Origin of the sequence: Pseudomonas sp. UYIF39, from assembly GCF_029963765.1 — a bacterium.
Taxonomy (GTDB): Bacteria; Pseudomonadota; Gammaproteobacteria; order Pseudomonadales; family Pseudomonadaceae; genus Aquipseudomonas.
Map to the genome: position 1 here is coordinate 55811 of NZ_JALBYU010000020.1, position 56946 is coordinate 112756.

Below are 56946 nucleotides of genomic sequence, written 5' to 3' on the forward strand. Positions count from 1 at the left end.
GAGGTGTTTGTCGGGGATTTTGATCGACCAGCGCACCGGCATCGAACGTCCGGCGACGTTGGCGGTGTCTTGCGGTGTGAGGCTGATGTCGGCAGCGTGCAGCAACTGCGTCTGGCCTTGAGCGTCGATCCAGGTGCCGGTGAGGTAAGGCGCTCCGTCCTTCTGTCGCATGCGGTAGAGCATTACCTGTTCGCCGCTGTCCAAGTGCAGGGAAAACCAGTCCCAGCCAGTCTGATTGGCGGTCAGGGGTTGGCTGCTCCATTCCCGGTCGAGCCAGGCCGGGCCGCTGACTTGATATGTTTTACCGTCGATTTCCAGTGTGCCATTGGCCTGGAAAAACGGCTGACTGTAGTAGTACGACGCCTGCCCTTGTTCGGACTTCTGACTGAAGCCTTTGTCGCCCTGAAGCACCAAAGGACGTGTGGAGGTCAGCCGCAGTTGATAGCCAAAATGCTTGTCCCGGGCGCTGAGTTGAAGATCCGCCATAGGGTCGGAACCCTGACTGCTGAAACGCCAATCATCGATCCACGCGTTGAACGGCGTGAGGCTCACACCAGCCTGGCCAACGCCACCACGGGCGTAACGCTCGGCGGCGTGATGCACTGTCGCCGACGTCACGGCTGCGTGGCCAAGCCAGATAATTTGATTACCCCAGCCGGCCACTTCGGGCGTCGCTTTCAAGGCGCTGCGAAACAATGTCCACTGCGCGCCGAACTCGCGTCCCTGATCGTCCTTGAGGTTGGCTGTGACGTACCACCACTCAATGCGAAAACCGTCATGAGGACCGTGATCCGCCGGAAAGCTGAACACCCGACCGGGCACCACCGGCGTAAACGCGGCGGCCTGCTGACCCAGCCCCGCGAAGCCTTTCTCAACAGGCGCCGAGTTGTCGCACCCGCTCAATAACGCCAATAGCAACACGCCGACCTTAATCTTCATGAGCAAACGTCCTCAGCAGATCCGCCGGTTGCGTGCGGTACAGCGAATACAGCGGCCACGCCGACGCCAGCAAAGTCGCCAACAGCGCCAACCCCATCAACTGCAACAGTTGCAGCGGAAACACCCGCAGCGGCAAGCGCCAGCCGAAGGCCTGAACGTTGATCACCGTGTCCAGGCACCACGCCAGCGCGATCCCCAACGGCAACGCCAGCACCAGGGTCAGCACCGCCAGTAACCAGGTCTGGCCGAGATTGAGCAGCATCAATTGCCGGCGGGTCACGCCGAGCGCCCAAAGGGGGGCGAGTTGCCCGAGGCGGCTCTGGCTTTGCGTCAACAGGCTGATGAACAGCGCCACACCCGCGACACAAAGGGTCAGGCTGTTGAGCGCGGCGGTCGCGGCAAAGGTGCGTTCGAACACTTGCGTCGACCACCCCTTGAGCCGGGCCTGGTCGACGATGCGGCTGTCCTCCAGCGTGAAGCGGGTTTGCAGCGCGGTCTGGAAGGCAGGGATCAACGTCGGGTCGATGCGCAGGTTGAAACGGCTTGGTGTCAGCTGCGGCCAGCCGCGCAGCAGATGGTTGACGTTGACCAGAATGTGGCCCTTGGGATTGCCATAATCGGCGTAGATGCCGACGATCCGTGGCGACCATGTGCCGTTCGGTGTGGGAATCGTCAGGTGATCGCCAAGACGCACCTTCAGCCGACGGGCCAGTTGCTCGCTGAGCATCAGTGCGTCGTCCTTGGCCAGTCGGTCCCAAGGGTTGTCGCCCAAGGCTTCCAGCAGCGGCCAATGCTGGCGATACGTCGGGTGATCGATCACGCCGAAGACGTCCGCCGGCCAGCCTTGCAACTGGATCGACACTTGCCAGCTGGGCAGCACTGCCGTGAGTCCGGGTTGCTGCTTGAGCCAGGTTTGCAGCTCTCTGGCCTGGGCCGGATTTCGCGGATTGACGTACAGTTCGGCGGTCAGGCGTTGTTCGAGCCAATCGCTGAAGGTCTGACGAAAACCGGCCGTCATGCTGCCCGCACCAATGTTCGCCGCCAGCGCCAACAACAGCGCCATTAGCGCCAGGCTCAGGGCCGGCAGTTGCTGACGGCAGTCGGCGAGAAACCATTGGCCGAGCACCGAGCGACTGCGATGCAGCACCAGGTTCAACACAGTGTTGAGCACCACCGGCAACGCCAGTGCTGCGCCGATCAACAGCGCCGCCATCAACACGAAGCCACTGCTCAGGCTGTCGCCGAAGATCAACGCCAGCAGTGCGATCACCGCGGCGATCACGGCAACCCAACCCTGACGCCGCAACCAGCGCGCGTAAGCCTGATGCCAGGCTTGCGGGTCGGCCAGGGCCAGCAAAGGCAGGCGCGCGGCCCGCAACAAACTGTTGGCCCCGGCCAGCAACGCGCCGAGCAGGCTCAGACCGACGCCGCTGAGCCACCACCACGGACTGAGGCTCAACTGCCCCGCCACTTCGGCGCCGTACAACCCGCGCAGACTCGCGGCGACATCCGGCAACAGCACGCTGGCCAACAGGTAGCCGTTGGCGACCCCGACCAGTCCGCCGATCAACGCCAGCCCACCCAGTTCAACCGCCAGACAGGCAATCAACATCCGAGCACTGACACCGCAGGCGCGCAGGGTTCTGAGCAAGCCACGGCGTTGTTCCAGCGCCAGGCCGATCGCGGCGTGGACGATGAACAGACCGACCACGAATGACAGAAAACCCAGCGCATCGAGATTCAGGTGAAAGCTTTCGGTCAGGCGCGACAAATTGTTCTCTTCACCGCTGGTCTTGAGCTGCAGTTGACCCTTGAATTGATCAGGCAGGGGCGCGGCGAAATCCTTCGGCAGCAGCAGGCGTGACAGCTGATCCGGCAGGCCGAGAATCTGCTGGGCGAAGCCGATGTCCACCAACAACACACCGGGGGCCATATCGGGTTGGGCATGCAGCGGCGGCAATGCCTGACCACTCAAAGTCAGGGGGCCTTCGCCCTCATGCAGACCCAGTGTTTGCATCGTCTGCGGCGAAATCCAGGTACTGCCCGGCGGGCTGAAAAACTCGACAACCTGCTCAATCGCCAACGCCTGCCCAGCCACTGCGGAACCGGCGGGCAGCGACACCGGCTCGATCCCCATCAGCTGCAAGCGCTGGTCGTCATGTCCCTTAAGCGTCACCCGACCTTGCAGGACCGGCGACACCGGCCAACCCGCACGGCGCAGGTCGACAAACATTTGCTGGGAGAAGGTCGCACCGCTGGGTGAACTGAGGCTGGCCTGAGGTTCGCCGCCGATCAACTGACTGGCCCGGGCATAGCTTTCCCGCGCCTGGCTGTTCAGCGCCTGCACGCCGGTCAGCAGGCTTGTGGCGAGCCAGAGCCCGGTCAGCACGCTGAAGAACTGCACCGGGTGCTGTCGCCAATGACTGAGCAGCGCCCGCAGCGTCTCGCGAAAGACCCGCACTTCAGCGCTCGTCCGCGCCAGCCAGACGACCACCGTGCAGCACCACTTTTTCGGCCAGCCGCGCGGCAACCCGTGGGCTGTGGGTGACCATCAACAAGGTGGTGGGACTGTCGTCGAGCAACTCCAGCAACAACTTCAAGACCTCATCGCTGGTGGCCTCATCGAGGCTGCCGGTGGGTTCGTCGGCCAGTAACAGTTTGGGTTGCGACGCCAGGGCCCGGCCCAGCGCGACCCGTTGCTGCTGGCCGCCGGACAGCTGTTCCGGATAACGCTGCAGCAAATCACCCAAGCCCAGACGTTGCACCAGATGCGCCTGCCAGCGCGGATCATGGCGCCCCGCCAGTCGTGCCTGGAACGCCAGATTGTCCTCCACGCGCAAACTGCCGATCAGGTTGAACTGCTGAAACACCAAGCCGATTTCGGTCCGCCGCCAGTTCGCCAATTGCCCTTCGTTCATCTGCTCCAGCCGATGTTCGCCGCTGCGGATGCTGCCGCGATCGACCTTGTCCAGCCCGGCAATCAGGTGCAGCAAGGTGCTCTTGCCACTGCCCGACTCCCCCATCAACGCCAGGCTGCTGCCGGGTTTCAAGGTGAGGTCGACACCTTGCAGAACCGGCAGTGGGCCCTGGGGAGTGGCGTAGCTTTTGAAGACGCCTTGGACCGAAAGCATGGGAAAAACCGTTCAATGTGCGTGGAGCAAGGATAGCGGACGGTAGCAGCACCGCGAATAGGTCCGTTCAGACAGCCCATAGCCCACACACTTCAGGGAAAAAACATACACAACCAAGGAATTGCCTGACTGATCACTCGTATCCATATGGATACATTTGAGTAATGAACTATCTTATTCAACAAACTATGATCTTCGCGACATGGCATGCCTCAGTTCGTGACTTGCGGGCGAAGTTAGCCATCGCTCGTCGCATTGACCGTGCCTCTGCGGGTAATCTGGGCGATATCAAACCGGTGGGTGATGGTGTTTCCGAAATGCGCGTGGACGTCGGTGCAGGCTATCGGGTCTACTTCACTATGCGAAATATCGTCGTCATTGTGCTGTTGGCGGGTGGTGACAAATCTTCGCAAACCGCCGACATCAGGCGGGCGAAAAAATTGGCAAAGGAGGTTTAAACATGAGCCAGACTTTGACTACTTTCGATATGGCGGCTCTGCTGGACAGTGACGAAGCCATCAGCGAGTACCTTTCGCAAGTGCTCGCAGACGGCGACAACGAAGAGTTTCTTCGCGCTATCGGCTATGTGGTGAAAGCGCGTGGAATGACACAGATAGCCAAGGATTCGGGTATGGGCCGCGAAAGCCTGTACAAGGCCTTCGCACCAGGTGCAAAACCACGTTTCGATACGGTTTTAAAAGTCATTCACGCCCTTGGCATTGATCTCTGCGCGCAGCCGGGTCATTCAGTCAATCACTCGACGCTCTAAGAGACTCTTCTGATTAGACTGCTCGCTTGCGCGCAGCCAACGTAAAACACAACGGCAACTGCGCCGTTTGCTGCTCATACCGATCATAGAGTTCCTCGCGGTTGGAATGCGGGTACTCCTTGAAGTGGCTGATCTGCAATCCGGCGTCGATGGCGCCGGTGAAGATGGCGCCCAGGGTGTGGACGAACCAGTAGGACGAAGCCGCCTGCTGGTCGACTTCGCCTTCGTAGACGATCGGTTGGTGCTGCACGAAAGGTTCGCTGCGAAAGTACGAGCTGTCCGGCCGATACGGATCGGTGGACTCGGGGTCGAACATTTCGAGGAAGGGGTGGGTTTCGTACACCACCAGGCTGCCACCGGGCTTGAGGGTTTGTGCGACATGGCGGAAGAATTCGCCGATGTCCGGCATCCAGTTCAATACGCCGATGGTGATCAGGGCCACGTCGAAGCGACCATGAAGTTCAGTCGGCAGGTGATGGATGTCTGCCTCGATGAACTCAGGCGCATGGGGCGAGCGTGACGCCAGTTCCCGCGCCTGATCGAGGAAAGCCTCGGACTGATCGACGCCTACGACACTGCGTGCACCCAGCGCAAACAACGAAAGGCTTTCGCGGCCGTTGTTGCAGCCCAGTTGCACCATGTCTTTGCCGTCGACACCCACTTGTTCCAGCAAACCTCGGAGGGTGTCGTCCATGCAGCAAAAATCCAGGTGACTGACCGCCGTCAAACGGGCCCGCCATTCAGGGGTGTCTTTGTGGTGTCGAGCGGAGTCATTCCAGGCATCGCGGTTGCTGGCGATGGTTTTTTCTTTTGTCGGCATTTCCATTGCGCGCTCCAGACTGGGGTCTTGATTGACCGGCACGAGTCTAGATCAGGGTTTTGAAAAACCCCATTGAGTCTTTGTTCAAATCTTGTAATCCGAGCCTCGCGAACGCGCGCTCGTACGGCAGCTATAGTTAATGACCTTGGGGAAATGCGGGAAAAACCGATTTCGCAGGTGCTGCCATGAAAACAACCGATCTGAGACTACTGTTCGCCCTCTGCCTGATCACCACCGCTGGCGCTCACGCAGACGACAGCCTGACACCCACTACCGAATACAGCAGTGAGTTCAGCTATTACGGAGCCGACCAACCCTTCGCTCACCCCGTGCCCCCGTCACTGAGCACGGTGCCGCCAGGGTCGTACATCCCGACAGCGCCTCAGGACTTCATCCCCATTTCGAGCCAGCATGAGTTCTACGACTCAAGATTGCCGACAGTAGCGGATGCCACGGTTCGAGTGTTCATCCGCTCCTACGATCAGCAACGCGGTGTCTACGTGAACGAAGAAGTCCTCGACCCTACGTGCCTGCTCGCGTGCCTCAGCCGTCAGGCGCCAGTGATGCAATAAGGCCTACCACTGGCGTTTGTCCGGGCGCGCGAGGCCGAGCTTCTCAATTCGGTAGCGCAGCATGTCGCGGCTCAGGCCCAGCAGCCGTGCGGACTTGGTGACGTTCCAGTCGGTCTTGTCGAGCATCTTGCGCACCATGTCGCGCTCGACTTCCGGCAGGTTCATGGACTCGGTGCCGTTGTAGACCGGACGCGGCTCATAGTGTTGCGGCTCTTGCTGGAACAACAGCGGCTCATCCACCAGGCTCAGGCACACGTTCAATTGATGGGCTGCGACGGTGTCGCTCTGGGCCAGCAACACGGTTTGCTCAAGCATGTTGCGCAACTCGCGCACGTTGCCCGGCCAGCTGTAGCTGAGCAGCAATTCCTCGGCCTGATCGCTGAAATGCAGGTTCGGTTTGCCATAGCGTTTGCCGTGGATCGCCAGGAAGTGTCGAGCCAGCAGCAGGATGTCCGCGCCACGGGCATACAGGCGCGGCACCTTGATCGAGATGATCCGCAAACGGAAGAACAGATCGCGGCGGAACTTGCCCTGTTGGACCATTTGTTCAAGGTTGCAGTTGGTGGCGCTGATCACCCGCAAATCGACTTTGCGCTCCTTCACCGAGCCGACCCGGCGGATCGTCCGGTCCTCCAGCAGTTTCAACAGTTTGGCTTGCAGCAACAGGTCCATCTCGCCGACTTCATCGAGAAACAGCGTCCCGCCATCGGCCGCTTCCACCAGCCCGACGCGGCGGTCCTTGGCGTCGGTGAAGGCGCCCTTCTCGTGGCCGAACAGTTCCGACTCCACCAGGTTGGAAGGAATCGAAGCGCAGTTGAATTCAATAAACGGACCTTTGCTGCGCGGGCCGTCGAAGTGCAACGCACGGGCCACCAGTTCCTTGCCGGTGCCGGTCTCGCCTTCCACCAACACCGGAGGCAGATCGGTATTGGCCATGCGCCGCTCGGCCTCGATTAACTGGCCAATGGTGCTTTTCAGGTACTGCATCGGTGCCGATTCCCCGATCAAGGCCTGCACCCCTGACTTCTGCGCTTCGCGTTCCTGATAGAACGACAGTGTGCGTTCCATTCGGTCGGTGGCCAGGGCCTTGTCCAGCAGCAGCTTGAGCTCCGGCAGCGCCACCGGTTTGGTGACGTAATGGAAAGCGCCCTCCTTCATCGCCACCACGGCGTCTTCGACGTTGCCATAGCCGGTCATCATGATCACTTTCAGATCCGGCGCGCTGATGCGCAGCTTCTGGATCAGGTCGTGACCGCTCATGCCCGGCAGCGAGTTATCGGTCAGCACCACGTCCGGGACGAAAGTGCCCAATTGCTCCAGCGCGCCCTCAGCCGAGTGGCAGACCGTTACCTCGAAGTCCTTGCGCTCCAGGTAGGTCTGAATATTCTCGGCGAGGAGTTCATCATCCTCGACCAGCAGAATGCTGTGCTCCATAGTCCCCTCCCGTTGCCACTTTAAAATTGAGACAAACGCGGGTTCCTTCCTGCTCTCGGCTGGTCAGTTCGACCGAGCCTTCGAAACGCTCCATTATTCTTTTGACCAGGGCCAGGCCCACGCCCAACCCTCCTTGTTTGGTGGTGAAAAATGGTTTGAATGCCATTTGTTGCTGCTGTTTGTTCATGCCTTTGCCAGTGTCGCTCAGCGTCATGCGCACATGCCCGGGCTGCGGCGTTTCGATATCGATACTCAGCACGCCGCCCTTGGGCATGGCTTCCAGGGCATTGGCAAACAGGCTATTAAGAATCTGCGTGAGCAGCACCTGTTGGCTGACGATCGGCGGACAAATCCGAGGGGTGAAACGCACGTCGATGCTGGAGCGTTTAATCAACGGGTCAAACGCACTCAACGTGTCGTCGATGACCAGCATCAGGTCTACCGTTTCGTAGTCGTCGTTCACGGGTCGCAATGACACCAGCAACTCCCGAACCCAGCGCGACATGCGATCGACCTGGCTGATGATGTCGCCGATGTTCTTCTGCGCGCTCTGGCTGGCGATTTCCTGAGCCAGTTCGGCGCTGGAACGAATGTTGGCCAACGGATTGCGCAAGCTGTGAGCCACCGCCGAGGACATTTCCCCCAGCGCGACGAAGGTCTCGTTGCTGATCAGTTGTTTCTGCTGACTCTGCAGCAGCATTGCCGCATGCCGCACTATCCAGAACAACCCGAGGTAGGTGGCCAGGCCGCCGAGCAGGGTTGCCAGCCAGATCGACCTGAAACCGCGCTGAATGCGTTCCACCAGGTCCGAGGGTTCCTTATAGATCTCCACCATGGCGATCACTTTGCTTTTGTCGGCATTGAACATCGGGATGTAGTTCTCGATGAACAGAAATTCAGGCTCACGCAGCAGCTGCTGCTCGGGACGTTCCTCATCGATTTCGTGGTAGCTGGTGGACACGAGTTCCTTCATTTCGAAGGATTCGTCCAGTTCCTCATCACCTTGGACGCGCATGCCTATCATTTTCGGATTGGTCGACCAGACCACGGTGCGATCCAGGGCGTACACCACCGCCAACAGCGTGTCCGGCAGGTTTTCGACATGATCGAGAAACTCTATGCGGGCAGCGGCACGGGACGCCGGATCGACGTCGGGATAGGCATTGTCATCGCGCGGATCGAGCATTTCGCCCATGGTTCTTTTCAGGGTGATGCCGGCATGGCGAATTTCCGCATCACCAATGGCCTGAATGAACTGCGCCGTCAGCATGGAATCGCGCTCGATGCTCTCATCGACGACGAAGCGCGTGGACACATAGCCCAACCCCATCGCCACGGCGGCGATGATGAAAAAACTGCCCAGGGAAAACCAGCGCAGCAAATTGAACTGTCCTCGCCAGCCCTTGCTTTCTGCTGCCGATATCGCCGACGCAGGTATTTTTTGTTGTCCTTGTATCTGCATAGGACCTTCCCGAATGCCTTGTTTCAGCCCTTTTCAGCCGCGTTTCGGATCAGTGTAGGCGGCATTGATCGAGACTGACGGCTCCATTGATAGTATTTAGCCGCTATTGCGTTTGCGCGGCCTGCAGCGGTTGCTGACGATCGGTTTCTTCCTGCAAAAAACCCACGATGGACTGCGCCGCGTTCTCATCCAGGCGCAGGTTGGGCATGGGGATTTTGTCGAAACGTTCAAACAGTTCCATCGCGATCGGGTCCTTTTCCGCCAGCATGCGGTCCGGCTCGCGAATCCAGCGACTCAGCCAGGCCGGATCACGCAGGCGAGTGACGCCGATCAGGTCCGGGCCGATGCTGCGCATGCCGATGCCCTGCCCGTCCATCGGCCCCAGGCTGTGGCACGACGCACAACGGGTGCGAAACAGTTCTTCGCCGTTGCTCGGCGGGCGAATCTCGGGCGCATTCGCGTAGTTTTCTTCAACGCTGGGCTGCTTCCAGTTCTGCAGCGTGTTGGCCAACTGATCGGCCAGAATCCAAGGATTTTCGAAAGGTGAAGATTTCATCCAGCGGCCTGTCGTCTGGTTGCCGATGATCAAGCTCAGGTTGTGGTCCTTGCTGCGGCCGTTGTCGACACCTTCGATAAACAGCCCGAGTTTTTTTCGCAGGTCGGTGACGTCGGCAAATTCCCCGGTGAGAAACTTCCAGCCCGGCCCGACCTTGAAGCGTTGTGCGTAGGCCTTGAGCACATCGGGTGTATCGCTTAAGGGGTCGATGCTGATGGAGTAGAAAAAAATGTCCTGGCCGACCCGGTCCCCCAGCAACTTCTGCACCTGACGCAGGCGCGCGGTTTCCAGCGGGCAGGAGTCGCTGCACGAAGTGAAGATGAAATTGATCACCACCACCTTGCCCTTGATCAAATCATCGAAGAAACGCAACTGCCGACCGTCCTGATCGGTCAGCAAGGTGTTGGGGAAGTAATCGCCGCCCCAGGGCGTCGCCGACTCCGTCGGTGACGCTGACACCGACGGAGCAGCTTCATGAGCCACCAGCACCCGACTGGCCAGCAGGCAGGTGACCAACATCAAAATCAAGTGCATGCCCAGGGCGCGGGAGCGCGGCGTATGCATTTTCATGTCGGCTCCCTCGCGGTTCATGGTTGGACCACCTCTTTGGGGCCGGAGCCGTCGCCAGTGCGGAAGGTTGGCAGCGCGGCGGAGTTCACGTAGCGCACACCATCCCAACTTGGCAGCGGTGTCGGCATCAGCTGGAATTGCCCAGGTTTTTCAATGTCCCAGCGCAGCAACATGGAGTTGTCCTCATGCTGCGTGTTGTGACAGTGCTCCATGTACGTCCCGGCGAATTCGCGGAAGCTGATCGCTATTTCGACGCTGTCCAGGCCATCCTTTTCCGAGCCGATGCGGTACACGTCCTTGCGTGCCCATTTTTCCCATTCCGGTGGCACCTTGCCGCCGCGGCTGAGGATGATCCCCTCCTCGAAGTGCACATGCACCGGGTGGCTCCAGCCCTCGCCGCCGAGCTTGATGTTCCACACTTCCAGGGTGCCGAAACCGGCGACACCGGCATCGGTGGGGCCACTGGCCAGCTGGGTCGCGGTGTTCAAGCGACGTGGGTCCATGGAGAAACCGAAACCGCCATCCGTCTTGACCGTCCACGGTGCTTCATCGGTACCGTCGGAACGGCCGAAGGTGAAGGTGCGGTGACGGGCTTTGGCCAGCAGCGCCTTGTCGGCGGTGTTGTCGCGGTGAATCTTCAGCGGGATCATCACCAAGCCTTCGGCTTTGCCCGGTTTGGCCGGTTCGTACGCTGCCGGATCCATGGCCAGGTCCTGGCCGGTGTAGGCCTTGACGTTGAGTTGCAACACCTTGCCTACCGCCGGATCACCGTCCTCCCACTTCGGCCCCTTGCTGGTTTGCTTGAGGATCGCCCGGTATTTCTCGGACAGCACGTCAGCCAGGGAGACGGGTTCTTTCGGGCCCTTGCCGTCTTCGTGCACCAGCAGGTTGACGAAGAACAGCTTGTCGCCCGGTTTGATCCCGTTTTTCGAGAAGTTGACGATGATGTCGAAACGTTCGGCAATGCCCAGGGTTGGCAGGATCGCGTTGTGGTTCTGTTTATCGCCGTCGGCATCCAGGTCCATGCTGCCGTCGAACGGCACGCTGTGCTCCATAATGTTGCCGTCGTTGGCAATCATGTGGAATGGCACGCGGGCATACGACACTCCCGACCCGGCAGGCCCTTGGAACTCCCCGCTGGTGCCCTTGATCTCGCGCACGAGCGCCAGTTTGAAGAAGCGCGACACGGAGCCATTGAGCATGCGGAACCGATAGCTGCGGGCGCGCACATCCAGGGTCGGTTTCCACTGCCAGTTGACCAGCACCTGATCCCCGAGGAAGCCGTTGGTATTGAACGGGTTGAACCACAGTTGACCGTTTTTATCCCACGCCTTGTCGGCAAACAGCAGGTTGACGTCATAGTCGCGGTTACCCCAAGGCAAGGCGCTGCCACTTGGAAAGCGCAGGTTGACGCCGTCATTCACCGATTCATTGCCGCGGTCCAGGGCGCTGTAGTAGTTCATCATTGCCGCGTTGCCCTTGTAGACGTTCTGCGCGGTGAAATCGAGCATGTGGTCGTGAAACCAGTGGGTGCTCATGGTTTCGCGCCAGTCGCCGCGGATTTTGATGGTGCCGTTTTCGCAGGTCTTGCGGCTGGGGATGAGGTCGTTGGTCCACAGGGTTTCGCCCGGTGCGCACGGAAAGGCTGCACGCGGGTCTTCAGCCTTGGTGTTGATGCTGTCGTAGCCGGCCAACTGGATCGGCCAGCGATAGTCGTAAAATTGCCCGGGGAAGAAAAACGCATTGGCATAACCGTCGCTTTCCGCCGGTGTGTGGCCGTTGTGTTCGTGGGTGCTGATGGTGTGCAAACCGAACCCCATGTTCGCCGACGGGTCGATCGGCAAGCCGTTGTAATGGCGCATCAACACGGGTTGCCCGTAACGCACCATCAACAATTTTGGCGGCAAGGTGCCATCAAAGGTCCAGACCGAGTTGTGGTTCTGCACCGGCATTTTCGGGTGGAAACGCGCATCGACGCCCTTGGCGGTGCCATCGGTCGCCGGTACGCCAGCCACGTTGTGATAGAGGCCGCCTGGGCCAAACTCGCCCACGGCATAGCGGTGCATCTGACGACTATCACGCCCACCGGTATTCAACCGTGCGCCGGTTTGCACGGTCTTGTAGGCCATTTGCGGGTAAAACTCGTTCCAGCGCTGGTGCGACCAACCTTTTCCTGGCGGACGGCCTTCAGCCGACGAGCCGATGCGGCGGTTGAGGAAAAACTCAATCTGCTTCTGCCAAGGATTGCGGTCGACCACGTTGGAATACTGGCTGGGGAACGGAGTCAAGCCTGGTTGACGCAGAAAGGCGTCGAGTGCCGCACTCGGTGGCGCACTGCGGGCCGCACTGGTGGGGTCCTGCTGTGGCAACGGTCCGATGGCTGCCGGTGGAAAACCCAACGGCGCCGCCGGTGTGGTGGGGTCGAGTTTTTCCGGGCCGAATTCTTCGAACAGCACCAACTGCTGAGTAAACGGCTGAGCGCCATACAGTGGACTTGGCTTGCCGTTGGTGGGGTAGTTGAAACTGGTTTGCACCACCGGCGGCAGAATGTTTTCCACCCGCGTGGTGTCTTTGCTGCCTTTGACGCCCCCGGGTAAATCGAAGGAATCCTTGTTGGCCTCGGGCATGGTCAAAATGGCGTTCAACGCCGCCGCTTTGTCAGCCGCTTCATCGTGGTAAGCCGAGGGGTCGGAAGGTTCTGGCTGTCGCTCGTCGTCGATGGGGCTGGCGCGCAGAGTCGCTGTGCCCAGCGTCATTGTCACAAGAACGCCCAGAGGCGTCAGGAGGCCGAACCATTTGAAGGGGTACCGCGCTTTTCTGTCCATCACCAGCCGCCTCGAAGTCATGAGTCATGAAGGGGGTAATGGGGGTGGTGCAAGGACCTCGCCAGAGTTGTAACTGTTTTTTACGAAAGTATTAATACTCATCAAAACAATGGCTTATCAACATCAATATGCCATTACTGGGGAGCGACTGGGGAATGGCACCCGCTAACGGGGAAAGTTCACACCCGTTTTCAGGGGACCAATTTGAACGACAGACGGACACTCGTGCCCTCGCCCTCACGGCTTTCCAGGGTCACCGCACCGCCAAACCGCTCCATGATCCGCTTGACCAGCACCAGCCCGACACCGAGCCCGCCTTGCTTGGTGGTGAAAAACGGCCGGAAGGCCATGCTGCGCTGCTCTTCGTTCATGCCTTTGCCGGTGTCGCTCACCACCACGTCGAGGCCATGGGAGCCGATCGGCTCCAGCGTGACGGTCAAGGTGCCGCCCTTGTCCATGGCTTCCAGTGCATTGGCCAGCAAACTGTTGAGGATCTGCGTCAACTGCACCTGCTGGCTCAGGACCATCGGCGTCAGCTGCGGGTCAAACACCACGTGCACCGAAGCTTTGGTGATTTGATGCTCGAAAGCCATCAGACTGTCCTGCAGGGCCGCCACCAGATTCACAGACTCAGCGTCATCGTTGAGCGGACGCAAGGATTGCAGCAGCTCCCTCACCCACTTCGACATGCGATCCACCTGACCGATGATGTCGTTGATGTTCTTCTGGGCCGGCCCGCTGTCGAACTCCAGGGCCAGTTCGGCACTGGAGCGGATGGTCGCCAGCGGATTACGCAAACTGTGGGCCACCGCCGAGGACATCTCGCCCAAGGCGACAAAGGTTTCGTTGGTGATCAGTTGCTTTTGTTGTGCCGCCAGCAAAATCGCCGCACGACGCACGATCCAGTAAAGCCCCAGGTAAATCAGCCCGCCGCCCAGCGCAGTGGCCAGCCAGATCAGCACCAGGCCGCGCTCCATGCGACTGATCAGGTCCATGGGTTCCTTGTAGATCTCGACCATCGCCGTGACGTTCTTGCCGTCGGCATCGAACAGCGGAATGTAGTTCTCGATGAAGATGTATTCCGGGGGAATCACGAACTTCTGTTCCATGCGGCTCTTGTCCACATTGTGATAGCTGGACGAGACCGGGACTTTGTTGGTAAAGGCTTGATCCAAGTCTTCGTCGGAATGGATCGTGGCGCCCATTAACGCCGGGTTGGTCGACCAGATCACCATGCGGTCGGGGGCATAGATATTGGCCAGGATCACATCCGGCAAGTTCTTGACATGGTCGAGGAATTCGTCACGTGCATTGGCGCGAGCCTGAGGGTCGACGTCGGAAAAATCCTTGTCTTTGCGCGGGTCGAGCAGCTCGCCCATGGTCCGCACGTTAGGAATCGACACATAACGCACCTCGGCCGAGGCAATCGCCTGAATGAACTGGGACGTCAATAACGCATCGCGCTGTACGCTTTCGGTAATCACGAACCGGGTGGACACCGCTCCCAACGCCACCGCCACCGTGCCAATCACCGCCATGCTGATGAGCGAAAACCAGCGCAATAAATTGAACGACTGCTTGCGATAGCTCAGGCGAATATCCCCCCCCTCGGCGGGCAGTTTTTGAGTTGGCATGTTCATGGACGTGTTCCCGACGATTCCCCTATAGGGTTATAGCCCACTCATGGCCGTTTGCCCGACATTGGGTCTCGTCCCCCCCACTTCCTCCTTACGCCCATCTACCCCCAATGCTGGGGACAGTGGCCCTATCCCAAAAACCACGCTCCGATGCCGTTTGTGAGTGATACGCCCGTGGCTCGGGGCTCTGCCGAACGTTTTCGCCGGTTGGTATGGAAGTTGCCGAAACCCTCTCAACTGCCCCGTCTCCATGGGGCAGGCATTTTGATAGAGGGCTTAACTCATGCACCCTTTACTGTCCAAAACCGCGGCCGCCCTGGTCGTTAGCGCACTGGCCCAAGGCGTCGCCCAGGCTGCGCTTTTTGCCGTCGACCCCGGCCCCTATCTGCCAGGCAACGGCTCGTTTGCCGCCTGGTATCAGGACACTCATGGTCGAACTCTCGATCTTTGCCTGTCCAAGGCTGTCAGCTCGCGAGTGCCCAGCGCACCGGGCGCACCGACGTACATGTGCAACTTGCTGCCGGCACCCGGGATCTTCGACGACACGCAACCGCTCGTCTTCCCGACCAACTTCCCCGACGAAGCGTTCTGGTTCACCGGCGACGGCACTATCGTCGATGCCGCTCGAGGCATCGACCTGACCTATGTCAGCGCCGTTGAAGCCGCCTTCAGTGGTGGCGACCCGGTCGAAGGCGACCAAATCAGCTTCGCCCGTATCCGTATTCGTGTCGATGTACCGACCGCGGGCACCTACGTCATTACCCACCCCTACGGCGTCGATGTCTTCAACGTCGACACCCCCGGGCGTCGGGCGATCAACATGACCCGGGACATCGGCATCGGTGCGTCGAAGACTTACGACGGCGCCCTCAAAGGCGACATTGGACCGTTCCTGCGCAGCCTTAACGGCCCCTACACCGAGACCAATCCGGTCAGCGGTTCAGCCGAGCAATTTGTTGGCGACCCTAACCTGGTGGAAGCCTTCACCGGCAGCCCTTTCAATACCAACTACATCCGCATTGAAGGACCCAACGGGCTGGATTTGCGCACCACGGTAATGGCCATCTCCGGCAAGTTGTCGACCGTGGTCCGGCCGACGCCAATGATCACCCAGCGCAGCACCTACTCGCGTAAATCCGGTGCCAGCGCTCCGGAGGCTCAGCAAGACGTGTTCGTCCTGGCTCCGCCGCCACCGGCCAAAGTGACCCTGGACAGCAACAACCCGGTGTTGAACCTCACCGAGGCCGACACCACCGGCAACTGGTATGCGCAGTCTTCGACCAACCCCAGCTTGCCGAGCACTTTGCAAGTGACCGCCGACAACCACCTGGCCATCGCTAGCAGCACACCGACCACCTTACCCATGCCCCTGACGGACCTGGTGGTGATTTCACGTGCCGAGTACAGCCTCAGCACCGGGCAAATAACGGTCGTGGCCTCGACCAGCGACGAAACTTCGCCACCGGTGCTCACTGCCACCTCTGGCACAGGCGTCGCCATCGGCGCCCTCAGTGGCGACGGCGCAGTGAAATCCCTGGCCACCGGCATTTCGCCGATTCCACCGGCCAAGGTTCGAGTGACGTCATCCAATGGCGGCAGCGACACCGAAGAAGTGGTCATCGTGCAATGAACGCACACATGCCCAGATCCTCATCAGGAGGCATCATGAACAAATTGCCACGCCTGGCGCTTAACGCCCTGGGACTGACTCTATCGCTGTCCGGCAGTGCTTTCGCGCAACTCGCTGCCGTCGACCCCGGTCCTTACACCTTCGCTACCGGGAAATTCCCGATCTGGTATCAGGACAACAATCTGCTGTCGATGGAACTGTGCCAGTCCCGGGCCGCCAGCTCGCGAGTGCCGGCTGCCACGCCACCGGCCTACATGTGTACCCTGCTGCCGGCACCGGGCATTTTCGACGACACCCTGCCGATGGTGTTCCCGGATAACTGGCCAGACGAAGCCTTCTGGTTCCTCGCCGGGACCACCATTCCCAACAATGCCGCTGGCTATGGAATGGACGCCTACGTGGCCGGGATAGAAGCCGCTTTTGCCGGCGGAAATCCACTCGATGGCGATCAAATCAGCTTTGCGCGGATTCGTATGCGGATAAACGTGCCCGTCGCCGGGACCTACACCATCACTCACCCGTATGGCGTGGAAACGGTCAACGTCACGACCCCCGGTCGTCGCGCAATCAACATCACCAGAGACATCGGCGTCGGTGCGCCGGGAGTTTTCAACGGGGCATTGAGCGGTGCTATCGGGCCATTCCTGCGCAGCGTCAACGGCCCCTATACCGAAGTGAATCCGGACACCGGCGCAATCGAAACCTTCGTCGGCGACCCGAACCTCACTGAACAAGTCACCGGCAGCCCCAACAACACCAACTTTGTACGCATCCAGGGCCCGGCCGGCACGATCGAAACCAACCTGTTCACACTGTCCGGCAAAGTTCTCGACAATCGTGCGCAAACCCATGTCGACCTCAACCGTGCAACCTACCGCCGCACCAGCTCCGGCACCGGTACCAGCACCCGGGTCGAAGTCTTTGGCAAGGCGGATAACAGCTCTACATTGTGCTTCCGCGAATCCGTCGCCCTTGTGCCAGGCCCACCGCCTACACCCTGCCTGACCAACATGGTGGGTGACGGCACCGGGATGTACTTCGGTCAGCGTCTGTTCAACGGCCCCGTGCCTCCGGTGGTGGTGCTCACCGCCACCAACCCGGCCGGCACCACTCGCCCTACAGCGGTCTCAAGCAAGCTCGTTGACCTGGTGAAAATCCAGACGGCTCGCTACAACTGGAGCAACCACAGCCTGCTGATCGAAGCCACGTCCACGGACGAAGTGGCAGTGCCTGACATGGTCGCGCAGGGTTACGGACGTCTGTCGAAAACCGGCACCCTGCAAAAAATCACCGTCGCCGATCTGCCCCAGCCACCCGCAACTGTCACGGTCAAATCCGCCGCCGGCGGCAGTGACACCGAGCCTGTCGTCGTGGTTGGTTCTGCACCGGATACCGGCGAGAACCAGGCGCCACTGTCTGTGGCCGACACCGGCAGCACCAGCTTCGGCGTGCCGATCACCCTCAACCTGCTGGCCAACGACAGCGACCCGGACGGCAACACGCCACTGAGCATTAGCGCGCTGACCCAACCGGCCGCAGGCCAGGGCACCGTGACGTTGAGCGGTACGACTTCGGTGGTCTACACCCCGCCCGCCGTGGTGACTGTGCCGTTAACCACGACCTTCACCTACAAGGCTCAAGACGTCAAAGGCCTGGCCTCGACCACTGCGGCGACCGTGACCATCACCGTTGCACCTAACCGGCCACCGGTGGCGGTCGCCGACAGCATCGCGACCCTGGGCGTGGCGATTCCGATCAACGTGTTGGCCAACGACACCGATCCGGAAGGCAACGTGCCTTTGGCTGTCGCCAGCCTGACCCAACCTGCAGCCGGCCGTGGCACGGTCAGCAGCAACGGCACGGTGATCACCTACACCCCACCGGCCACGGTCACGACGGCCTTCACGACGACCTTCACCTACATCGCCCGGGACAGCTTCGGCGCCCTGTCGACACCGGCCACCGTCACCGTGCAAGTCTCGCCACGGCCTGCTGCGGAAACCTTCACGGTGACCACGGCGACGGTGTCGGCTCGCTCCAATAACCGCTTCACCTGGGACTTTGCGGGGACTTCATCGGTGGTCACCGGCAACACCATCACCATCCAGGTTTCCACCCCAACCGGGTTGGCAACTCTGGGCACCACCACGGTACCGGTGACCGGTCGCTGGAGGCTGACGGTGAACAACACCACTACGGTGATTCCGTCCGCGAACCCGACAGCCACCATCACCTCGTCCCAAGGCACCGTGCGCACGGTGTCGGTGATCTCGAACTGAGCCCTCGCCCCGCTCACCGATTCGGTGAGTGGGGCCGGCCTCTTCCCAAAGGACGCAGCCATGAAAACCTCGACCTTAGCCGTGTTCTGCCTGCTTCTGCTCTGTAGCAGTGCGGGCGCGCGCGCCGACGATTTGATGGAGAACGACGACCTGGCCCCCGGCGCCGACCTCGGCGAGTTACCACCACCGATTGGCCAGCAAGCACTGATTGATCAGAACGGCCAGGCCAACGTTGCGCTGTTGGAACAGAACGGCCAGTCGCTGCTCGGTCGCATCGTCCAGTCGGGCAGTAATCAGGAAGCTTACATCCTGCAACAAGGCAGCGACCTGATGGCAATGATCACTCAGCAAGGTTCCGGCAACGCCGCCTCGATCACCCAGACCGGCAGCCACAACCGCGCGCAGATTTCCCAGAACGGCAACAACAACGACGCCAGCATCGACCAGGCCGGCACGGGGCTTTCAAGCGCCGTGACCCAGTCCGGAAACGGCATGAACGTTTCGGTCAAACAATACCGCTAAAGCACTGCACCATTTGGAGGTTTCATCATGTTCAAACTGACGCCCCTCACCGCCGCCATCCTGGTCATAGTCAGTGCCCAGGCGATGGCCGACGACAGCGTTTCCACCCAGAACCAGGTCGGTACCGCCAACATCGCCGACGTTCAACAGACCGCGGCCCCGTTCAGTACCGCCACCCAGCAGCAACACGGCGAGGGCAACGATGCCGCAGCGGTGCAAGATAACGCCACCGGCACCATCACCCAGGATCAACTCGGCGACTACAACGCCGGTTACGCCGAGCAACTGTTCGAAGACGGCAGCACCATCACCCAGCAACAGCTTGGCAGTTCCAACACCAGCCATGCCAGCCAGTCGATCGGCATGGGCGGTAACGAAGCGCTGCAACAACAGCAAGGCACCGGCAACTTCTCGTTCATCTATCAGGACAGTCAGGAAGGTACCCACGGTCAAACCTTCCAGTTTGGTGACAGCAACGAGGCCAATATCGAACAGATCCAACTGGGCACTGCCAACAACGCAGTGATCATCCAGTACGGCACCGCCAACTACGCCACCGCCGAACAGATCGCCCACATGGGTGGCCAGATCAATCTCAACCAGGCGGGCGAAGGCAACTACGCCTATGGCGACCAGCGCGATGGCAACGGCGGCACCGTGACCATCAACCAGTTCGGCGACTTCAATGGCGCCGAAGTCTGGCAAGGCGGGCAAACCGCCAGCGAGGCCACTGTCAACCAGTACGGGCAAACCAACGAAACCGTGGTCGACCAAAGCTTCGGCGAAAACAACGTCGCCCAGGTGCTGCAAGTCGGCGACCTCAACGCGATTTATGCCGACCAGTTCGAGTCCGTCGGCTCGACCCTGGCGCTGTACCAACAAGGCACCGGCAACGTGCACTTCACCTACCAAAAGGGTGACAGCCATGTGTTGAACGCCACCTCCGTGGGTAACGACAACAAGGTCTACGCCAGCGACTGGAAAGGCCCGCAAAAGGGTGGCCAGTTCGGCAGCAACCAACGTGCAACCGTCAACCAGAACGGCACCAACAACACCGCCAGCTTCAAACAGGACGGCATCGGCCACATCATGACCACCAGCCAGACCGGCACCGGCAACAAAACCACCGTCACCCAGGCCGAAAACTACAACGAGCTGTACTTCGACCAGAACGGCAGCGACAACATCCTCATCGCCGACCAGCGCGGCACCACCAACCTGGCCCAAGGCAGCTCCAACGGTATCGGCAACACCACAAACTTCGACCAGTCCGGCACCATGAACGTGGCCTACGTCACTCAGAGCGGCACCGGCAACATTGCCAGTGTCACTCAGAGCGGCATGACCCAGACTGCGACCGTGCAGCAGATGGGTACTGACAACAAGGCGACTGTGCTGCAGCAATAATCGCAAGGCGTAAAAAAAACCGCGACCCGTGGAGGGTCGCGGTTTTTTTGTCTGTGCCGATCAGCTACGTGGGTGAGTCCTGCGGATCGATGTTATCCAGCGCCCGATTCACCGCCAGGTCGGCCAGCATGATGACCTGCTGGATGCCCAACAACATGCTGCGCTGTGGCCCCTCCACAAACACCGCGAAATCAGTGGCCATGACACTGGCGGAAGCCAACGATTCACAGGCGTGGGCCAACAGGCTTTCGGTATCGATGTCCGGGGCGATAGCGAACATTCTGCTGGGGTTGTGGGGGGCGGAGTTTTTGAGAATGGCCGGGGTGGGGTGGAAGCCAGCGGTAGTGCTTACGGTTTCTGATTCGGGGGGATTGGGTGTGGGTTTGAACATGGTGAAGCTCCTTTGGAAAATAGCGCCACCAGAACCTGTCGCTAAACAAGTAAGGGTGGCGACTGTATGCAGGTTAGCGAACCGGTCAAAGGCACCCGGTAGACCCGAAGATCTCCCGCATACAGCCACCATAACGTAATTGCAGACGTCAAAAGTCTGCAAGAAAGTCTGGAGCACTGATGCACTTTGAATAGTTCGGGTCGCTAAACCCGGCCGCTGAATTCAGCGGCCCGGAAACGATAAAGACCAGATACAAAGCGCACAAGCCGGCGGATTCTGGCGTAGTCGTAGGCAACGGCGCAAGGATCTGTAGCTTTCAGGAAGTAACGTTAAACACCATTAAACACGCCCCTCAAATCAGCACACATTCCCTGTAGGAGCGAGCCTGCTCGCGATTGCGGCGTGTCATTCAACATTGATGTCAGCTGACCCATTGTCATCGCGAGCAAGCTCGCTCCCACAGGGGATTGAGTACGGCCGGGAACAACTGCTCGGCTGTCAGGCCGTCTCGCGTATTTTGTGCACGACACGGATCAACTGTGGGAGCGTGGCTTGCCCGCGATTGGCACTGTCATTCAGCCAGTAATCCACTGACAAACCACCCTCCCCAAACACCGAGAAAAATTCGGACTTCCCCTACAAGCCAAACAGAATCCCCCGGCATCCACCCCAGAGCCTGATCGCCAAAGTGCCCCGTTTCCAAGGACCGGGCACAAAGCGTGACCACACTCATCCCCCAACACCAACTCGCCGGCCAGCGCGGCCAGGTGCTCGACAGCCATCAAGCTGCCGACGCTCTTCGTCAGGCCCTGAACTACCCGTACGACTTGCAAGGCTTCGACGACCTGCTGAATGCCGTGGGCGCCAACAGCTCCAACTACATGCAAACCGCCCACCAGCAAAAACTGATCAACGCCGTGAGCAACGGTGATTGGGTGATGGTCACGCCTCGCGCGAATCCAGATAACGGTGGCGCTTCATGGAAAGGTTTCAAGAACAAACCCGAGCCACCCCCGGCGCAACATCTGGTTGAAGATCACGCCTTCACTCTGCCCAAACCGGCGGAGTCTGGATTTCACATTGTTGAAAAGCCCATGAGCCTAGAGTCCCTGGAACGCTCACTGTACGAGAGCTCACCAAGCGATGCATTACTACGAGAATTTCGTTCACTCAATCGCCATCTCGGAGAAAGGGTGAAACCGGGGCAAATGGTGATCTTCAGCGATTCACGGCACTACATGTGCCGGCGTGAAGAGGCGCAGATGATGATCGCTGCCGAGAAAGTCAACGAGGCGCTCAAGGATCTGAGTGATGAAGAGGCTTCGTTTATGGTTGAGCACCATGAAGTGATTGAGCCGTTTCTAGGTATCTCTTCAGGTGGACTAGGCGTAGCGTCATTTATGGTCGGTCGTCACTTGGAAGACCTCGAAGACACTCTCAAAGAAATGGAGCGCTTACATCAAGAGCAATACCGACAACATCGTCATCTTCATTCACCAGAGTTTTTTGCTCGACGCAAACGCCTGATGGCGAAACTGGACGCCGGTTTCGGGCCTTTGGTGCGTAAGGGACTCGGGCTCGCAGATCATCCCAAGCTCAAAAGAGCGTTGGGGCTTTCGTCTCGCAAAGCTATTCATCATTGGAACAAAGCAGGTGCTCCAACGCAGTTACCGGGTTACGCAACGAACATCTTGGTAGTCTCTCAAGCCGTTAAATATATGAAGGCAGGTGGTTACGTGGCGATCGCTCTGGGTGCAGGTTCAGCCGCAATGAAAATTAGCGAGACTTGCCGCAGTGGGCGCGAAGAGGAATGTCGTCAGGTGAAGTTTGTGGAGGGCTCGAAATTGTCTGGCAACGTTTTGGGTGGCATAGCGGCAGGCCGACTGGCCCCGATGGTTGCCCCTGCAACATGTGCTGCCATTGGCGCTGGAACGGTAGGGTTAGGTGGACTCGTTTGTATGTTGGTGGTGAGTGGGCTGTGATCGCCGGTACCGCAGACGGGGGGGCAGTTTTCGGTGAAGTTGCCGGCGAAATGCTTTATCAGGTAACCGCTCCATGAGTCAGCATGACTGGGCGTTTTTGGCATCTTGTTTACTTTGGGCGGCAGTGATGTTGGTGAACACAGCGGTATCGGTATACGCCGCCTATGTCAAAGCGGAGGACTGCCAGGCGCACTTTGTAAAATCGAATCTGGTCGAGCAATACCGATTTAATCCATCCGGCACCTTCTTGAGCCGCCTAGGAAGTATGGGAATGGTCTATTCCCTGTTGGTATTCAAATACCAGCGCCGCTTAGATCCCGTCTCAATTGAAGAAGTGAAGACGTTTCCTGCGCATCTGCGGCCTTGGATCGTAATTCCTGGCCATATCAATCTGTTCTGCGTTGTCTGGATGTTTGCAATGTGTGGTTGGGCCAAATACACGGGCCTGGTTTAACCGAGACAAGGGAGCGAACCGACAAATGTATTTAAAAGAAATTATGCGACCTAAAACTTCGAGTCGAACTCAGATTTTGAAAAGCACAAAGACATCGCATGTAGGTCGAAGCGAAGCAGTTGCAGTAAAAATAAATCTGTTACATATCTTCGGATATGTCCTATACGAATCGAGTATCAATGACAGAAACAAGACTGCTCTACGCAGCCATCGTGATCGTCTTGTTCACGTTGGCAATTATCAACTTCACGTTCATGGCTTATGTAGGCCTTTTTAAGCTCAAAGAAATGGAGTCACATGTTAAAAACTGTTACCTCATCCATGCCAACCGTCGAGAAACTGGCGATGGTTTATACAGCCGCAGATACAGGCTCAACTTAATTAGGGCCATGCTAAGCAAACGCCCTTCTTTACTATTACTGAACGATCCTCGAGCCCTTGAGGATATTCGCCGCTTTCCTCTGCATTTGCGACGCTGGATCGAGATTCCGTACCGAATAAACACGTTTTCACTTATCGGTCTTCTGGTTGTATGGGGATGGGGTGAATACATTGGATTTTGATCATCTTTCGAGTACAGCCGAAAGAAATAGGGGTCGGCTATCCGGTCGCCATCGCAGCGATGCGGCGACCCGACAAGCCAGCTCCCACAATTAATCGGCGCTCACTCTTGCCCTTCACCACTCAACAGGCCGAGCGTTAGCTCGCCTGCAGCTTTTGATCTTGATCTGGCTTTTGATGTTGATCTGCCCGCCCCTTCGGGAGGCTGAGTGGAGGTGTTCATCTGGGGGGTAGGCGCGCAGCGCCGTTCGACGAAGTCGAACACATCGAGAGGAGGTCGAAGCGAAGCCGACCGGAGGCGATGCCCCCAGATGAATACCGGAACGAAGGAACGCCGAGCCTAGGCGAGGGGCCGGACGCTTGGGGCGAGACTTTTTGGTTCCTTTTGTGGCGTTTGACAAAAGGGACTCGCTGTAAGAGCGAAACCATTAGCGGCCGTTACCGCAGGAATGGATATGTACATCTGAAAGAAATAGGTCGGCTTTCAGGCCGCCTAGGTCGAGATCAAAAGATCGCAGCCTTCGTCAGCTCCTACAGAGGGATCGGGTACATCAACAAAAGCCAGGTCGGCCCGAAGGCCGCCTCGGTTCACTCTTCCTCACCCTCAGGCACAACCTTGTTCTGAGTCAGGTAACGGTCAAGCGTCGCATTGTTGTCAGGCGAAGAATTATCCCCCGCCACCTGCCACAAGCGCCGCTCAATCCCCTGCGCCAGCAAATGCCCAACGGCCGACTCGATCGCCGACAACACACACAACTGCGCCGGCTCGTTCGTGGTGTAGCCAACCTCGGCTTCGAGCAACTTCTTGAACTCGATAAACTTGAACACCCCCGCACTGCGCCCGACAGAGTAAATCGTCTTGCTGGTCATCACATTCGCCAACACCTGCCCACTGCGCACATCAACAGCACGAAGGTTCACCGACACCTGATCCACCCGATACTCCCGGGAAATATCAATCCCCAGGTACCGCGCCCCTTCCCCACCACTGCGCACGTTGGTGTCATAGGCAACAATCCCGCCCTCAAGCATCAAATTGGCCGCCTGCAACGGTGGCAACTCACCCTGGATATTCACCGGCGTATTCGATTTTTTTTGCGAGGCGCGAATGATCTTGCGCTCGGTCAGCAGGTTCTGCAGCCCCTCACGTTCCAGCACCACAAACCAGCCACTGGCCTGCAGCGCATCCATCAACATGCTCGCCGCGCCCTGGGTCACGCTGGTGGAAAATGAACTGGCCGGGGACGGTTTGTACTGCCCGGTCTGATCCCGGAAGCCATACACCACCGCCATCAACCGCCCCTTGGGTCGTGGCATGTTCAGCAAGTCGTAATAGGTCGACGCCCGAGGTGTCAGGGTCGGTGATTCGGTGTCCTGCTCGGCCCCCATCGGCTCGCGCAAACTGCACCCTTGCAATGCCGCCAACATCAGCCCTAGCGCTATTATTTTTTTCATGTCCTTAACTCCCCATCGATCCAAGTCCCCGTCAAGGGGCCAGGCCATTCACCTGGATTTCGGAAACTTCACCGGTCGCTCGGTCAGTCACTTCAATAGTCAGTGCACCGGAGTCGTCGATAACGTTCACAACAAAAGCGTCGGTGGTCAGGCTCCCGGCATTGCCTGCGGAGATGTTGTCCATCAACTGCCCTAGCAGCCGTGATTGCAGCTGACTGGTGAAGCGCTCCAGGGCCGACGTGCCGGCCGCGCTGGTACGCTTTTTCAAGTCAGGGTCGTCGTAATCGTTCTGCGCCTGGGCGTTGTTGAGCAACCAGGTCCCGTTCAGCGGGTTGCCGCCAAACGACGGATTGACCGGCGTGTAGACCAGCTCCGTGGCCTGGACCAGCCCACAGCTGCCGGCCCCTGTAAACCAGAGACCCAACAACCACATGCCTCTGCGTTTAGAGAAAGTTCCAATGTTCATAGTTCGTCCCTCTCAAGGTCGGTGGTGTCCTGCAACAAGGTTTCCAGCCTGCGCTGGACGATCTGCACGCGGACCAGATCGGCAGCCTCATAGGCCTCGTCCTTCAACTCCACGGTGTTCGGCGGCAGGAAGCGCCGATAAACCAATCGTTGCTGATATTCCACGGTCACCAGGCTGCCCCAGCGTGCCGAAGGTCGTTCACGCACCACCAGATTGAAATCCATCGGGCTGGTGGCACGCAGGCGTTCACTGAACGAGTAGTAAAAGTCGTGACCGATGTGCGAGATCGTGTCGTCGACGATAAAACCCAGCATTTCGTCTTCTTCGGCAGCCGACACGAAGGACGTCATCAGCATCAGGGCCAGGGCCGGTAGCCAGTGTCTGTTCATGGCATCACCGCCCCAACACCCGGGTCGTTTTTGGATTGGCCTTTGGGCGCGGACGCGCCATCGAGGAAGGCCTTCTCGGCCACGAACTGCCAGTCCTTGTAGCTCGCCATTCCGGTGAAGTCCGACCATTGAGTGGGAAAATCCGCCTGCTTGAGCGGCGTGTCCGTGGAGGGGCTGCTGAGGCCCGTGATGCGTCCGTCAAAACCGCGCATCAACGTCCATTCGCCGCCACCAATCGGGTCCGGGTACAGGTTGCGCAAGTGGTGTTTGGGCGACGGAAAACGCTCGTCCTGCAACAGGTCCGCCAGCTCTTTCGGGTACTGGGCCAGGCCAGGTGAACTGCGGTAATAACTGCGCAATGCCTGAGCGTATTGAGTGCCGACCCAGAGCAACTGGCGTTCACGATCACGGCGCGACGCGGTGGACCACAACTCACCGGCGCTGGCCAGGCCCATGCCCATCAACATGATCAGAAACAGCACGCCCAGGTAAGTGAAACCGGCCTCGTTCGAGGGCTTACCACTCCGAATACAGGCTGCCATCACGCGCCCTCCCTGTGGCTCCGCTTTTGATGTCGGCGACCCCGCCCGGCACGCCGTCAGGCGGCGCCACCAGCACCCAGAGGTCTTTGCGTTCGGCAATCGGGTCCATCGGCGGGTTGCGCAGGTAACGCTGCTCGACCAGCTGTTCGAGGGAGTCGGGATACCGCCCGGTGTCGCCGTAATAGTGGTCCAGTGCTTCGCGCATGGCCGACAGGCTCTGGCGCAGCGTGGTCTCTTTCGAGGCCTCGAGGCTGTTGAAATAGCGTGGCAAGGCGATGGTCATCAGGGTGGCGATGATTGCCATGACCACCATCAGTTCCAGCAGGGTAAAGCCCTTTTCCCGACGCATAATCTCACCACTCCCGGTAGGCGATGCCGTTGAGACCCTTGCCGCGCGCCTTGGAGTAAACGTCAAAGACGTCTTCGCCTTCGCGCGGGTTTTGAGCCGTACTGTCGTAGGAGCGCGTGCCCCAGCCGCCTTCGTCGTTACGCTTGACCGGTGCCAGCGGGTCATGGGGAACGCGCCGCAAAAAGAAGAACTTGGCGCCCTTGGCGCTGCGCACATCGCGCACACCGTCCACCAGCACTTGCAGGTTCGGCGGGTAGCCGCTGCTGTTCAGGGATTTCTCGATGTAGCCGGCGTCGAACGCACGTTTGTAGGCGTCGATGGCATCGCGAATCTGATACAGCGCCGTGCGCAGTTCCTGCTCCTTGCCCCGGCGTACCACGGTCTCGGTCAGCGGCGCAGCCATGCCGGCCAGCAGGCCGATCAGGGCCAGCGTCACCACGACTTCGATCAGGGTAAAACCGCGTTGCGAGGCGTTCATGATCAAGGCTTCTCGACGACAACGTGGGTGGAGGCAACCGGAGTACCGGGGGTCTCTGTGGGGCTCGTCGAGTCAATCCCACGATCCGGTGCCTGAATGTGCATGCTGGTTTCGGTACCGGTGGTGAACTCCATGTCGGATGGGCTCTGGTACGGCAGGTTGCGCACGATCCGCGGCGTGATCGACAGCACCAGCTCCGATTTGCCGACCGTGTCCTTGTTGCTGCCGAACAAGCGGCCAAGACCTGGAATGTCGCCAAGGCCGGGGATTTTGTTGCCGGTGGCACCATGGTCGTTGCGCATCAGGCCGGCGAGGATCTGGGTTTCGCCGTCATGCAGACGCAGGGTGGTCTGGGCGTTGCGGGTGTCGACCTGAACCGGAATCGTGCCCTGGCGGGTCGGTTCCAGCGGCGTGGCGTTACTCACTTCCAGGGCGATTTTGATCGCCACTTCGTTGTTCAGGTGCACAGTCGGCTGTACTTCAAGTTTAAGACCGACATCCAGGTAGGTGACGCTTTCGGTGATCACCGGACCTTGAGTCGAGGGCACCGAGGTGGCGCTGATGATCGGCACGCGCTGACCAATGTGGATGCGCGCCTGTTCGCGGTTGCTGACGCGAATCACCGGGCTGGCCAGGGTGTTGATGTCGTTGTCCTGGGCGTTGATCTTGGCCTGCGGCGACGGCGAGATGGAGATCCGGCTGGAGTTGATGCCTTTGAGTTGATCGAGCAAGGTCACGGCCGAGCCGTCGCTGTTGACCACGCCGAAGGTGTTCGGCCATTGCAGGCCAAGGTCGAGAATCCGCTGGGTGGCGACTTCCATCACCTCCACTTCCAGCACCACTTCAGGGTTGGACTGGTCCTGGGATTGCAGCAATTTTTCGGCCATGCGCACCGCGTCTTCGGTGTCGCGCATTGTCAGTGTGTTGAGGCGTTCATCGACGAACACGTCGCGGGTCTTGAGCATGGTTTTGATCATGTTCAGCGCGGTGTTGGCATCGATGCTGGTCAGGTAGAAGGTGCGCATCACCAGCTCTTGGTAATCCTTGAGCTTCTGCGGCGAGTCCGGGTAGATCAGCAGGGTGTTTTCGTTCACCACTTTCTGGTGCAGCTGGTTCTGTTGCAGCAGCAGTTCCACCGCGTCTTCGATGCGCACGTCACGCACGAAGATAGTGGCTTTCATGTCCGGGCGCAGGTCCTTGTCGAAGATGAAGTTCAAACCGGCGACCTGCGACAGCACTTCGAAGATGGTTTTCAGGTTGGCTTCGCGAAATTCCAGGGTCACCGGCCGATCGAGACGGGTCTTCAGTTGTGGATATGGAATCACGTTGCGGCTTTGCACCAGGCGGATGTTGCTTTGCAGCTCCAGCGCCCCTTCATTCTTCGGGTCCAGTTCGAGGATCTGCTTCACCTGGCGGTCCGCGCCGAAGATGTCACCGCGACGCAGGTCGCCACGGGCCAGTTCGAGTTTTTCATCCTGACTGCGCATGTGATCGAGCTGACGCAGCGCGTCCTGGGCACGGCGGTTGTTCGGTTCGATGGTCAACACCCGGCCGTAAGTCAGGCGGGCAGACGCGAAATCACGCTGGACGCGATACATCTCGCCCTGGGTCAACAGCGCCGTCACTGCACGAGCACGGCCGCTGGTCAGGGCCAGGTGCAGCTCGGTGTCGCGAGGGTTTTCCTTCAGCCCTTCCTCGATGCGGGCCAGGCCAGCTTCGTATTGTCCCGACTCCATCAGGTCGGTCGACTCTTGCTTGGCAACCTGCGCCGAACTGCACGCGGCCAGTCCTGCACACAGGCAAAGGTTTATCAGCAAACGGGATCTGTTCATTGCGTGCTCCCCACAGACAAAGTCTGAGACAAATGCAGAGGCAGGTAGACAAAGCTGAGTTCCACGTCGGAAATCCCCTCGATCCGCCAGGTTTCGTCGATCACATCCCCTTTGCGCACGACGTATATTTTTTCGCCGCTCTGCAAAAACACTTGCAGGTCGGAACGGTCTCTCAACTTGCCAATGAACTCGAAAGGCATCGGTGGTGCAGTGGGGACTTGCACCTCCGGGGTCAGGTTGACGGGTTGTTCGTTAACGGTGGCGAGCTGCGGCGCAGCCTTCCAGCTGCGGGCGGCGAACAGATCGCCAGCCGGGCTCAGGTCCTTGACCTCCGCCGTTTTTCCGGAGGCAGCGACAGCAGGCAGCGCACCACGGGTTTTGCTGTTGGTCGGGGTGGCCACGGCGGTAACCGACGCATCACCCTCCTCTGACGACGTGAAGTATTCAGGCAACCAGGTCAGCGCTGCCGCCACACCGAAGAACGCCACCCAACCCACTACGCGCTTGGTATTCATCATGACCTCGACAGATAAAGGGTCATGCGGATCCGCCCGGTCAGGTCGGTGTCGGCGATTTTTTTACGCTGGAACTCCACGTCCTCCACCACAACCGCCGGTAACTGGCCGAGCAAGGCGTGCAGGAAGCGCCGCAGTTGCGGGTAGCTGCCGCGCACTGGCAACAAAATCTGATAACGGGCCAGGTGCGTCTTGGGGTCGATGCCCAAGGAATATTCGCCACGGGCCAGGGTGATGTGCTCCTGAGCCGCCAGTGCGTAAATCTTGTCGATGGCCACGGTGGCCTGCGGCTGGGACGGCAATTTGCTGCGGAAGTCGTCGAGCTGACGTTGCGGCACCACCGGAGCGGCGACACTGCCGTCTTCGACTTTGGCCAGGTACTCGCCGGCTTCGCGCGTCTGCTGGCTGAGCGTTTGCAGCGACTGCCAGTCCGGCATCAGGCCCACCAGGCCATACACCAGCGCCAGCAGCAACATTGCCAGCCCTGCCAGGCCGGGAATGCCCAAGCCTTGCAGGTATTCGTGGACGATCAATCTAGGGATTTGCATCGCCAATCTCCCAGCTAGCCGACAGGTTGAATTGCACCGGGTGTTCCGGCACGTTCGCGACGATTTCGTGGCTGAGCAGCGACACATCGGACAGCTCGTCGCTGGCCTCGAGGCTGCGGTGGAAGTCGAGCATGGCTTCCAGATCCCGCGCTTCGGCGCTGATTCGCACCTGGCCTTTGCGGGCATCCGGGGTGAGGGTCAGCAACGCAATGTCGTCCCGGGGCATGGCTTCTAGCATGGCGAACAGACGCTCCCATGGCCGGCGCAATTGCTGGGACACCTTGCGCATCTCGGCCAGGTTGTGCGCCTGTTCGCGGGTTTCGGCCGGGGTCAGGCTGACTTTGCCGCCCGTGTCGCCGGTCAGTACGCGCTGAGTGGTTTGCAAGTGGCCTTGCTGTTGCGCGGCCTGTTCGCTGAGGTGCTGCTGCACCAGCACGCAGGTCAGCGTCAGCACCACGCCACCGACCAGCAGGCTCCAGCCCAAAGGGCCCGAGCGACGGCGCGGCTGGAAGTCGAGCATCAGGGCGCGCATGTCAGGCCACCGCCCGGGACATGACGTACAAGCTATCGCGTACGGATGTCCGGTGTTCTTCGAGGGTGCGCAGGTGCACACCGGGTACGTCAGGGTGCGAGTCAATGCGTGCCGGCGCATGCAGGTAAACATTCAGCGGTCGCTCGCTGGTGGACGCCTGCAATTGGCTTTCGCGACCGATCAACGCGGTCAGCGCGACGTCGCTGTCGCTGCTGCCGACCGAGCGTACCGCCGCCCAGCGCCCTTCCCGCGCCAGCAGCAACACACTGCGTACTGGCTCTGCGACCACGAACAGGAAGTCGCCGGCGTCGAAGCTTTTATCGAAATGATTGAACGCCGCCATCAGGTACGGCTGCACCGAGCGCAGGCGCAGGCCACGACCCGTGACCAGCGTGCGCAAATGCGTCAGCAAGTCCTGCGGCAGCGCGGTGGCGACCCGGCCATAACCCGCAGGCTCAGCCGACAGCACCATGCTCCAGGGTTGCGTCGGTACGCCGTAAAGGTCTTCGAAACACAGTTGGGCAAACCCGAGCAATTCGGCAGGGCTGCCGATCTGTTCGCTCCAGGGCACCAGACAGAAGCGACTGAAGTGCCCGGAGATCACCACACTCAATTCGGCACCGGGACGGGTGTGTTCGCCCAGCAGACGGTCGAGGGTTTCCAGCGCCACGGCCCAGGCATGGAATCCTTCGTCGATAAAACCGACGCTGCCCAGCCACACCGTTTCACTGCCACGGCGCTGGCCCAGGCCGACACCACTGGCGCCGAGCACGGCGACAAAACGATCACGAGATAAAAGTGACACGATTGATCTCCTCGAGCGTGGTCCGCCCCTCTTGCACCAGTTCCAGTGCCGACTCGCGCAACAGGCGCAAGCCACGGCTGCAGGCCAGGGCTTTGATTTTTGAAATGGGTTGGCGCTCGACGATCATTTGCCGCAGTTCGTCATCGAGGTGAAGCAGTTCGGCAATCGCCGTACGCCCGCGGTAACCGGTGCCCCGGCAATGGCCGCAGCCCTTGCCGTGGACGAAGTGGTAGTGATCGACCTGTTGCGGATCGAGGCCGGAGAGGCGCAACTCTTCATCGGTCGGGTAGGCCGGCACGCTGCAACTGGTGCACACCAGGCGGATCAAGCGCTGGGCCAGCACGGCATTGAGTGCGGAAACGAGGCTGTAAGGGTCGATTTCCATCTGGGTGAAGCGGCCGATCACGTCGAACACGTTATTGGCGTGAATGGTGGTGAACACCAGGTGCCCGGTGAGCGCCGATTGCACGGCGATCTGGGCGGTGTCGGGGTCGCGGATTTCACCGACCATGATCTTGTCCGGGTCATGGCGCAGGATCGAGCGCAAACCACGGGCGAAGGTCAGGCCTTTCTTTTCGTTGACCGGGATTTGCAGCACGCCCGGCAGTTGGTACTCCACCGGGTCTTCAATGGTGATGATCTTTTCAACGCCGTGGTTGATCTCGGTGATCATCGCGTACAGCGTGGTGGTTTTGCCGCTACCGGTGGGGCCGGTCACCAGCACCATGCCGTAAGGTTCGGCCGCCAGCCGACGCAGATGGCGCAGGGTTTCTTCTTCGAAGCCCAGGGCTTGCAACTGCACGCCGCAGACCTTGTCGGCCAGGTCCTGTTTGTCGAGGACCCGCAGCACCGCGTCTTCGCCGAAAATGCTCGGCATGATCGACACCCGAAAGTCGATCTGACGGCCGCTGATACCGATCTTGAAACGACCGTCCTGGGGCACGCGTTTTTCGCCGATGTCCAGTTCGGCCATGACCTTGACCCGGGAAATCACTTGCTCGGCGAATTCGCTGCCCTGGATTTTGCTGATGTTGTTCAGTACGCCGTCGATCCGGTACTTGATCACCAGGCCGCTGCCGGTGGTGCCCAGATGGATATCGCTGGCGTGCATTTTCAGCGCGTCGTAGAGGGTCGAGTTAACCAGTTTGACGACGACGCTGGCGTCCTCGCTGATGCTGGTCAGGGACAGGCTTTGCAGGGTATCGATTTCGATATTGGCGTCGGCCTGGGCGTTAAGCGATTCCACCGCGTGGAAGCTCTCTTCGTGGCGTGCCAGATAGGCCTTCAGGTCGTCGACATGCACCAGGTACAGCGGCGCGCCGTGCAGGCAGTCGTCGATCCAGGCCAGGCGTGAAGTATCGAAGGGGTCGGCAAACACCCCGATGACCGCATCGTCGTGACGCAGCAGGATGAATTCGCGTTTCAGGCATTGGGCCAGGGTGACCCGGTCGAACACCGGGGTGGCTTGAAACAGGGCGTCGGTGTCGAGCACCGGATAATGCAGGGTCGCGCCGAGGCACTGGATGAAGGGCATGGGGGCCAGTTCGCACAACACCCCGAGGGCTTCCAGTACCCGTTCGCCGGAACTGGCGGCCCGGGCCCGGGCCTGGGCCAATTGCTCACTGGAAAATCGAGACGGTACACAGTCCAACAGTGCCGGTTCGACGACAAGGGATAGACGGTCCATGGCATGCTCTCCAACGCCGGGGGCTTTGAGCCCTGTCGACGCGGCAGGCCATTGCGGCGATTGCCGGAACGTCTTGTCGCGCCACTACTCCCCGGTGAGCAATTGTTCGTCGCCTGGTGCCTTGGAGGTCGATAGACTTCGTCGACGATCTGCCAGCACCCAACTGCCGTCGTACAACTGCAGCGGGAAACTCTCGGTCCTGCTCTGGCGTCGGTCGACAAAACCTTGCGAATTGCTCATGCCTGCTTTGGCTTCGCGCTCCATCCCCAGAAGGTCGCAGACTGCTCGGGCCAATTCCGCCAATGGAAACGGTTTGAACAGGATATGGCTGACTCCCAGTTGCCGGGCCCGCTCACAGACTTCAGCGGTTGGGTGCCCGGTAATCAGCACAAAATGACACTTCCTGTTCTGGCGGACAGCATCGAGCACCTCAAAGCCTTCCATGTCGGGCAAGCGGTAATCGAACACCATCACATCAGGTGCAAACTGTTCGGCTTCACCGATACCCGCCGCACCGTTATGTGCAATCCGGACGTCTAGCTCTTGCGCCTGAAGGTAATCCTTGAGGTTTTGGGCAAGGAGCTGTTCGTCTTCGACAACCAGTACTTTGTTTAACAAGGTCGACTCCTTGAAACCGCAGGTCCGATGTTTCAGCCCTGGGAGTACGCGCCTTCACTGAGGCTAACGCACACTTCATGCCAGGCTGAGCGCCGGTTTTTTACCGTTGCATGTCTTTGATTTTTATGAAAAAACCATTTCGTCCAGAAACTCCATCCCCCAAAGGCGGGGAAGCACTCGGATGTACCTTGAAGCTATTCCCCACTATTGGGGGGGGGAACCTTCAATCATCGTCAACCCGTTCGATTCGATTGCTTGATCGCAGTTGCGCGAGAACCTGTAGACGAGCCCGAGCCTGTTGCTGTCGGGCAAGGTACGCCCGGACCATTTCAAGCCCTTGCAGATCTGAGACATCGGTCGCCTCCAAGTAGTTCTGCAGGTAGATCAAATGCCAGCCCAACGCTGTACGCACCGGTGTACTGACGGTCCCCGGTGCCAGGGCAAAGGCCGCTGCTTCGAATTCAGGCATCATCCGTCCACGAGGAAAATAGCCCAGATCACCGCCCTCGCTGGCGGAAGCATCTTCGGAACCGGCCCGGGCCACGCTGGCAAAGTCCTCACCCGCACTGATTTTCACACGCATCTCCTCTAAGCGTAGCCGGGCTGCTTCAACTGTGGCGGCATCCGCTCCTTGAGGCACTTTGATCAGGATGTGCCGAGCCTGGATTTGTTCCGGCCGGCTCATCTCGGCGCGATGTTCTTCATAGAAAGCACGGACCTGTTTGTCGTCGGGCCTGGCGACCTGGGTGAGGTCGGCAAACACTTGCTGGGCCGCGAGCTCACGGCGGGCGTACTCGGTGTAACCGACTTCGTCGAAACCGGCCTCTTCCAGGCGCCGGGCGAACACGTCGTCACCGCCCATGGCCTGCCGGGTCTGATCGACCTGGCGTTGCACCACCGCGTCACTGATCACCACCCCGCGCTTGACGGCTTCCTGCCACAGCAATTCTTTGTCAATCAAGGCTGTCAGTGCCGCCTGACGCAATTGCTTGTAGGCCTTGGGGTTACGGATGCTGCCCAGCGCCCGGCCCTGATCCTCCAAATATTCGGCGAAATAGCGCTCCAGGCGAAATTCGGAAATTTCCTCGCCATTGACCCGCGCAGCGGCCGGGCCATTGCTGCAGAACGCCACGGGAACCCACAACGTGAGCAGCAGCAACAAAGTCTTGAGCGGCATGATCGAGACCTCCAGTCAGGGTGTAGCGGCAATGGGTTTATAGGGAGCGACCAGATAAAAACGCTGGCCGGGCAAATCCACGGTGACGATATGCGCGCCACGCAAGCCGAGGCGGCGGCCAGGACCGAAGCTGATCAGCGGGGTCAGCCCGGTATCGAAGTCATGCAGGCCTTCCAGCGCACTGATGAGTTTCTCGCGGCTGGCGTCGCGCCCGGCCTGTTTCATGCCTTCGCTGAGCAGCAACATCGAACTGAAGGCGCCGACTTGCAAAACCGCATGCTGGCCGCCGAGCCCCTGGCGTTCGCGCAGTTGGGTCAGGGCCAGGCGTCCGGCCAGCGTCCAGTCACTGGGCACGAACGGATAAGCCAGAAACACCCGCCGGGAAAAATCACTGGGCACCTGCAACAGATCACCCGCCACCTGGTTCGACGCAGCAAACAGATAAGGCACCTGCCCCGCCGCCTGCAAGCGCTCGGCGAGGCGACTGAAACCGCTGCCGCTGCCCAGGTAAAACACCGAGCGCGAGCCCAGTGGCAGTTCGTCTTGCGCCGAGTCGTAGTCTTTCAGACTGACCTTTTCCCAGGCGTGATCTTGCAAGTACTGGCCGAGGCTCTGCGCTGCCAACCGTTGACTGGGCTCGTCCGGGTAGATGATCAACGTCGGTCCCTGAAGCACCCGCAAATTGTCGGTGGCGTAATCGGCCAGGGCGATCAGTTGCTCGCGCAAACCCGGCAGCGGTTCGAAAATCTGCCGACTGGCCTGCGCCGTGCCCAGCGATGACAGCGGTCCGATCAGCGGAATGCCGGCCCGTTCCAGGCGCGCGGCCAGGTCCGAGTCCAGTGCCGGTGCCAGCGGCGCGATCAGGGCGAACACCTGTTCCTGCTCGATCAATTGATCAAGCGCCTGCTCGGCACTGGCGCGGTCCGGGCCCGGATCGACGATGGTCAGGCGCAACTGCCGGCCATGAATCCCGCCCGCTTCGTTGATTCGCGCCACGCTGCCCTGGAGCACCGCTGCCACAGTGGCGCCCTCCTCGCTCAACGGCCCCTGGCTTGGCAACAAGGTGCCCAGGTGCAGACTGTCGGGGGTCAGGCCGGGGTCGCGGTCCTCGGCCACGCGTTTGAGGTACGCCGTGAGGTTGCGCTGATCATTCATCGACAGGACGAAGCGCGGCATCGCCGGGTCGAGCCGGTTGTTGCCCGGATCACGCCCTTCCTGGATGGCCCGCGCCAACGTGCCTTCGGTGTACGCCGGGTAATCACGGCCATTGGTTTGCTGCTGGCCGTAAGTGCTGGTGAGCCGCGACCAGCTGAGATCCGGCGGTCGCACCCCGCCTTCGGGCCGCCCGAGGCCATCGGCACCGTGGCAGTTGGCGCACGGCAGGCTGGTGGCCGGCAACAAAATGTCCGCCGCCCCGACCCGCGCCATGATCGGCTCACCACTGTCGGACACTCCCTCGCGATACAGTCGTTTACCGGCGCTTTCACTCGGGCTCAGCGGCAACGCATCAGCAGCGAAATGCAGACCGCCCAGCAGTAGCAGGCCGAGGATGAGTGAGGTTTTCATGGCGCGGGCTCAACGACCGGCCACGGGCATTGTCAGCAACTGCAAGCGCTGGGCAATGGCGGCGGCCGGGGCATCGGGACGGATTTTGCTCCAGCGTTTGTTGGCCACGTCACCCACGATCAGTTGTGTTGAATGCTGCTCGGGGGTCGGCACGATCTGGCCGATGCGCCCCAATACAAGGTCCATCTGTGCCTTGTCGCCGGTAAGAAAAAGCCAGTGGGGGCCATCGACGCCCTGCTTCAAGGTGTAAGCCTTGAGTACCGCCGGGGTGTCCCGCTGCGGATCACTGGTAAGGGAGATAAAAGTGATGCCGTCAGCTTTGTCACCCAGCAACTCACGCACTTCCTTGAGTTTGCGGGTGATCAGCGGGCAGGCATCGTTGCAGCTGGTGAAAATCACGTTCAACAGCACCACGCGGTTCTGCAGCGCGTCGCTGTAGAAACGCAGGGTCTCGCCGTTCTGGTCCTGCAACGGCGTGTCGGTGAACCAGGTTTTCGCGTCGCGGGTGCCAGTGCCCGTAACCAAGCCGGGCGGTGCAACAACGGCGGCCACTGCCGATGCCGGCTCTTCATGCCCTTCGTGGGCTGACGCCAGCGAACTGAACAGGCAAAAGCAAATCGTCAGGGTGATCCAGTCGAGGGCTCTCATGGCTGCTGCTCCATAGCGATGGCGGTGTGCTTGGCGTGGGCGTTGCGCTGGCCGCTGAGTTTCTCCACGTCACGGGCCAGCACTGTCGGGTCGGTGAAGCCGTAATAGCGAGTCCAGTGGCGGCTGTTGCCGTCACCCACCAGAATCAGTGGCTGATGGCTTTTGAAGTCCCCGCTGAAGGTGCCCAGTCCCTTGAGGGTCTCGTTGATCGACTGCGAGCTGCCGGTCAGCCAGCTCCAGCCCGGACCGTTCTGGAAGTTGCGGGCGTAGTCGTTCAGGCGTTTGGCGTCATCGCGCTGCGGGTCGACGCTGATCGACACCAGTTGCACCTCGCCGCCGACCCGGGCACCCAGCTGTTTTTGCACCTTGCCCATGATCGAAGACACCACCGGGCAAACCGTGGTGCAGCTGGTGTAGATGAAGCTCATGACCACAATCTTGTTGGTCACCAGGTCTTTTTCCAGTCGCACCGCTTTGCCGTTCTGGTCCACCAGCGTCACGTCGGCGAACTTGACCTGGGTGCCTTCCGAACGGGCGCTTTGGGCCGGCATTTCGTGATCGGCGTGTTCATCCGCCGAGTGGGCCAGGGCCTGGCCGATACCGGCGGCCAGCAGGCAGAAGGTCAGCAGTCCACGGTGTGCGAATCGGTTCATGTCGAAACTCCTTTTAGTGGGCATCGCCGGGCAACACCCGAACGCTGGCAAAAGTCTTGTCGTCGAAACTCGCGCCCAGCGACGCCGCGCGCACGTGCAGGTACCAGGCGCCGTTCTGGTCGAGAGTCACCGGGGCTTCATAAACGCCGTCGCCCACTTCCAGCGCGCCGACTTGCTGGACCCGGGACGTCGGGGCCCGGAAATAGCGCACCTCAACGTCCTTGACCCCGATGCGCTGTGCCTTCTGCTTGCCCTGAACGATGCGAAAGCGCACCACATAAGGACTGCCGAGGGCGACCGTGGACGTGTCGAGCATGAATTCCACCTTCGGCACACCCGGGTGCTGGGTGAGGTTTCTATCCGGCTCAACCAAAGCCGTGAAGCAATGGATGATGTTCGGCTGGTTCAGCAGGAAGGCCACGTCGAAACGTCCGGCGGCAGGCAGTTTGATCCGGGCGCTGTACAGCCCCGGCTCGACTTCGCGCAGGCTGCGGTTGATGACCATCGCCGCCCGCGCCACCTGCCCGCGATTGGGGTAGCCGGACATCGGCGTGTTCATGCCTTCGGCGTAGAAGTAGGTGGTGTTGTCCACCGGGTTGACCACAAACACCGCGTTGTCATCTCGCGACACCGCCAGGCTCGATGCCAGCGGCAGGTCACCGGCCAGCCGTGGCGCCTGAGGCCCCGCTTCGAAGCCCTGGCTGATGGGCGTGCGGCCTTCACCCAAAGACGACAGATTGATCATCGTGACCTTGGCCGACGCCAGTCCGCGAATGTAGGCGTAGGCCTTGGTGAACACCACTTGATAGGGTTCGGCGGACACGTCCAGTTCATGGATCAACGAGTCGGTAGCCGCGTCGATCACCGAGGCCTGGTTCTCCAGGGTGTTGAGCACGATGCCGAAACGACCGTCAGCGCTAAACCCCATCGGGCCCAGGCCCTGTTTCATCTTGATCACCCGCCGGACTGTGAGGCTGGCGGTGTCGACCACGGTCACCGTGCCGTCCTTGCCATCGGCGACATACACCGCCTGGGACAGTGGCGAGTACGCCACGGATAACGGGTGCGAGCCGGTCTTGAGTTGCTTGCTGATGGTCAGGCTGGCGATGTCGATAATGCTCAGCGTCCCGTCATCGCGGTTGGTGACGAAGGCAAAACGACTGTCCTTGCTGAAGGCGATTTCGTGATGCCCGGCACCGGTGGCCAGGTGTTTGAGCGTCTTGAGGCTGCGCGTGTCGATCACCGTCACCCCGGACGCCTCGGCCGATTTCGCGTTGTTGCCGATCCACAGCAGACGCTCATCCGGTTGTAATGCCAGCCGTACCGGGTTGCTGCCGGCAGCCACCGAGTCGATCAACTTGAATTGCTCGCTGTCGATCACCGCAATCTCATCGGCGGTTGGCATCGAGACGAACACCCGCTTGTTGTCACGGGGCGTGACCCAATCCATCGGCGGCTGCTTGATATCGATCCGCGCCATCGTGCTGGTGATCCCGCCCACCGACACCGACGGATCGACCACCGAGACGCTGGCATCGCGGTTCATCACCAGCAGGAAGTAGCTGTTCATATCGAGCAACGGCCGCGCGCCGATGCTCGATTTCAGAAACACCCCGACCCGGGATTTGCAGCTGTGTTCGCGGCCCTGTGCCTGGTCGGCGGCGACGGTTTCCGGATCGATCCAGGCACCGGGTGCGACACCCGACAGTGGCTGGCCCGAAGCGCTGTCGGTGACCCGAAAACGCACGTCGGCGAACTTGCCCTCGCGCAGCACGCCGTCCTGCGCCAGCGGCCGCACCTCGAGCGCCACCGACACCCCGTCACGCTCAAGCGTCTGGCCGCTCCAGGTGTCCGGCAGCGCAACCTCGCTCAGCGTCGCCGGGGGCGTCGTGCGCCACACTCCCAGCCAGATCAACGCCAACCCTACAACCAGCGCGCATCCGGCCACTTTGATGGTCCTGTTCATAATGCTTCTCCCCTTCAGATCTGTGTCTGCTATGGCTCAAGGTGCCGGAGCCGGTTCAGGTTCGTTGGTCACCCGCAGCAATCCCCAAAGCCCGGCGGTGCTGCCGTAAGCGCCGTAGTCTCGGAACAGGTAGTCGCCCGGTATTGCATTGCTGCCCCCGGCGCTCGGGTGCATGAAGCTGAAATGCGCCGCCGGCAGAATGCTTTCGCGGGCGCCGATGTACATCGACATCGGGTTGTAGCCGAACCGCACCGAACCCACCCCAGGGGTCATCATCGGATAGCCACCGGAGTCGCTCTTCTCTGACTGGAACGGGTTGACCGACCAGACGTGACCGTCCAACTGGAAGGTCGAACCACGGCTGCCACCGGTCGGCATCAGAATGTGCGTGCGGAACGGTTGCCCCGGTTTCACATACAGCACCGGCGTTTGCGGATCGCCCCCCACCAGCGCATTGCTGAAGGCCATGTGCGCGTTAGGCACGTCGCCGTAACCATGGCCGTCGGCGTGGCCGAACGGCGCATCCGGTGGCAGACCGAAGCGGAACCACATCGGCTCGGTCTTGTAGTTGATGGCCATGCTCGAGTTGTCCTGCGGATCGGTCGGTACACCGGCCTCCGAGGCAATACCTTCCACCGGACGACCATTGGCCCAGCGCATGTTCAACGCCTTCTGCCAGACCATCGCAAAATCGCGGTAGGTGCTTTGCCCCGGTGCAGTGACGGTGGCATTTACTTTGCGCGTGTCTTCAACCCAGGTGGCGCCGACCGGCAGGATGCTCATCGCCCCACCGAGGCCTTTTTGCGGCTGCTTGATGACGTCCGCCGGGGTGAAATTCAGCCCGCCGAATTCCACCGCCGTGGCATTGATATTGTCGACACTGCGGCCCAGTTGCGTGACCGGTTTGCCTTCACGCTCCAGGTGCCCGGCGTAGTACTGATAGGTCCGCGTCGGGTACGCCCCAACATTGCCAACACGCGGTGGCACGGTCTGGATCGGGTTGGTGCCGACGTTGGTCCCGTCGGATTTGGTGATGTCGTACGCCAGCAGTTGGGCGTGCAGGCCCACCGTGCTGGACGGCCGCATCAGGTTATTGCTGAAGGTGGTCGAGCCCTCGCCATCGTTGCGGTCACGCTTGACCATGCCCATCACCGAAGCCGTCTGAGCCAGGTCCGGCATCACCATGGGCAGATGGTTTTCCAGGGTGATGTTGATGCAGTCACCAGCCGCCGCACGCAGCACCAGCGGTTCGACAGGCACACCGGGTTTGAGCTTGCCGGTGATTGGATCGAGGTCGCCCTTGCGCACATAAAGGATCGCCGTCGGATCATGCAATGGCCCGCTTTGCCCGCCGATGGTGAAGGTCCCCTCCACAGGGTCGGTCACCGTGACCTGAGGAATGCTTACGGCACGCGAGTTGTACACCAGGGTGCCGCCCGCCGGCTTCAACGCCCCGCCGACGTGTTGCCCGATACCGGCCGGATCGGCCATCGACAGGTTCAGCGGATTGCCGAGTATGTCGTTGGCCAGCGCCGCGACCACTTCATAGTTGCGTTGTAGTGTCGGCCGGGTGCCGATGCCGTTAGGGTTGGCGCCGTACCGTGGGCAGATGCCATCGAACGCCACGGTGTTGCGCATACCGGCCGGTTTCGCGTTGTTCGGCAGCGCAAACAGGTCGCTGCGTTGGGCCGTGTAGTTGCGCATCACGCCCCAGATCCCGCTCCAGTAACCTTCCAGGGAGGCGTCCATCGAGTACAGGTAATCCCCGGTGGTCGCGGCCGCGCTGGAGATCATCGACACCGGCGCATTGAAGCCCATCTGCTCGGAGATTCCGATCATTTGCGACGAGCGCCAGCCGGAGTTGGAGCTGTTGCCGAAACCGGAACCGCTTTGCAGCCACTTCACGCCGTGCAGGGTCACGTTGTGCTCTTCTTCGTGGCCACCGGCATGCACCCGCAACCGCACGTTGTCGCCGGTGTAGGTACGCAGCATCGGGGTGAACGGGTCGCCCGGTTCTGCGCCGCCACGGTTGATGTGTGGCGGGAACAGCGTAGTGCCACCGGTTGGACCAGTGGCCGCAGTCACCAGGTTCGGCGCCAGGTTCATCGCCGGGATGGCGCGGTCGGTGCGGCTTTGCATGGCGTACGCGAGGTCGCCGCCGAGGCCGTCGGCCTGCATGCCGCGCTTGCCGTCCGGACCGATCTTGTTCGGGTCGTACACCCGCAGGGCCAGCGGTTCGTTGCGGTAATTGACCACGAACATGCCGGGGTCATCGATCGAGATCGCTTGTGGGCATGGCCGGCTTGGGCAACCGGGCATCAAGCCACCGCGGGCTTCGACCACCTGCTCAAGCAGGGTCTCGGCATCTTTACGCACCGGTGGGTTGATGGCGTAGCGGAAGCTGTCAGCCGTAGCCGGGAAGGCTTGCGGATTGGGCACGCCGTTGGGGCCAGCGCCCACGTACACGCCGGCTTCATAGGCGTGCTGGAAGTCGCTGTATTCGAGGAAGAACTCACGAAAGCTGTCGTTCTTGCCGTCACCATCCAGGTCACCGGTAGACACCACCGCTTGCCAGGAGGTTGGCCCGCCGTCCTGCCGCGCGCCGCTGTACAACGGCTCGCCGGTTTCAGCGTGGAACCAGGTCGAACCGGCCGGTTCTGCCAGCACGGTGGCGTACAGACCGATTTGTTGGTGAGTCGATGGGCCGAGGTGGTCGTGGGTGAAGATGGTCCCCAGGCCACGGTCGACGCCTTTGGCGTTCACCACCGGATCGACAAACCAGCGCTGCATCGCCGTGCGCGCGCCGACCCAGTCGGCCCGGCCGTATTGGCCAAAGAACGGGTGAGCCTTGGCTTTCGGGCAGGCCGGCGTACCGTCACGCGGGTCGGTGCCTTGGCACTGGTTGAACTCGCGAATGGCGTGGATGCGTTCTTGCACCGCTCCGGGGGAAAGCACGCCATCTTCGTAGTTCCAGCCATTGGCCGAACCGTCGGCAGACACCAGGTCCCATTTAGGCAAGTGAATGTGCTGGCCGATCACGTCGGTCGGCGTGCGCACCTGATAGTCGTCCATTTCATAGGTGGCCGGCACCAGGTTGGTTTGCTGGTACTGCACGCAGTCGAAGGTGTTCATACGCATCACCAGAGGCTCTGGCGGACGCTGCTTGTTGATCACCGGCCAGGCGTCTTCCCACAGCGCGAGAATGCGCGCTTGCGGGAAGTGGTAGCCGACTTTGTTGTAGACCGCGTCGAACTGGATGTTCGCCGCTTTGTAGACCCGTGGACGGTCGGCGGTGAAGGTCGAGGAACCGGTGTAGGACATGCCGTCGATCCGCTCGCCACTGGCAAACTCACCGGTGCCGGCGCTGCTGGTCAGGCGTTTTTGCCGATCATCCATGCACGGTTCGTAATACGGTGCACCCGCGATCGGCAAGGAGCCGTTGGTGCGGAAGTTGCGCGCGACGATTTGATTACCGGGCAGCACGGCGAAGCTTGGGTGGTCTTTTTTGGCGTGGAACGCCATGGCCGCCTGTTCGACTTCGGTGCCCTCTTCCGGCATGTAAATGGGCTTGGCGCGCGTCACTTCCTTGGAGAAATCCAGGGACGTGGTAATGGTGTGCGCCTGGCCACCGGAGGAGAAACCGTCCAGAGAATGCCGCCCCAAACCGCCATCCCAGCCACCGGACTGAGCCGGGTCGAGATTGGCCCACAAGGCGTTGCCGCTGGTTTTCAAGGCCTGCGCCTTGGCAGCGTCGAGCATGTCCAGCGGTGGGGTCGGTGGGCGTTGGCCGACCGAGCTTTCCATGCCGCCGATCCAGAACGGATACCCAGGGTTTTTCAGGCTGCCGTCGGCATTGCGGTTGGCTTCACTGCGATCCACCAGGGCCAGGGAACCGATGGCGTGAGCGCCGCCATTACCGCCATGATGCTCGCCGTCATCATCGCCTTCGTCGTCATCACCACCGGCCACCAGGGTTTCGCCGATTTTCGGCACGACCGCGACTTTCCCCGGCATCGGTGCCATGGCTTTGCCTGGCAGCGGCACGACCGCTGGAATCGGGGTACCGGCAACGATCTCACCGTCGGGCAAGGCCCGGGCGCCAGCGGCCGGTTTACCGCTGCGCAGTGCATAAGGTTCGCTGTGATAACCGTCGGCGCCCTGCTGGGACACCTCGAGTTTGGTGCCCTCTTCGAATACGTCATGCACCCGCCACATGCTCCACATGCCTTGGGCAAAGTGCGGGTAGAAGTGGCAGTGATAGATCGCATCGCCCGCGACCCGGTTGCGGTTGCCCGAGCCCCCGTTGGCGATTTCGTAGGTGTAACCGGCTCCCGGACCGATGCCTTGGGCGTCCACATAGTCGGAGTTGTCGTCGTTGGGGTTGAACAACCACTGATGCCCGTGCAGGTGGAAGATGTGCTGTTCGTGGCCGTTGTGGGTGTTGCGGAATTTGATGAAGTCACCGATGTAGCTGTGGTTGACGTTGGACGGCTCGGACGGGTACAGCGCCATGGTCGCCTTGACCCCGATCTGATCGGCGCGGGGGACTTGACCGGGAAGAATGCCTTCCAGACCGGCGTTGGCCGGTACATCCACCAACATCGCCACGTCGCCGACGGTGTGCGAGCTGAGGAAGAATTCTTCATAGGCGCAGGACAGGCAATCGTGCATCGGCCCGACACCCAAACGGTTGGCGACCACTTCGGCGCCCATGCCGCCGGAGCCGTAGTTGATCATGAACGAGTCGCGCGTCGGCTCCAGCACGTGGGCCATCACCGGGTCCGCCCAGTAAGCGGGGAACGCCTGGGTCGCGGCGGTTTCATCCTGGAACTGCGAGGCAAAATCGCGGAACGGTTCCAGACGGTTAGGGATCGCCGGGTTGCGTTTGCCAATGGCCTCCAGCGGATAAGTCGACGGCGGGAAGCTGCCATCGGCATTGCTGCCCATCACAATCGCGTCGCTCTCGCTGGAAATGATTTCATTGCCGTCGACCATGTTGATGATCGGCGTGCCGGCCTTACCTTCACGGATCCACGGTTCACGCTGCGGATAGCGCGCCTGGTAATCGACAATCGGTTGACCGGCCGGGGTGCGGCCGACGCTGGCCAGGCGCATTTCTTCTTCGGTCACGGTGTTGCGATAGGAGCGGCCGCCCTTGGGCACCACTACCACTTGGCCGAACAGTCCGTTGGCCACGTTGCCCGCATCCCCTTCACCACCGAAGGTCGCGCCGCGACTGCTGGCGGCAAACGCGCCTTCGCGCTCGGCGTACAAGGTGTAGGAACGGGTGGCACCGGGGGCAATCAAGGTATTGGCGTTGCGCCCGGTATAAGACGCAATGTCGTCGATGCTGTTGACCGCTTGCATACCGTTGACCTGGAAGCCGACGTGGCGGTCGGTGACCTGCTCGTCAACCTTGAAGTTGCCTACGTTTCCGATTTCTACTTCACCCTCAATACCACCCACCCCCCCGCTTTCGTGGCTGCCAGAGTTGGCCTGGTAGGCGAGCAGGTTCTGCAGGTTGATGGTCAGGCAATCACCGGCGGCGACACGCAACACCAGTGGGCGCGGACGCTTGTCGGGTCGCAACGAGACTTTGCCCGGCACTGCCGCCCCGCCCTGGGCCAGGGACATCTCGTGGTCATCGACCACATCGCGGCGCAGGGCGAACATCATGCCGTTGACGTTCTGCGCGCCGAGGCGGTTGAACATCAGCGGCTGATCCAGCGCCACGACGTTGGCCACCAGATTGCGCTCGCAGCGCACGGCCGCTTCGGCCAGCTCGATGCCCAGCATCGACGCCACCAACAGCAGCAGATTAAACAAGGACGGAGCGCAGGGTATGCCGGTCATGATCACGGGCCTCGCTGTGGGTGCTCATTAGGAATAAGTCTCGACAAATCCCCTTGAGCAATCCGCATGCCATAAATAATTTATTTATTTTTCAATCAGTTATATGAACGACTTAATAACTCGGGGGATATTCCCCACTTTTTCCCCACTTTTCGGCCGGGGCCATCATTCCCCACTATTGGGGGAACGTGCCCTACGGTCGCCGATTACAGCGGCGCATCCACGGCCAGGCCCTGCAAACGTCGGTATTGGCGCAAGACACTGGGCACGTAACGCTGGGTTTCGGCGAACGGCGGGATTACCCCGCCACGGCTGAGCACCGCTTGCGGCCCGGCGTTGTACGCCGCCACAGCGAGGCTGATGTCGTTATCGAACAAGGTCATCAGGCGCTTCAGGTATTTGGCGCCACCCTGAATGTTGGCTTTCGGGTCGTAGACATTCTTCACCCCCAACTCCCGGGCGGTGTCAGGCATCAATTGCATCAACCCGCCCGCGCCTTTGGGTGACCGGGCACCGGAGTCGTAGGCGGACTCGGCCTGGATCACCGCATGCAACAGCGCCGCCGGTAACTGATTGGCCGTGGCAGCCGCCGAAACCAGTTCGGCATAGGGCTGCCGGGCAATCATCTGCGGTTGCTGATCCATGCTGACCCCGACGGATTCGGGCTCGTGAATCACCCGTTCATAGGTGCGGCCGGGACGGTGGACATTGGACAGAACGTAGCTGCCCTTGGCGTCCACAGAAACGAACACATCGGCCTGTACGACGCCGGTCAACACGAGCAGACCGAGCAGTCCTGTGGTGAGTGTTTTCATTGTTTACCTCCCTGCCCGGCCCCGAAAAATGGGGCTAATGCCCCAATGGCCGGTAGTAAACCAGCCATACGCAAGCACTGTGCCGAATGCGCGCAGCCCCGTAATTCAGGGGTTGCAGAAGAATGTCCGGGCATGTGCATGGCAATTGCATAAGCCTTCATGGCGACCCTTCTGCCGACTGTGTGAGGTCATCATGAATCAGCGTTTGCGTTCCACCCCGCGTGCTCAAAGCGGGTTCACCCTGCTCGAACTGTTGGTGGTGTTGGTGGTGCTGGGGCTGTTGGCCGGCATCGTCGCGCCGAAGTATTTCGCCCAACTCGGCCGCTCCGAGGTGAAGGTGGCCAAGGCGCAAATAGAAGGCCTGGGCAAAGCATTGGATCTGTACCGTCTGGAGGTCGGTCATTACCCGTCGACCGAACAGGGTTTGCAGGCGCTGGTCACCGCGCCTAGCGATGAAACCAAATGGACCGGCCCTTACTTGCAGAAAAAATTGCCGCAGGATCCGTGGGGCCGTAACTACACCTATCGCTACCCCGGTGAAAACGGCGAATACGACTTGTTGTCCATGGGCAAGGACGGACAGCCCGGCGGCGAAGGCGAAAACGCCGAAGTCACCAGCTGGCAGTAACGGGAGTGGCGACCATGCGATTTCATCTCAAAGCCGTTGGCAAGGCCGGCGTCGTCTCGATGACCGTCGAGGCGCTCGGCCACAGCGAAGCCCGGCGTATCGTTGAAGACCAGGGCTACCGCGTGATCAGCCTGTACGCCGAGCGTCACTGGCGTGCGTTGCGCGTCAGGCAGCGCGAAACCTTCAACCTGGTGCTGTTCAGCCAGGAACTGACCACGTTGCTCAATGCGGGTCTGCCCCTGATCGATGCGCTGGAAAGCCTGGCGGAAAAAGAGAACGCGCCCCAGGCCCGCAAAACCTTGAGCGAACTGGTGCGCTTGCTTTATGAAGGCAAGTCGTTCTCCCAGGCATTGGGCCAGTTGTCAGCGGTTTTTCCTCCGCTCTACGTAGCGCTGGTGCAGTCCAGCGAGAAGACTGGCGCCGTGGGCGATGCCCTGGGCCGCTATGTCAGCTATCGCCAGCGCATGGACGAGGTTAGGCAAAAAATCGTCAGCGCTTCGATCTACCCCATGCTGTTGCTGGTGGTGGGCGGTGGCGTGGTGTTGTTTCTGATGGGCTACGTGGTCCCGCGCTTCAGCCTGGTGTTCGAAGGGCTGGGCTCGAACCTGCCGTGGCTGTCGCAGATCCTGATGAGCAGCGGGATGTTCCTGCACGCCCATCAGGGCGAATTTTTCGGCGCATTGCTGGCGATCATCGTCGCCCTCACCTTCCTCCAGCGCCAACCGGCCTTTCGTCGGGGCGTGGACCGTGTGATTGAAAAACTCCCGGCGGTCCATCAACGCATCTTCATGTACGAACTGGCGCGCTTCTACCGCTCGCTGGGGATTCTGCTGCAAGGCGGTATTCCCCTCGTCACCGCCATGGGCATGGTTCGCGGCCTGCTCACCGTCGCGTCCCGCGCGCGCCTGGACCAGGCCTGCGAACGGGTGCGCGAGGGTCAGTCGCTGTCGACCGCCCTGGAACTCAATCATCTGGTGACCCCGGTGTCCCTGCGCTTGCTGCGCGCTGGCGAGCAGTCCGGCAACCTCGGGCAAATGATGGAGCGCAGCGCCGACTTCTACGACGAAGAAATCAGCCGCTGGATCGAATGGTTCGTGCGGCTGTTCGAACCCTTGCTCATGACCTTCATCGGCCTGCTGATCGGGGTGATCGTGATCCTGATGTACATCCCCATTTTCGAGCTGGCCTCGAGTATTCACTGACCCCTGGAACAAGGTCGAGCTGGACGTTTCAGAACTCATCGACGTAGCAACTGAATAAAACCGTACGGTGAGGTGTTTACCCACTGAATCAGGCAGCAAGTTGCATCCATCACGTTCCAAGCTGAATAAGAAGACGGAGAACGATATGCACATGAAAAAGCTTTTGCTCGCAGTGGCTATTGGCGCAGTTCTGTCGGCATCTACCGTTCTGATACCGGACAGCCTGTCCGGTATGTCGAGTGCTCAAGCCAAAGAAGGAGGCAGTGGCGGAAGCGGAGGTGGTGGCGGTAGTGGAGGAGGCGGTGGCGGCAATGGTGGCGGCGGCGGTGGCAATGGCGGCGGCGGCGGTGGCAATGGCGGCGGCGGCGGCGGCGGTGGAAACGGTGGCGGCGGCAATGGCGGCGGTCACGGTGGAAGTGGCAGTGGCGGCAATAGCGGCAGCGGTCACAGTGGCAGCGACCATGGCTCGGGCCACTCCGGCAACTCGGCCTCATCCTCCGGGCGTAGCGGAACTCACGCCGAACCAGGGGATGATCACGGCGTTCATCACGCTGGTGAAATCGGCGACGACCACGGTGTGCATCGCGCCGGTGAAATCGGCGACGACCACGGTGTGCATCGCGCCGGTGAAGTGGGCGATGACCACGGCGTACATGTCGGCGGTGAACCGGGTGACAACCATGGTGTGCATGTTGGTGGCGAGCCAGGCGATGACAAAAAGTCCTGACAAACGCTGATGCCCAAACAACACAAATCCCTGTAGGAGCCGAGCTTGCTCGGTTCCTACAGCGGATCGTGTTAACCGACGATAACGTCAGCGGTTCGCAATGGAGTGGGACAACCAGGGCGCGAACAAGCGCGTCGCCATCGGCATGAACAGGTACACAACCGACAGCACGATGGTCAGGGTGATCAGGAAGGTGGCAACGATGTAATTGGAGAGGAAAGCGTTGAGCTGCAGCAACGGCCCCCAGATCAGCGGCACCAACAAAGTGTGCGGCAGAATCACCAACAACGTCACCACGGCCTGCTTCCAGCGCGGCGGTGGCGATCCCGCTTCGGCCTGCGGGGCGAACCAGAATTCATTAACCGGATTGACCTCAGTCTGATCACCGTCCGCCAGCATCGGCGTGGCTTCGTTGACCAGTGCTTGCCGTTGCGGCGAATCGAGCCAGCGCTGCATCGCCTCGGTGGAGCAAAAGCGCAGCACGCAGGTGAACATATCGAGGCCACCGCTCTTGCCGCGAATCACGTCTACTCCCAGATGCCCCTCGCTCTGCCCCGCCACACCCACGATGTGTCGAAGCCAGGCTTCGTAAGGCACTTCAAAACCGGCCTTGACCCGGTGTTTGACGATCAGGGTCACGACTTCCTCGAAACGATTGAATTCAGGCATCACGCTAGGCTCCGGTGAAACGGATATTAAGCGCCGGCCGTTTCGGCCCGGCGATGAAGAGGCTGCTGAACAGGATCTCCTACAGGTTAGATCGGTAGGTCGAGCCGATCCAGCGCCCGATTTACATTCGCCGAGGTCCGCGACTCGCAAGCGTGGGCCAGCAGGGTTTTCGAAAAACTCACTACACCCGGAGCGCTTCTGTTAAAAAGCGAGCTTAATGTCTGAGCTGATGGACCCACCCATGCCCTCTTCCCTTCTCACGCGTCTGCGCCGACGCTGGCTGCCGCTGCTGTGCATGGCCGTGCTAATCGTCGGCTTGCCGGTGAGCTGCGGCGTGCTCAAGTACACAGAACGCGAGTTGCTGTTCCGCATCGAACCGGGAACGGCCGGGTGGTATCGCGGCCTGCCGCAGGACGTTCAGGAATTCGACATCAAACCCGCCAGCTTCAAGGCTGGGCAAAGCCTGCATGCCTGGTGGTGGCCAGCCGCGCGTCGCGATGCGCCGTCGGTCCTCTACCTGCATGGCGTGCGCTGGAACCTGACGGGCCAGGCGTTCCGCATCGAGCAATTGCGCGCCATGGGCTATTCAGTGCTGGCCATCGACTACCGAGGGTTTGGCCAGAGCAAGGGCGACCTGCCGTCGGAAGCCAGTGTTTACGAGGACGCGCGAGCCGCCTGGTAGCGCTTCACCAAGATGCAACCGGACGCCAACAAGCGCTTGATATACGGCCACTCCCTCGGTGGCGCGGTGGCGATCGACCTGGCGGCAGACCTGGCCACCCAGGCGAAAAAGGACCATGGCGTGGTGCCGGCGCGCGGTCTGGTGATCGAGTCCACCTTCACCTCGCTGGGCGATGCGGTGGCACAAGTGGCCGACAGCAACCTGCCAGTGAAATGGTTGCCGGTGCGCTGGCTGCTGTCGCAGAAATTCGATTCCATCGACAAGATCGTCGACATCAACATGCCGTTGCTGGTGGTCCATGGCCTGGCCGACCCGTTCATGCCATCGCGATTCAGCCAGCAGTTGTTCAATGCCGCCAACGAACCCAAGCGCCTGTTGTTGGTACCCGGCGGTACGCACAACAACAGCATGAGCCTGGGCGGCATCCAGTATCGCCAGGCACTCGACGGCTTGATGAAAACAAAACCAACACAAATGGCCGGGCCGGCGGTGACGCGGGTTTCTCGGGAGTCTTGAGCGCTATCGGTAACCGCGGGCCTGCAAATCAAACAACTGCGAATAGCGCCCGCCCGCGGCCACCAGACTGTCGTGATCGCCCCGTTCAAGGATCGCTCCCTGGTCCAGCACAATAATGTGGTCCGCATTGCGCACGCTGGAAAACCGGTGAGAGATCAGCAACGTCATGCGGCCTTCGGTGTGCTCACTGAAATGCTGGAACACCGCGGCTTCCGCCGCGGGGTCGAGTGCCGAGGTTGGCTCATCCAGAATCAGGATATCGGCGTTGCGCCGCATGTAGGCCCGGGACAACGCGATCTTCTGCCATTGCCCGCCGGACAGCTCCTGCCCCCCGGCGAACCACCGCCCCAATTGCGTCGCATACCCTCGATCCAGTCCGTCGATGAAGGGCGCGGCCATGCCCTCGGCGGCGGCCTCCTGCCAGCGCTGTTCATCGTTGAACGCCAGGGTGTCACCGACGCCGATGTTCTCGCCGACGGAGAATTGGTAGCGGATATAGTCCTGAAAAATCACCCCGATGCGCCGCCGCAGCGCGTCTTCTTCCCATGCTTGAAGATCGCTGCCGTCCAGCAGGATACGGCCCTGATCAGGACGGTACAGCCGCGTCAGTAATTTGATCAGCGTGGTCTTGCCCGAACCGTTCTCCCCCACCAGTGCCACACTGTGGCCGGGCACAAGGTGAAGATCGATGCCTTCCAACGCGGCGCGACTGGCGCCCGGATAACGGAAGCCGACGTTTTCGAAACGCAGGCCATCGCCAGGCACCGCGCCCACGGTGAGGATGCCGGTATCCGCCACAACAGGCTCGGCCAGGTATTCATAAAGACTGGAGAGGTAAAGGCCATCTTCGTAGAGACCGCTGATGGCACTCAAGCTGCTGCTCACTGCCGTCTGCCCCTGCTTGAACAACACCAGGTACATGGTCATCTGTCCGAGGCTGATGTTGCCATGGACGGTATCGACCACCACCCAGGCGTACGCCAGATAAAACGCGCCGGTGCCCAGTAGACCGAGAGCAAATCCCCAGCCATCTCGACGTAGTGTCAGGCGTCGGTCTTCGGCATAGAGACGCGCGAACGTCTCGCGATAACGCTTCAATAGCAGCGGCGCGAAGCCGAACAGTTTGACCTCTTTGATGTAGCCCTCGTGGGAGAGCAGCGTCTCGATGTAGCTTTGTTGCCGACTCTCCGGCGCACGGCGAGTGAACAGTCTGAAAGCATCACCAGAAAAATGCGCTTCGGCAAAGAACACTGGCAACGCGCCGACCACCAGCAGCACCAGCGCCCAAGGCGAAAAATGCACCAGCAACACGCCGAAGCTGATCAACACGATCAGATTCTGGATCAGCCCCAACGACTTCATCACCAGCGCCAACGGCCGGGTCGAAGCCTCGCGGCGCACCCGAACCAGTTTGTCGTAGAACTCGGAATTCTCGAACTGCACCAGCGATAACGTCTGGGCCTTCTCCAGAATCATCGTGTTGACCTTCTGCCCCAACTGCACCCGCAACAGCGATTGCTGGACCGACAGCGCGCGTTGAGTCCCGGACAGCAACGCGAGCACGCCCGCTTCAAACAACACATAACGCACGACCGGCCACAACGGCGCACTGCCCTGTTGCGTGTGCAACTGCATGGCGGTGACGACTGCATCGACGATACGTTGGCCCAACCAGGCGGCCAGTGCCGGGAGTACACCGGCGATCAGCGTCGCCAGCACCAATCCCAGAAACAGTCCGCGAGATGTTGCCCAGACCAATTGCAAGGCGCGTCTTGCCTGGTCGAGTAACGAGGTGAAACGATCAAGAACAGGGTTCACTCCGTGAGCTCCCCCTGATACCTCGCCCGATACCGTCCCGGACTTTCTCCCGTCCACTTCTTGAACGCCCGGTGAAACGCGCTTGGCTCCTGAAAGCCCAATTGCTCGGCAATGTCGCTGATGCTCGCTCGGCTCTGGCGCAGCTGTTCGAAGGCAACGCCACGCCGCACCTCGTCCTTGATCTCCTGATACGAACACCCTTCCCGCTCCAGTTTTCGGCGAAAGGTGCTGGGGCTCAGGTGCTGTTCCAGGGCGAAGGCCTGCAAGGTCGGCCATTGGCTGTAATGGCTGTTGCGCAGGCGCTGGTAGACCTGCGACGCCAGGCCGTGCTGATTACGAAAACGGATCACCAGCCATTGCGGCGCGGTGCGCAAAAACACCTTCAGTGATGCCAGATCCTGAACCACCGGCAGACGCAGGTAGTGGCTGGCGAATTCGATTTCGGTGCGCTCGGCGCCAAAGGTCAGGTTGGGTCCCCAAAGTAAACGGTCATCGCTGAGTGACACTCGCTCATGGCGAAAATCTGCGCGATCGATAGGGATGCGCCGCCCACCCAGCCAGCAGAGCAGACTGATCATCAACACCAGAAACGTCTCCTCGCCCAAACGACTGACGTCGCTGTTTGGTGAGTGGTTCTGCAAGCTGATCACCGCACGTTTGCCGCGCACCGTCAGCGTGCCGCGAAAATCGTGGAGGAACAGCGCGAAATTGGCCAGGCACTGGCGCATCGCTTTGTGCAGGTCAGGTTCCTGAATCAATGCCCGGCAGATCAGGGCGAAACCGCCCGGCGGTATGCCATGGGAGTCGAGCCCGAAGAACTCATCGTTGAGCTCGCGGATCTGAATCAACCACAACGCGGCAAACGCACTCGCCGGTACACGCGCGGTGGGCTGCTCCATCAACGCCGGATCGATGCCGGCCTGTTCAAGCGCAGCCCTCTGACGTTGCGGATTGTTTCCCAGCCCATGGATCATTGCCTGCACGAAGTAGGCGGAAACCGAGTCCTTTTCCCGCATGTGAACGCTTCTCTCCCCATCACCCGAATGGCAAAAAACACCAGTGCCGTTGAACAGTTTCGGCATAGGACAACCGCCCTGCCGGCTCTAGACTCGCGGCCAATAGTACGCCTTCGGCCACTACGGCGGCCAAGGTATCGCGGGATTTGATCGGAAGAACAGAACATGAATCTGCAAAACATTGGCGTGATCGGCGCGGGCACCATGGGCAATGGCATTGCGCAAGTCTGCGCCTTGGCCGGTTTTAACGTGACCTTGCTCGACATCTCCGAGAGCGCCCTGCAAAAGGCCATCGCAACCGTCAGTAAAAACCTCGATAGACAGATCACCAAGGAAACGCTGACGCAAGAGCAAAAGCTCGCTGCCCTCGACAAGATCCGCACCAGCACCGACTACAGCAACCTGCAGAACGTGCAACTGGTGATCGAAGCCGCCACCGAAAACCTCGAGTTGAAACTGCGCGTGCTACAACAGATCGCCGCGCAGGTCAGCGACGATTGCGTAATTGCCTCCAACACGTCTTCGCTGTCCATCACCCATCTCGCTGCCAGCGTGAGCCAGCCTGAGCGCTTCATCGGTCTGCACTTCTTCAACCCGGTGCCGGTGATGGGCCTGATCGAGGTGATTCGCGGTTTGCAAACCAGCGACGCCACCCACGCCCTGGCGCTGGACATGGCGACCACTCTCGGTAAAACCGCGATCACCGCGGGCAACCGTCCGGGTTTCGTGGTCAACCGGATTCTGGTGCCGATGATCAACGAAGCGATCCTGGTGTTTCAGGAAGGCCTGGCCAGTGCCGAAGACATCGACGCCGGCATGCGCCTGGGCTGCAATCAGCCGATCGGGCCGTTGGCGTTGGCGGACCTGATCGGCCTGGACACCGTGCTGGCGATCCTCGAAGCCTTCTACGACGGCTTCAACGATAGCAAGTACCGTCCTGCTCCACTGCTCAAGGAAATGGTCGCCGCCGGGTACCTGGGGCGCAAAACGGGGCGTGGCTTCCATGCCTATGCCTGAGCGTTGCTCGCGCTTTGCCGAGTACCGGGACAAGGTGCTGGAGCTGTTCGCCTGCAAAGGTTTCGGACAGGTCGGCATGCGTGAGCTCGCGACCTGCCTGGGGCTCGCTCCCGGTTCGTTGTATCACCATTACCCCAGCAAACAGCACTTGCTGCTCGACCTGATCGAGGAGTTCTACGAAGAGCTGCTAGCAACCTTGGGGCGCATCGAGCAAAAGGCCCCAGCAAAACGTGACAAACTCCATGCCCTTATCCGAGCGCATTTGAACCTGCATCAGGAGATGCCCTGGCATTTTCGTCTGGCAGAGCGTGACAGCGGCTGCCTGAATGAAGAGCAACAGGAACGGGTTCGGCAGCTGCGCGAGCAATACGAGCGCAAGTTGCTCATGATGCTTGGGGCCCGATCGCGGTTCAGTGAGCAAGGCTTATTGGCCACCGGACATGCAATCGCCAACTTACTCAACAGCGCGCCCAATTGGCTGGCGCAGCATACGCTGAGTGAAGCGGAGCGAGATAATCTGCTGGAAAACCTGGTCAGCGGTGCAATCGAGCGTTTGCTGCGCCCCTCGGCTCCACGCGCAGCAGCTTGAGGATCCAGGACGATATCCCGGTGATCGTCGATTGAGGCGTGGGCGCCGGAAGCCATAAGCCACGTCGCTTCAATAGAAAAAACATCTAAACAATTCCCGCTAATCACGACATCTAACGCTTTGCTAATGGGAGCCCAAATCACTGCGGAGCCTGAGGTGAATTCGGCCTCTCTTCGCCTCTTCGTAACCGGGAGCAAAGCATGAAAATCAATCCCTATCTGATCTTCAATGGTGATTGCAAAGCCGCGTTCACTTTCTATGCTCAAAGTCTGCGAGGCCAGATCGAAGTCATGATGACCTTCGGCGAAAGCCCTGCGCGCGAGCACTTGCCGACGGACTACCACAACCTGATCATCCACACCCGCCTGCTGGTGGGCGATCAGGCGATCATGGGCTCGGACGCAACACCTGATCGCCCTACTGACGAAATGAGCGGCTGTTCGGTTTCACTGAATGTCGACAGCATTGCGGAAGCTGAACGGGTGTTTTCTGCGTTGTCGGACGGCGGCAAGGTTGAAATGCCACTGGAAACCACGTTCTGGGCGGCTCGCTTCGGCATGTTGGTTGATCGGTTTGGTGTGTCGTGGATGGTGAACTGCGAAAAAGATCAGTGAAACTCACTTTCTCAAGGCATGAAAAAAGCCCAACCTGAAAAGGTTGGGCTTCTGGCAACTGCCGGGCTGTCTGCTACCGTCAACACGCTACCTCGTAAAGCAGCGGATTGTTCGGAGGAACCTCACTATGCCTGCCCATGACGTGCCTTGGTCCACTCGTTTCAAACTGTCACTGCTTGCTGGAGGGCTCACCGCCACTCTGCTCGCGCTGAGTGGGTGCGCCACTGTCGACGCCCAGACCACCGCCTATGTGGGCGTGGAGCATCCCGCGCCGACGCTCGCAAGCGAGGTCGTGGTGCTGCGCACAGAGCCCCTGCGCCCTCACGTCCGATTGGGTGAGGTGGTCATCGACGCGAGCGTCGAGCCTGCTCCTCCCATCACTCAGGTAGAAGAAAAACTACGCGAAGAGTCCGCCAAACTCGGCGGCGATGCCGTGGTGGTGGTCTACGACCATATCCAACCGGTGGGCGCCTATGTCAACGGTCCGCTTTGGGCTCGCGATGTAAAAACCATCGAAGGTCGGAAGCTCAAAGGGATTGTGATCAAATATCGGTAATGTCCGTTCGCACTTTCCTGCAAACAAAACAAAACCCCTACCTGCATACGCAGATAGGGGTTTCGGAATTTAATCTT

General features: G+C 60.4%; 50 protein-coding genes and 1 pseudogene (1 of these 51 running past the window's edge). 18 read left to right on the forward strand and 33 right to left on the reverse strand.

The window, feature by feature from the left end; all coding sequences use genetic code 11:
• The 3 genes in view from MO767_RS23100 to MO767_RS23110 are tightly spaced (at most 1 nt apart) and all read right to left on the reverse strand, a layout consistent with a single transcriptional unit that may run on beyond the window.
• Positions 1 to 939 carry the 5' portion of a lipocalin-like domain-containing protein gene (locus MO767_RS23100; RefSeq protein WP_282482396.1) on the reverse strand. 126 nt of this gene lie to the left of the window's left edge, so 939 of the gene's 1065 nt are visible here — the first part of the coding sequence; the start codon lies at positions 937 to 939; its stop codon lies off the left edge, out of view.
• Positions 929 to 3400, reverse strand: a complete 2472-nt coding sequence (locus MO767_RS23105; RefSeq protein ID WP_282482442.1) for an FtsX-like permease family protein — start codon at positions 3398 to 3400, stop codon at positions 929 to 931. The genes MO767_RS23100 and MO767_RS23105 overlap by 11 nt, the downstream gene beginning before the upstream one ends.
• Position 3401: 1 nt before the next feature.
• A complete protein-coding gene (locus MO767_RS23110) occupies positions 3402 to 4070 on the reverse strand; it encodes an ABC transporter ATP-binding protein (RefSeq protein WP_129443274.1) in 669 nt (222 codons plus the stop codon).
• Positions 4071 to 4234: 164 nt separating this feature from the next.
• Here MO767_RS23110 and MO767_RS23115 point away from each other — a divergent pair, with 164 nt between their 5' ends.
• Both MO767_RS23115 and MO767_RS23120 read left to right on the forward strand, forming a co-directional pair.
• Positions 4235 to 4528, forward strand: coding sequence for a type II toxin-antitoxin system RelE/ParE family toxin (locus MO767_RS23115; RefSeq protein WP_282482397.1), 294 nt, complete (start codon positions 4235 to 4237; stop codon positions 4526 to 4528).
• Between the two features lie 2 nt (positions 4529 to 4530).
• Entirely contained in the window at positions 4531 to 4839 is a 309-nt protein-coding gene (locus tag MO767_RS23120) for an addiction module antidote protein (protein WP_008153842.1), read from the forward strand.
• Between the two features lie 13 nt (positions 4840 to 4852).
• Here the strand turns inward: MO767_RS23120 and MO767_RS23125 are convergent, their stop codons facing one another.
• Positions 4853 to 5665, reverse strand: coding sequence for a class I SAM-dependent methyltransferase (locus MO767_RS23125; protein WP_282482398.1), 813 nt, complete (start codon positions 5663 to 5665; stop codon positions 4853 to 4855).
• A gap of 179 nt (positions 5666 to 5844) precedes the next feature.
• Here MO767_RS23125 and MO767_RS23130 point away from each other — a divergent pair, with 179 nt between their 5' ends.
• Positions 5845 to 6231: a hypothetical protein gene (locus MO767_RS23130; protein ID WP_282482399.1), complete on the forward strand. Its 387-nt coding sequence runs from the start codon at positions 5845 to 5847 to the stop codon at positions 6229 to 6231.
• A 3-nt stretch (positions 6232 to 6234) separates the two neighbouring features.
• On the opposite strand, the gene MO767_RS23135 is transcribed toward MO767_RS23130, so the two are convergent.
• The 5 genes from MO767_RS23135 to MO767_RS23155 form a co-directional block, all read right to left on the reverse strand.
• Positions 6235 to 7665 (reverse strand): sigma-54 dependent transcriptional regulator, encoded by a 1431-nt coding sequence (locus MO767_RS23135; RefSeq protein ID WP_282482400.1) that lies wholly within the window; start codon positions 7663 to 7665, stop codon positions 6235 to 6237.
• Positions 7634 to 9127, reverse strand: a complete 1494-nt coding sequence (locus tag MO767_RS23140) for an ATP-binding protein (RefSeq protein ID WP_282482401.1) — start codon at positions 9125 to 9127, stop codon at positions 7634 to 7636. The genes MO767_RS23135 and MO767_RS23140 overlap by 32 nt, the downstream gene beginning before the upstream one ends.
• Before the next feature lie 103 nt (positions 9128 to 9230).
• Positions 9231 to 10274 carry an SCO family protein gene (locus tag MO767_RS23145; protein ID WP_282482402.1) on the reverse strand — a complete coding sequence of 348 codons (1044 nt, stop codon included), beginning with the start codon at positions 10272 to 10274 and terminating at the stop codon, positions 9231 to 9233.
• Entirely contained in the window at positions 10271 to 13078 is a 2808-nt protein-coding gene (locus MO767_RS23150; RefSeq protein WP_282482403.1) for a multicopper oxidase domain-containing protein, read from the reverse strand. The genes MO767_RS23145 and MO767_RS23150 overlap by 4 nt, the downstream gene beginning before the upstream one ends.
• Before the next feature lie 191 nt (positions 13079 to 13269).
• A complete protein-coding gene (locus MO767_RS23155) occupies positions 13270 to 14718 on the reverse strand; it encodes a HAMP domain-containing sensor histidine kinase (RefSeq protein WP_282482404.1) in 1449 nt (482 codons plus the stop codon).
• A gap of 280 nt (positions 14719 to 14998) precedes the next feature.
• Here MO767_RS23155 and MO767_RS23160 point away from each other — a divergent pair, with 280 nt between their 5' ends.
• Genes MO767_RS23160 through MO767_RS23175 form a run of 4 tightly spaced genes read left to right on the forward strand, consistent with a single transcriptional unit; the run spans position 14999 to position 20553 of the window.
• Positions 14999 to 16345: a hypothetical protein gene (locus tag MO767_RS23160; protein ID WP_282482405.1), complete on the forward strand. Its 1347-nt coding sequence runs from the start codon at positions 14999 to 15001 to the stop codon at positions 16343 to 16345.
• 35 nt (positions 16346 to 16380) lie between these two features.
• Positions 16381 to 18624, forward strand: a complete 2244-nt coding sequence (locus tag MO767_RS23165) for an Ig-like domain-containing protein (RefSeq protein WP_282482406.1) — start codon at positions 16381 to 16383, stop codon at positions 18622 to 18624.
• A 60-nt stretch (positions 18625 to 18684) separates the two neighbouring features.
• The gene (locus MO767_RS23170) at positions 18685 to 19146 is read left to right on the forward strand and encodes a curlin (RefSeq protein WP_282482407.1); all 462 of its coding nucleotides are present in this window, start codon (positions 18685 to 18687) and stop codon (positions 19144 to 19146) included.
• Between the two features lie 27 nt (positions 19147 to 19173).
• Positions 19174 to 20553: a curlin gene (locus MO767_RS23175; RefSeq protein WP_282482408.1), complete on the forward strand. Its 1380-nt coding sequence runs from the start codon at positions 19174 to 19176 to the stop codon at positions 20551 to 20553.
• Positions 20554 to 20617: 64 nt separating this feature from the next.
• On the opposite strand, the gene MO767_RS23180 is transcribed toward MO767_RS23175, so the two are convergent.
• The gene (locus tag MO767_RS23180; RefSeq protein WP_282482409.1) at positions 20618 to 20944 is read right to left on the reverse strand and encodes a DUF6124 family protein; all 327 of its coding nucleotides are present in this window, start codon (positions 20942 to 20944) and stop codon (positions 20618 to 20620) included.
• Between the two features lie 719 nt (positions 20945 to 21663).
• Here MO767_RS23180 and MO767_RS23185 point away from each other — a divergent pair.
• The 3 genes from MO767_RS23185 (at position 21664) to MO767_RS23195 (ending at position 23943) form a co-directional block, all read left to right on the forward strand.
• Positions 21664 to 22926 carry a hypothetical protein gene (locus MO767_RS23185; RefSeq protein WP_282482410.1) on the forward strand — a complete coding sequence of 421 codons (1263 nt, stop codon included), beginning with the start codon at positions 21664 to 21666 and terminating at the stop codon, positions 22924 to 22926.
• A gap of 73 nt (positions 22927 to 22999) precedes the next feature.
• Positions 23000 to 23380: a hypothetical protein gene (locus tag MO767_RS23190; protein WP_282482411.1), complete on the forward strand. Its 381-nt coding sequence runs from the start codon at positions 23000 to 23002 to the stop codon at positions 23378 to 23380.
• 179 nt (positions 23381 to 23559) lie between these two features.
• Entirely contained in the window at positions 23560 to 23943 is a 384-nt protein-coding gene (locus MO767_RS23195; protein ID WP_282482412.1) for a hypothetical protein, read from the forward strand.
• 586 nt (positions 23944 to 24529) lie between these two features.
• On the opposite strand, the gene MO767_RS23200 is transcribed toward MO767_RS23195, so the two are convergent.
• The 20 genes from MO767_RS23200 to MO767_RS23295 all read right to left on the reverse strand — a co-directional run bounded on the left by MO767_RS23200 (position 24530) and on the right by MO767_RS23295 (position 46835).
• Entirely contained in the window at positions 24530 to 25396 is an 867-nt protein-coding gene (locus tag MO767_RS23200; RefSeq protein WP_282482413.1) for a CsgG/HfaB family protein, read from the reverse strand.
• Between the two features lie 31 nt (positions 25397 to 25427).
• Entirely contained in the window at positions 25428 to 25862 is a 435-nt protein-coding gene (locus MO767_RS23205) for a curli assembly protein CsgF (protein WP_282482414.1), read from the reverse strand.
• A complete protein-coding gene (csgE, locus tag MO767_RS23210; protein ID WP_282482415.1) occupies positions 25859 to 26251 on the reverse strand; it encodes a curli production assembly/transport protein CsgE in 393 nt (130 codons plus the stop codon). Before csgE ends, MO767_RS23205 begins: the two co-directional genes overlap by 4 nt.
• Entirely contained in the window at positions 26248 to 26793 is a 546-nt protein-coding gene (locus MO767_RS23215) for a type II secretion system protein (protein ID WP_282482416.1), read from the reverse strand. Before MO767_RS23215 ends, csgE begins: the two co-directional genes overlap by 4 nt.
• The gene (locus MO767_RS23220) at positions 26768 to 27142 is read right to left on the reverse strand and encodes a type II secretion system protein (RefSeq protein WP_282482417.1); all 375 of its coding nucleotides are present in this window, start codon (positions 27140 to 27142) and stop codon (positions 26768 to 26770) included. Before MO767_RS23220 ends, MO767_RS23215 begins: the two co-directional genes overlap by 26 nt.
• Positions 27143 to 27146: 4 nt before the next feature.
• Complete coding sequence (locus MO767_RS23225) at positions 27147 to 27620, reverse strand: type II secretion system protein (protein WP_282482418.1); 474 nt, start codon at positions 27618 to 27620, stop codon at positions 27147 to 27149.
• A 2-nt stretch (positions 27621 to 27622) separates the two neighbouring features.
• Positions 27623 to 29452: a secretin N-terminal domain-containing protein gene (locus MO767_RS23230; protein ID WP_282482419.1), complete on the reverse strand. Its 1830-nt coding sequence runs from the start codon at positions 29450 to 29452 to the stop codon at positions 27623 to 27625.
• Positions 29449 to 29967: a hypothetical protein gene (locus MO767_RS23235; RefSeq protein ID WP_282482420.1), complete on the reverse strand. Its 519-nt coding sequence runs from the start codon at positions 29965 to 29967 to the stop codon at positions 29449 to 29451. The genes MO767_RS23230 and MO767_RS23235 overlap by 4 nt, the downstream gene beginning before the upstream one ends.
• Positions 29967 to 30515 carry a GspMb/PilO family protein gene (locus tag MO767_RS23240; protein ID WP_129443230.1) on the reverse strand — a complete coding sequence of 183 codons (549 nt, stop codon included), beginning with the start codon at positions 30513 to 30515 and terminating at the stop codon, positions 29967 to 29969. The genes MO767_RS23235 and MO767_RS23240 overlap by 1 nt, the downstream gene beginning before the upstream one ends.
• Positions 30502 to 31047 carry a PilN domain-containing protein gene (locus MO767_RS23245; RefSeq protein WP_282482421.1) on the reverse strand — a complete coding sequence of 182 codons (546 nt, stop codon included), beginning with the start codon at positions 31045 to 31047 and terminating at the stop codon, positions 30502 to 30504. The genes MO767_RS23240 and MO767_RS23245 overlap by 14 nt, the downstream gene beginning before the upstream one ends.
• Before the next feature lies 1 nt (position 31048).
• Positions 31049 to 31852, reverse strand: coding sequence for a hypothetical protein (locus MO767_RS23250; protein WP_282482422.1), 804 nt, complete (start codon positions 31850 to 31852; stop codon positions 31049 to 31051).
• Positions 31833 to 33539 carry a GspE/PulE family protein gene (locus MO767_RS23255; protein ID WP_282482423.1) on the reverse strand — a complete coding sequence of 569 codons (1707 nt, stop codon included), beginning with the start codon at positions 33537 to 33539 and terminating at the stop codon, positions 31833 to 31835. The genes MO767_RS23250 and MO767_RS23255 overlap by 20 nt, the downstream gene beginning before the upstream one ends.
• An 84-nt stretch (positions 33540 to 33623) precedes the next feature.
• Complete coding sequence (locus MO767_RS23260; RefSeq protein ID WP_282482424.1) at positions 33624 to 34157, reverse strand: response regulator; 534 nt, start codon at positions 34155 to 34157, stop codon at positions 33624 to 33626.
• Positions 34158 to 34380: 223 nt separating this feature from the next.
• Positions 34381 to 35334 carry a peptidylprolyl isomerase gene (locus MO767_RS23265; protein WP_282482425.1) on the reverse strand — a complete coding sequence of 318 codons (954 nt, stop codon included), beginning with the start codon at positions 35332 to 35334 and terminating at the stop codon, positions 34381 to 34383.
• Between the two features lie 15 nt (positions 35335 to 35349).
• The gene (locus MO767_RS23270; RefSeq protein WP_282482426.1) at positions 35350 to 36900 is read right to left on the reverse strand and encodes an ABC transporter substrate-binding protein; all 1551 of its coding nucleotides are present in this window, start codon (positions 36898 to 36900) and stop codon (positions 35350 to 35352) included.
• A 9-nt stretch (positions 36901 to 36909) separates the two neighbouring features.
• The gene (locus MO767_RS23275) at positions 36910 to 37548 is read right to left on the reverse strand and encodes an SCO family protein (RefSeq protein WP_282482427.1); all 639 of its coding nucleotides are present in this window, start codon (positions 37546 to 37548) and stop codon (positions 36910 to 36912) included.
• Positions 37545 to 38201, reverse strand: a complete 657-nt coding sequence (locus MO767_RS23280; RefSeq protein ID WP_282482428.1) for an SCO family protein — start codon at positions 38199 to 38201, stop codon at positions 37545 to 37547. Before MO767_RS23280 ends, MO767_RS23275 begins: the two co-directional genes overlap by 4 nt.
• Positions 38202 to 38214: 13 nt before the next feature.
• Positions 38215 to 40167 (reverse strand): cytochrome D1 domain-containing protein, encoded by a 1953-nt coding sequence (locus MO767_RS23285; protein WP_282482429.1) that lies wholly within the window; start codon positions 40165 to 40167, stop codon positions 38215 to 38217.
• Between the two features lie 36 nt (positions 40168 to 40203).
• Positions 40204 to 46020, reverse strand: a complete 5817-nt coding sequence (gene mnxG, locus MO767_RS23290; RefSeq protein ID WP_282482430.1) for a manganese-oxidizing multicopper oxidase MnxG — start codon at positions 46018 to 46020, stop codon at positions 40204 to 40206.
• 206 nt (positions 46021 to 46226) lie between these two features.
• On the reverse strand, positions 46227 to 46835 hold the full coding sequence (locus MO767_RS23295) for a lytic transglycosylase domain-containing protein (protein ID WP_282482431.1): 609 nt from the start codon (positions 46833 to 46835) through the stop codon (positions 46227 to 46229).
• 193 nt (positions 46836 to 47028) lie between these two features.
• Here MO767_RS23295 and gspG point away from each other — a divergent pair, with 193 nt between their 5' ends.
• From gspG to MO767_RS23310, 3 genes are all read left to right on the forward strand, one after another.
• Complete coding sequence (gene gspG, locus MO767_RS23300) at positions 47029 to 47463, forward strand: type II secretion system major pseudopilin GspG (RefSeq protein WP_282482432.1); 435 nt, start codon at positions 47029 to 47031, stop codon at positions 47461 to 47463.
• A gap of 14 nt (positions 47464 to 47477) precedes the next feature.
• Positions 47478 to 48665: a type II secretion system F family protein gene (locus MO767_RS23305; protein WP_282482433.1), complete on the forward strand. Its 1188-nt coding sequence runs from the start codon at positions 47478 to 47480 to the stop codon at positions 48663 to 48665.
• 145 nt (positions 48666 to 48810) lie between these two features.
• The gene (locus MO767_RS23310) at positions 48811 to 49392 is read left to right on the forward strand and encodes a hypothetical protein (RefSeq protein ID WP_282482434.1); all 582 of its coding nucleotides are present in this window, start codon (positions 48811 to 48813) and stop codon (positions 49390 to 49392) included.
• A gap of 87 nt (positions 49393 to 49479) precedes the next feature.
• Here the strand turns inward: MO767_RS23310 and MO767_RS23315 are convergent, their stop codons facing one another.
• Positions 49480 to 50061 (reverse strand): antibiotic biosynthesis monooxygenase, encoded by a 582-nt coding sequence (locus tag MO767_RS23315; RefSeq protein WP_282482435.1) that lies wholly within the window; start codon positions 50059 to 50061, stop codon positions 49480 to 49482.
• Between the two features lie 241 nt (positions 50062 to 50302).
• On the opposite strand from MO767_RS23315, the pseudogene MO767_RS23320 reads away from it, so the two are divergent.
• A pseudogene (locus tag MO767_RS23320) lies at positions 50303 to 51259 on the forward strand (alpha/beta hydrolase).
• A gap of 3 nt (positions 51260 to 51262) precedes the next feature.
• Here MO767_RS23320 and MO767_RS23325 read toward each other — a convergent pair.
• Together MO767_RS23325 and MO767_RS23330 are read right to left on the reverse strand one after the other, a co-directional pair.
• Positions 51263 to 53077, reverse strand: coding sequence for an ABC transporter ATP-binding protein (locus tag MO767_RS23325; protein WP_282482436.1), 1815 nt, complete (start codon positions 53075 to 53077; stop codon positions 51263 to 51265).
• Positions 53074 to 54093, reverse strand: coding sequence for an AraC family transcriptional regulator (locus MO767_RS23330; RefSeq protein WP_282482437.1), 1020 nt, complete (start codon positions 54091 to 54093; stop codon positions 53074 to 53076). Before MO767_RS23330 ends, MO767_RS23325 begins: the two co-directional genes overlap by 4 nt.
• A 165-nt stretch (positions 54094 to 54258) precedes the next feature.
• Between MO767_RS23330 and MO767_RS23335 the strand changes: the two genes are divergently transcribed.
• From MO767_RS23335 to MO767_RS23350, 4 genes are all read left to right on the forward strand, one after another.
• Positions 54259 to 55110, forward strand: a complete 852-nt coding sequence (locus tag MO767_RS23335) for a 3-hydroxybutyryl-CoA dehydrogenase (protein ID WP_282482438.1) — start codon at positions 54259 to 54261, stop codon at positions 55108 to 55110.
• Entirely contained in the window at positions 55097 to 55699 is a 603-nt protein-coding gene (locus MO767_RS23340) for a TetR/AcrR family transcriptional regulator (RefSeq protein ID WP_282482439.1), read from the forward strand. The genes MO767_RS23335 and MO767_RS23340 overlap by 14 nt, the downstream gene beginning before the upstream one ends.
• A gap of 200 nt (positions 55700 to 55899) precedes the next feature.
• The gene (locus tag MO767_RS23345; RefSeq protein WP_282482440.1) at positions 55900 to 56313 is read left to right on the forward strand and encodes a VOC family protein; all 414 of its coding nucleotides are present in this window, start codon (positions 55900 to 55902) and stop codon (positions 56311 to 56313) included.
• A gap of 127 nt (positions 56314 to 56440) precedes the next feature.
• On the forward strand, positions 56441 to 56869 hold the full coding sequence (locus tag MO767_RS23350) for a hypothetical protein (RefSeq protein WP_008147926.1): 429 nt from the start codon (positions 56441 to 56443) through the stop codon (positions 56867 to 56869).
• The last annotated feature ends 77 nt before the right edge of the window (positions 56870 to 56946 follow it).

Excerpts from the sequence above, each read along its gene's own strand:
- MO767_RS23120 (WP_008153842.1), top strand. The coding sequence starts at position 4,531 with ATGAGCCAGACTTTGACTACTTTCGATATGGCGGCTCTGCTGGACAGT.
- MO767_RS23315 (WP_282482435.1), bottom strand. The coding sequence starts at position 50,061 with ATGCCTGAATTCAATCGTTTCGAGGAAGTCGTGACCCTGATCGTCAAA.
- MO767_RS23350 (WP_008147926.1), top strand. The coding sequence starts at position 56,441 with ATGCCTGCCCATGACGTGCCTTGGTCCACTCGTTTCAAACTGTCACTG.
- MO767_RS23330 (WP_282482437.1), bottom strand. The coding sequence starts at position 54,093 with ATGCGGGAAAAGGACTCGGTTTCCGCCTACTTCGTGCAGGCAATGATC.
- MO767_RS23305 (WP_282482433.1), top strand. The coding sequence starts at position 47,478 with ATGCGATTTCATCTCAAAGCCGTTGGCAAGGCCGGCGTCGTCTCGATG.
- MO767_RS23155 (WP_282482404.1), bottom strand. The coding sequence starts at position 14,718 with ATGAACATGCCAACTCAAAAACTGCCCGCCGAGGGGGGGGATATTCGC.
- MO767_RS23205 (WP_282482414.1), bottom strand. The coding sequence starts at position 25,862 with ATGAACATTGGAACTTTCTCTAAACGCAGAGGCATGTGGTTGTTGGGT.
- MO767_RS23295 (WP_282482431.1), bottom strand. The coding sequence starts at position 46,835 with ATGAAAACACTCACCACAGGACTGCTCGGTCTGCTCGTGTTGACCGGC.
- MO767_RS23145 (WP_282482402.1), bottom strand. The coding sequence starts at position 10,274 with ATGAACCGCGAGGGAGCCGACATGAAAATGCATACGCCGCGCTCCCGC.
- MO767_RS23240 (WP_129443230.1), bottom strand. The coding sequence starts at position 30,515 with ATGCAAATCCCTAGATTGATCGTCCACGAATACCTGCAAGGCTTGGGC.
- gspG (WP_282482432.1), top strand. The coding sequence starts at position 47,029 with ATGAATCAGCGTTTGCGTTCCACCCCGCGTGCTCAAAGCGGGTTCACC.
- MO767_RS23175 (WP_282482408.1), top strand. The coding sequence starts at position 19,174 with ATGTTCAAACTGACGCCCCTCACCGCCGCCATCCTGGTCATAGTCAGT.
- mnxG (WP_282482430.1), bottom strand. The coding sequence starts at position 46,020 with ATGACCGGCATACCCTGCGCTCCGTCCTTGTTTAATCTGCTGCTGTTG.
- MO767_RS23115 (WP_282482397.1), top strand. The coding sequence starts at position 4,235 with ATGAACTATCTTATTCAACAAACTATGATCTTCGCGACATGGCATGCC.
- MO767_RS23230 (WP_282482419.1), bottom strand. The coding sequence starts at position 29,452 with ATGAACAGATCCCGTTTGCTGATAAACCTTTGCCTGTGTGCAGGACTG.
- MO767_RS23270 (WP_282482426.1), bottom strand. The coding sequence starts at position 36,900 with ATGAAAACCTCACTCATCCTCGGCCTGCTACTGCTGGGCGGTCTGCAT.
- csgE (WP_282482415.1), bottom strand. The coding sequence starts at position 26,251 with ATGAACAGACACTGGCTACCGGCCCTGGCCCTGATGCTGATGACGTCC.
- MO767_RS23165 (WP_282482406.1), top strand. The coding sequence starts at position 16,381 with ATGAACAAATTGCCACGCCTGGCGCTTAACGCCCTGGGACTGACTCTA.
- MO767_RS23310 (WP_282482434.1), top strand. The coding sequence starts at position 48,811 with ATGCACATGAAAAAGCTTTTGCTCGCAGTGGCTATTGGCGCAGTTCTG.
- MO767_RS23200 (WP_282482413.1), bottom strand. The coding sequence starts at position 25,396 with ATGAAAAAAATAATAGCGCTAGGGCTGATGTTGGCGGCATTGCAAGGG.
- MO767_RS23130 (WP_282482399.1), top strand. The coding sequence starts at position 5,845 with ATGAAAACAACCGATCTGAGACTACTGTTCGCCCTCTGCCTGATCACC.
- MO767_RS23275 (WP_282482427.1), bottom strand. The coding sequence starts at position 37,548 with ATGAGAGCCCTCGACTGGATCACCCTGACGATTTGCTTTTGCCTGTTC.
- MO767_RS23125 (WP_282482398.1), bottom strand. The coding sequence starts at position 5,665 with ATGGAAATGCCGACAAAAGAAAAAACCATCGCCAGCAACCGCGATGCC.
- MO767_RS23340 (WP_282482439.1), top strand. The coding sequence starts at position 55,097 with ATGCCTATGCCTGAGCGTTGCTCGCGCTTTGCCGAGTACCGGGACAAG.
- MO767_RS23285 (WP_282482429.1), bottom strand. The coding sequence starts at position 40,167 with ATGAACAGGACCATCAAAGTGGCCGGATGCGCGCTGGTTGTAGGGTTG.
- MO767_RS23160 (WP_282482405.1), top strand. The coding sequence starts at position 14,999 with ATGCACCCTTTACTGTCCAAAACCGCGGCCGCCCTGGTCGTTAGCGCA.
- MO767_RS23135 (WP_282482400.1), bottom strand. The coding sequence starts at position 7,665 with ATGGAGCACAGCATTCTGCTGGTCGAGGATGATGAACTCCTCGCCGAG.
- MO767_RS23345 (WP_282482440.1), top strand. The coding sequence starts at position 55,900 with ATGAAAATCAATCCCTATCTGATCTTCAATGGTGATTGCAAAGCCGCG.
- MO767_RS23170 (WP_282482407.1), top strand. The coding sequence starts at position 18,685 with ATGAAAACCTCGACCTTAGCCGTGTTCTGCCTGCTTCTGCTCTGTAGC.
- MO767_RS23150 (WP_282482403.1), bottom strand. The coding sequence starts at position 13,078 with ATGGACAGAAAAGCGCGGTACCCCTTCAAATGGTTCGGCCTCCTGACG.
- MO767_RS23255 (WP_282482423.1), bottom strand. The coding sequence starts at position 33,539 with ATGGACCGTCTATCCCTTGTCGTCGAACCGGCACTGTTGGACTGTGTA.
- MO767_RS23225 (WP_282482418.1), bottom strand. The coding sequence starts at position 27,620 with ATGAACGCCTCGCAACGCGGTTTTACCCTGATCGAAGTCGTGGTGACG.
- MO767_RS23140 (WP_282482401.1), bottom strand. The coding sequence starts at position 9,127 with ATGCAGATACAAGGACAACAAAAAATACCTGCGTCGGCGATATCGGCA.
- MO767_RS23245 (WP_282482421.1), bottom strand. The coding sequence starts at position 31,047 with ATGCGCGCCCTGATGCTCGACTTCCAGCCGCGCCGTCGCTCGGGCCCT.
- MO767_RS23265 (WP_282482425.1), bottom strand. The coding sequence starts at position 35,334 with ATGCCGCTCAAGACTTTGTTGCTGCTGCTCACGTTGTGGGTTCCCGTG.
- MO767_RS23215 (WP_282482416.1), bottom strand. The coding sequence starts at position 26,793 with ATGGCAGCCTGTATTCGGAGTGGTAAGCCCTCGAACGAGGCCGGTTTC.
- MO767_RS23280 (WP_282482428.1), bottom strand. The coding sequence starts at position 38,201 with ATGAACCGATTCGCACACCGTGGACTGCTGACCTTCTGCCTGCTGGCC.
- MO767_RS23180 (WP_282482409.1), bottom strand. The coding sequence starts at position 20,944 with ATGTTCAAACCCACACCCAATCCCCCCGAATCAGAAACCGTAAGCACT.
- MO767_RS23195 (WP_282482412.1), top strand. The coding sequence starts at position 23,560 with ATGACAGAAACAAGACTGCTCTACGCAGCCATCGTGATCGTCTTGTTC.
- MO767_RS23335 (WP_282482438.1), top strand. The coding sequence starts at position 54,259 with ATGAATCTGCAAAACATTGGCGTGATCGGCGCGGGCACCATGGGCAAT.
- MO767_RS23190 (WP_282482411.1), top strand. The coding sequence starts at position 23,000 with ATGAGTCAGCATGACTGGGCGTTTTTGGCATCTTGTTTACTTTGGGCG.
- MO767_RS23235 (WP_282482420.1), bottom strand. The coding sequence starts at position 29,967 with ATGAATACCAAGCGCGTAGTGGGTTGGGTGGCGTTCTTCGGTGTGGCG.
- MO767_RS23220 (WP_282482417.1), bottom strand. The coding sequence starts at position 27,142 with ATGCGTCGGGAAAAGGGCTTTACCCTGCTGGAACTGATGGTGGTCATG.
- MO767_RS23110 (WP_129443274.1), bottom strand. The coding sequence starts at position 4,070 with ATGCTTTCGGTCCAAGGCGTCTTCAAAAGCTACGCCACTCCCCAGGGC.